The following is a 40,675-nucleotide window of genomic DNA, read 5'->3' as shown; positions in this document are numbered from 1 at the left end:
GTCGGCCATTGGTTTGCCGGTGGCCATCGCCATTGGGGCGCAGGGTTTCAGGGACCTGCTGGCCGGGGCGCACGCGATGGACCAGCACTTCCAGTCTGCGCCGCTGGAGGCCAACTTGCCGGTGCGTCTGGGTTTGCTGGACGTTTGGTACCGCAACTTTTTGAACTACACCAGCCGCAGCATTGCGCCGTACCACAGCGCTTTGCGCCGCGTGCCTGCCTATTTGCAGCAGCTGGAGATGGAGAGCAACGGCAAGCGCGTGGACCGCCACGGCCTTGCGCTGCCTTATGGCACCTCGCCCGTGCTGTGGGGGGAGCCTGGCACCAACGGGCAACACGCGTATTTTCAGATGCTGCACCAGGGCACGGATGTGGTGCCGGTGGAATTCATCGCCGTGAAAATGCCCACGCACAGCCTGAAAGACCACCACGAGCTGTTGCTGGCCAATGTGATCGCGCAGGCGCAGGCGCTGATGCTGGGCCAAACCGATGAGGGCGGGCACAAGCACTTCCCCGGCAACCGGCCCAGCACCTTCTTGCTGATCGATGAACTCACACCCACCAGCCTGGGCGCACTGATCGCCTTGCAAGAGCACCGCGTGTTTGTGAGCGGCTCGGTTTGGGGCATCAACAGCTTTGACCAATGGGGCGTGGAGCTGGGCAAGGTGCTGGCCAAAGACATCCATGCGCGCCTGCTGTCGGGTGACACAGCTGGGCTGGATGCTTCCAGCGCCGCCTTGTTGCAAGGTGTGCGCCAAGACTGACACTTTGTCCCGCCATGCGCGAATCCAGGGGCCTCCAGCTCAAAACCCGCGAGAAGGTCATGCCTGAGCGGATGGGGGCTTGGGTTTGACCTCTGCGCTCAGTGTTTTAACATTTGGAAACGTTTAAATTGCATTTTTAGTTAATTTAAATGTATTCATATTTTATGATTTGGCCATGGACAACACCATGGACCTTTACGCTGAACTCGGTGTCACACCGCAAGCCGAAGCCGAAGTCATTCGGGCGGCCTTTCGCGCTTTGGCCCAGCGTTACCATCCCGACCGGCAAGCAGGCGCTTCCACCTTGTGGGCGGCCAGGATGGCCCGCATTAACCAGGCCTACAGTGTGTTGAGCCAGCCCGAACGTCGTCGTGCTTACGACGCCAGCCGGTGTGCACCCCCGTCCCAGTCTGTGGAACCTTTGATCCACATCACCACAACCCAGGCTTCGGCGCGCAACGTGCGACCTTTTTTGACCACCTACGATGCGCGGGGTCGCTTGCACGCCTTTGTCTGAGCGCAGCACCTGAACGGTCATTCGGGCCTCTGAACCCGAGCCATGTGGCGCTTGGCTTATGATTTGACGATGCGCCGCCTGTTCCTTTGCTTCCTGCTTTGCCTGATGCCCCTGCGCTTGTGGGCCGGCGCATGGATGCCCATCTCCGAAAGCGGTTCGCACCCCCTTGACGCTGTCTCGGTGGCCAGCCCGGCGCAGCACACCGAAACGCCTGTTGCGCATGACTGCCATGAGGCCATGGCAGAGTCATTGACAGAGGACCAAGCGCCGCTTGCGCTGCACGATGCGGCCGTTCAACAGGCCGATTGCCACGACGGCCATTGCCAGTTGTGCGGTGTGTGCCACCAAGGCTTGAGCCTGACGGCGTGGCCCTTGGTGCTGCCTGTTTTGCAGGCCCATCCGCTGCCTGTCAGCGCGTCTTGGGTGCATCTGGCCCGCACGTCTGCGCCACTGACCAAGCCCCCCATTTCCTGAACCACACGCCACAGGTGCGTCTGCCCGCCGCCAATGCGGGTGAATGCCGTGTTCGTCTGTTTCAGGAAATTGACATGATCACTCTTTTGAATCGCGCTTACAGGCTGGGCGCCGTGGGTGCTGTGCTGCTGGCCTGCGCTTGGCCTGCTGCCCGGTCGCAAACCCAGGCTGCACCAGCTTCTGCCCGTGTGCATGGTCTTCAGCCTGGCACCCCGTCAAGCGCTGCACCATCGGCCAAACCAGGCCAGCCAGGCCCCAGTTGGCAGGACGCTAACCGGGCGGTCGGGCAGTTTCCCCGTGGCCATGCGGACTTGCTGCGCTGGGAGCAAAAGAACCTGCCGCCGATGCCGGACCCACCTGCCCACCCGGATGCAGGGCAATTGACGCTGGCCTTGGCCATGCGTCTGGCTCTGCAGGACGAGGCCCTGTGGCTCAAGCCGGGAATGAGTGCGGCAGAAACGGCTGCCGTGCGCCAGCAAGTGGCGGCTGTGCGCCAGGATGCGCAAAGGCTTTGGGTCAATGCGGTGGTGGCGCGTCAGTCTTTGGCGCACAGTGGCGATGTTCTGGCCGTGGCCCAAGCCGGGGCCGAGCTGGGCCAGCGCATGGCGCAAGTGGGCAACTGGAGCCGAGCCCGTCAAATAGAGCAGGAGCTGGCGCTCTGGGATGCCAGCGCACGCGCTGACAAAGCCCAGCTGCAGGCCCATCGCGCACTGCAGGCCTTGTGGCAACGCATCGGTGCGGGCATGACCCCCCAGGCGCTGGCGCAGATGCTCCCCCCGCACCTGCCCGTGGATTTACCTGCGCATTCGCCGGTCGATGGGCAGGCCGAGCCGAGTCAGGAGGCCGTGGCCGCCCTGCAGACACAGGCGCTGCAGGCCCATTTGCGCTGGCCACGGGATGAGCTGCAGGCCCGCCGCCTCGCGGCAGGCCTTGGCCTGGATGCACAAGATCTGCAGGCGGCGCAACAAGCCCTGCAAGCCTTGGCCGGGCAGGAGCTGCCCATGTGGGACCCTCGCACCATGCGCTGGGGCCATGCCTTTGAAAACGCCTGGCAAGCCCGGCTGCAGGCCGACCGGTTGGCGCGGCAGGTGCGTGCCGATGTGCAGATGGCCCTGAACGCATTCCGGGTGGCCAACCAGTCGGCGCAGCACACGCAGGCCCAGGTGCTGCGCCTGCACACCGAACTCTCGCAAGAAACCCTGCTGCGTTACAACGGCATGCTCAAAAGCACCTGGGACTTGCTGGCCAGCGTGCGTGCGCGCATCGACAGCGTGGACGCCGCCTTGCAGGCGCAGCGCCAGCGCTGGCTGGCCCATGCCGACCTGATGGCCGTGCTGGCGGGCTTGCCCTATGCGGACAGCGCCAGCGCGACCGACGCCACCAACCCCTCCAACACCCGCACCGCAGGACACTGACCATGCAACGCCGAGATTTTTTCCAAAAAGCCGTCGCCACTGTGGGTTCAGTGGCGGGGGCCGCAGTGGCCACCAGCGCCGTCAGCCGCAGCGCGCTGGCCGCCTTGCCCGAACCCGTCATCCAGACCCGCCCCGACACCGCACCGCCCTGGACGCCGCCGGGCGTGACCGGAGCCGGACGCCCTTACAAGCCGGTGGTCACCTTGAATGGCTGGACCTTGCCCTTTCGCATGAAGGAGGGCGTCAAAGAGTTTCACTTGGTGGCTGAGCCGGTGGTGCGCGAGATGGCCCCGGGCTTTGTGGTCAACATGTGGGGCTACAACGGCCAAAGCCCAGGCCCCACCATCGAGGTGGTGGAGGGCGACAAGGTGCGCATCTTCGTCACCAACCAACTGCCCGAGCACACCACCATCCACTGGCATGGCCAGCGCTTGCCCAATGGCATGGACGGCGTGGGTGGGCTGAACCAAAAGCAAATTCCGGTGGGCAAGACCTTTGTGTACGAGTTTGTGGCGCGCAGGCCGGGCACCTTCATGTACCACCCGCACGCCGACGAGATGACACAAATGGCCATGGGCATGATGGGCCTGTGGATCACCCACCCCAAGGGCCCCCACCCGCTGATCGCCGAGGTGGACCGCGATTACGCCTTCCTGTTGAGTGCGTACGACGTCACCCCGGGTGCCAAAACCCCCAACGTGAACACCATGCTGGACCAGAACATCTGGAGCTGGAACAGCAGGGTGTTTCCGGGCATCAGCCCGCTGGTGGCGCGCCTGAACGACCGGGTGCGGGTGCGCGTGGGCAACTTGACCATGACCAACCACCCGATCCACATCCATGGCATTGAGTTCGAGGTGACCGGCACCGACGGTGGCCCTGTGCCCAAAACCGCGCGCTGGCCCGAGGTCACCACCGACGTGGCGGTGGGCCAGATGCGGCAGTTGGAGTTCATCGTCGACGAGCCCGGTGACTGGGCCATGCACTGCCACAAGAGCCACCACACCATGGGTGCCATGGGCCACGACGTGCCCACCATGATCGGTGTGGACCACCGGGGGTTGGTGCAGAAAATCCAGAAACTCATCCCCGACTACATGGTCATGGGCGAGCGCGGCATGGCGGACATGGGCGAGATGGAAATGGAGCTGCCTGAGAACACTTTTCCCATGATGACCGGCACCGGCCCTTACGGCCCCATCGAGATGGGCGGCATGTTCACCACGCTCAAGGTGCGGGCCGAGCAAAGGCCAAATGACTACAGCGACCCGGGCGATTACAAGCAGCCACCCGGCACGCAGTCTTATGAATACACCGGCCCGGTGGTGAGCACGCCGCGTGCGCCGCAGGCACAGGACGTTGCCAGTCAGCCATCTGCGCCTGCTTCTGGCACGGCACGCAAACCCCATGGCCACGGGCAACACTGAGTCCGGCACTTTGCCCCCTCTTTCACACACCAAGACACACCATGAACAACGCACTGAAAACCTTTCTCTTGAGCATCGGCCTGCTGGCCTTGCCCTTGGCGCAGGCCCATTCGCCCTCTGCACACAAAAACCACCATGCCCAATCCTCTGCACCTGCGGAGCAAAAGGAATGGGGCATTGCAGGTGATCCGAAAAAAGCCATACGTACCATCGAGATCCGCATGACCGACAACATGCGCTTTGCCCCCAACCAGATCCAGGTCAAGCTGGGCGAGACCGTGCGCCTGGTGGCGGTGAACGCGGGCAAGGTCTTGCACGAGATCGTGATCGGCACGCCGCAAGAGCTGAAGGCCCATGCCGAGATGATGAAAAAGCACCCCGGCATGGAACACGACGAGCCCTACATGGCGCATGTGGAGCCGGGCCAAAAAGGTGCCATCGTCTGGACCTTCAACCGCGCAGGCAGCTTTGAATTTGCCTGCCTGATCCCCGGCCATTTTGAAGCGGGCATGATCGGCCGCATCACCGTCAAGTAAGGGAGCCACGCCATGAAAAATGCCCAACCCACCACCCTGCCTCGACGCCAGTGGCTGGCTGCGGCGGCCGTTTTGGCCCTCACCGGTTTTGAGCGCACCGCCATGGCGCAAGCCACCACCGTGCAAGTCTGGAAAGACCCCAACTGCGGCTGCTGTCAGCTATGGGTGGAACACCTGCAGGCCAACGGGTTCAAGGTCGACGTGCGTGATGTGGGGAACACCGCCGCCCGCAAGCGCCTGGGCATGCCCGAGTCACTCGGCTCCTGCCACACCGCCAGCGTGGGTGGCTATGTCATCGAGGGCCATGTGCCCGCTGCCGACATCCACCGACTGCTCAAGACACGGCCCCTTGCGCTGGGTCTGTCGGTGCCCGGCATGCCCATTGGCAGCCCCGGCATGGATGGCCCTGAGTACAAAGGCCGCAAAGACGCCTATGACGTGTTGCTGGTGCAAAAAGATGGCAGCAGCAAAAGCTTTCAGCACTACCCCGGGCTGCGCCGCATGGCCCAGCGTGAGGGCCTGCAGCGCGTGAGTGATGACGCCGCAGCGCTGCCTTGGGCCACGGCCGAAGTGCGGCGCATCGACAAGGCCGCCGGCAAAGTGGCGCTCAAACACGGCGAGATCAAGAACCTGGACATGCCGCCCATGAGCATGGTTTTTCAGGTGAAAAATCCTGTTCAACTCAATGCCTTGCAAGTGGGCCAGAAGGTGCGCTTTCAGGCAGTTCAGGAAAACGGGGCCTACTGGGTGGTGCAGATCGAGGCCGCGGTCCTTTGAGCTTGGGCCTGAAAGATCTGTTTCTGGCCGCAGCGACCAGGTCATGCGGGGACCTTCAAGGCGCTTATTGCAGTGGGGGACGCTTGGTGGAAATTTGCGCTGATTTTCAGCTTGTTCAAGCTTTAGTGGCCTTGATAACGGTATCTCTGTGGATGTTTTCAATAATGATTGCAGAAAGCATCAACCAGGGAGGTGAGCGTGTTCGACAGTGGTGCCGCCATAGGCGTTATTTTGGGATCGGCTTGGTTGCTAGCTGTGCCAGAACCCACCTCTGTCAACAAAGAAACCGTGAGCGTTTCATACATGACCGATGTACACAACAATGAATTGGACTTTGCCTTGACCAAGGCCAAAAGTGTCATGGACGTTTCTTACCAATCCAAGCCCTCCAGCTTTTATGGCTTGAGGTACGGTGCATCGGCCATGCTGAACGCCCAAGGCACTTACATGTTCGGCATAGGCCTTGGCAAAACCATTGATGTCAAAGGCTTCGACATGACGCTGTTCATTTACCCATCCTATTCGGCCATCCGGGGTGATGACCGTGTCCATTCGTTGAGTGGCCGTTTTAACTTACGGACAACCTTGGATGTGTTGTACCGCCACAGCGCAAAAACTAAGTTTGGCATTGGCCTGATGCACATCAGCAATGGTGGCTACAAAGACCCTAACCACGGTCTGGAAGCTGTTCGCCTGACAGTGGGACGGGATTTTTGCCCCCCCTCTGCTCAGCCTATTTGACGGCAGGCTGAACCGGTTTGCATAAAAAAGCCCCGCAAGGCTTTCACCTTGCGGGGCTTTGTTGTTGGCCGGGTTGAGGGCCTAAGCCCTCAGTCCAGACAGCGGGGCACTTACATGCCCATGCCGCCCATACCACCCATGCCGCCCATGTCAGGCATGCCGCCGCCGCCAGCGCCGGACTCGTCCTTCGGGGCTTCGGAAATCATGCACTCTGTTGTGAGCATCAAAGAGGCCACAGACGCTGCGTTTTGCAAGGCAGTGCGTGTCACTTTGGTGGGGTCCAAGATGCCCATTTCGATCATGTCGCCGTAGGTGTCGTTGGCAGCGTTGAAGCCAAAGTTGCCCTTGCCAGCCATGACTGCGTTAACGACCACCGATGGCTCGCCGCCGGCGTTGTACACGATCTCGCGCAAAGGCGCTTCGATGGCTTTCAACACCAGCTTGATGCCGGCGTCTTGGTCAGCGTTGTCGCCTTTGATGGCGCCAGCAGCCTGACGTGCACGCAGCAAAGCCACGCCGCCGCCAGCCACGATGCCTTCTTCCACAGCAGCGCGTGTGGCGTGCAGGGCGTCTTCGACGCGGGCTTTCTTTTCTTTCATTTCGACTTCGGTGGCAGCGCCGACCTTGATCACGGCCACACCGCCAGCCAACTTGGCCACGCGCTCTTGCAGCTTTTCGCGGTCGTAGTCAGAAGTGGCTTCTTCGATTTGCACACGCACTTGCTTGACGCGGGCTTCGATGTCACCAGCAGCGCCAGCGCCGTCGATGATGATGGTGTTTTCCTTGCCCACTTCGATGCGCTTGGCTTGGCCCAGATCGGCCAAAGTCACTTTTTCGAGGGTCAGGCCGACTTCTTCAGCGATCACTTTGCCGCCGGTCAGGATGGCGATGTCTTCCAACATGGCTTTGCGACGGTCACCAAAGCCAGGGGCCTTGACGGCGACAACCTTCAAGATGCCACGGATGGTGTTGACCACCAAAGTGGCCAAGGCTTCGCCTTCGACTTCTTCGGCAATGATCAACAAAGGACGGCCAGCTTTGGCAACGGCTTCCAGTGTGGGCAGCAGATCGCGGATGTTGCTGATCTTCTTGTCGAACAACAACACGAAGGGGTTGTCCAGCAAAGCGGCTTGCTTTTCGGGGTTGTTGATGAAGTAAGGCGACAGGTAGCCGCGGTCAAACTGCATGTCTTCAACGACGTCGAGTGAATTGTTCTTTGCCCTCGCTGGAAATTGATTCATGCCCTCTAATCACACTAATCCGCATAGTCGCGTCGGTTCGTGCTTGCTTATTGGCATGTGCCATAAGGCTATAAATGGCCGAAGTGATAACGTTCTTTTTATCTAGACGATTGAATATGAGGGAAAGCATATTGGTCATCGTTGGCGTTGGCTCCATGTATTTAGTCGCCCATGCGAAACCACAGCAACCCGCATGAATGCTGGTGATCTGGGGTGAATCCGGATGGTCAGAACTCTCGAATAGATATTCAATGGAGTCTGTTTTCTGGGAGTTTTTCAAAGCAGCGCCATGACTGATGACTTTTTCCGCAACCGCCTGGATCAGATGATCGATTTGCGCCACCCGCTGGCGGTGCTTGCCAATCGCATGCCTTGGCAAGAAATCGAAGCTTCCCTTGCGCAGCGATGGGCGCGTCAGGTCAAGGCAGGCAAGAAGATCGATGGTTTAGACCTGTTTGGCTCGGTCTCTGTCGTTGCCGGTGGCGGCGCCTCCAATGCCGGGCGTCCTCGTCTGCCCACCCGTTTGATGGTGGCCTTGCTGTACCTCAAGCATGCGTTCAATGAGAGTGACGAGGACGTGATCCAGCGCTGGGGCGAGACACCCACTTGGCAGTACTTTTCTGGCAATGAGTATTTCGAGCACCAGTGGCCGTGCGACCCCACACAACTGGGGCGCTTCCGTAAAGCCTTGGGCGAAGAAGGCGTGGAAGAGCTACTCGCCCGCACCATGGAGGTGGCCGTCACCCCCAAGCTGATCGCCAAGAAAGAGTTGACCCGCGTGATCGTGGACTCCACGGTTCAAGAAAAAGCCGTGGCTCACCCCACCGACAGCAAGCTGCTGGAGACCGCCAGGTCCAAGGTGGTCGAGTTGGCCAAAGACAATGGCATCGAGCTCAAACAAACCTACGCCAAGGAAGGCCAACTGCTGGGCTACAAGGCTGGGCGCTATGCCCATGCCCGTCAGTTCAAACGCATGCGCAAAATGATCAAACGCCAGCGCACCATCGTCGGGCGGTTGCAGCGCGAGGTGGCTCGTAAGATGACCACGCTCAGCCAAGCCATACAGGAAACCTTGAGCCAGACCTTGGACAAGGCAAAACGACTGGTCACGCAGACCGGCAGCCGCAAGGCAGTGGACAACCGAGCCAAGCTCTACAGCTGGCACGCGCCCGAGGTGGAGTGCATCTCCAAAGGTAAAAGCCGCAACCCCTACGAGTTTGGTGTGAAGGTCGGTCTGGCCATGACGCTCAAGGGCAATTTGATCGTGGGCGCAAGGAGCTTTCCAGGCAACCCGTATGACGGGCACACGATGCACGAGCAAATTGAGCAGAGTGCCATCCTGATGCAAGGACTGGGCGTCAAGCCCGAGGTGGTGTACGCCGACTTGGGCTACCGGGGCGTGGACAAGGACAACCCGGGCATCGAGATCAAACACCGGGGCAAGGACAAGAGACTGACCGCTGAAGAGCGCAAGTTGCTCAAACGACGCCAAGCGATCGAGCCGATCATCGGGCATCTGAAGGCGGATCACCGGATGAACCGCTGCCACCTCAAGGGGTCAGAGGGTGATGCGTTGAATGCCGTGCTGTGCGCTGCGGGTTACAACATCCGCTGGCTGCTGCGGATGATCGTCAAGAAGGGCCTGGGCCTTTTGTTGTGCCTGTTGCAAGCAGCGGGCTTGACCGTTTTGCTGAAGAAATTGCCCGAAATCTTTGGCCTCAACCGACTGCAAAACTCAGATCAGCGCTGGATGCTGGCTTGAAATGAATTTTGCAGGGACGACTATTTAGTTGTAGCGAACCCAAATTTGGGTTCGCCCCAATATCGGTGAGCCAATGTAGCCCCGCATTTCCATCTTCTTGCCACCTTCAATGGGGGTTAAGCGGGCACTGTAGTTCTTGCCGTTTTCCGGGTCGAGGATTTTGCCACCATCCCACACATCTTTGCCATCCACTTTTTGGCCACCGCGGATGATTTCCATGCCGATTTTAGGTTTGCCTTTGCGGTCATCGGTGCACAGGTTGCACAGCGGATCGGCATCGGGCATTGGCATCAATGATTTTTCTACCACGCCGGACAGTCCACCTGATGCATTCAACGTGATGCGCACTTCACCTTTGGGTTTTTTGGTTTCATCATCGATCGTGTGCCAAGTGCCAACGGGGGTCATTTGCGCGGCGGCCTGACCGCACAAAAAGGCCACTGCACTCATCAAGGCGAATTTACTCATAGTTGTTTCCTTTAGGTTATTAATTCAAGCGGGTTAATGCGAAACCAAGCCAAGCCGGCATAGGCGTGCATCAGCACCTCGCTGCCTGAGTGGGCACTGCGAAACAAGTAGGCCTTCTCGGTAAGCAAGCGAGTAAGGTAAAACCACACTGTTTGCAATTTGGTTTTGTTGAAAGGGGCTGAGTGCTGGCCTGCTGGTTTGGCTTTGGCGATTTTCGTTAGGGGCATGATGAATTCGGCCATTGCATAAACGCCCATTTCAGCTTTCACAATGTCTTCCACCCTGTTCCCTTGTTTTTTTAACGATGCACCTCAGTAGTGTCCGGTTTATTTGATAGCCAACCCGCTGCAAGCGAGTAACGGCAAGGGTTTCAGAGGTTTCATGGGTGTCCACGATTTGAATTTGATTTTGCGCACGAGGCATGCTTCAGGGGTTCAATCACCCGGAGATGCCCATGAACGCAGGCAAAACCTTGTTCGCTCAGGTCATGGACTTTGTGCCTTGGAAGACGTTTGGTCGCATCGTCGATCGCCATCGCGGCGATGCCGGGGTGCGCACGCTCAGTTGTACCGAGCTGTTTCGCATCATGGCGTTTGCCCAACTGACTTGGCGCGAGTCTTTGCGCGACATCGAAGCATGCTTGATGGCCAATCAGTCCAAACTTTTTCACATGGGCATGCGCCACATCCCTGCACGCTCGACGCTGGCCGATGCCCTGAATTCTCGAGACTGGCGTATTTACCATGCTCTGGCGATGCGATTGATCGACCGAGCACGCAGGCTTTACGCCCAAGAACCCATGGGCGTGGATTTGGATGCCACCGTCTACGCCTTGGACTCCACCACCATCGACCTGTGTCTGGGTTTGTTCGACTGGGCACCGTTTCGCTCCACCAAGGCCGCTGTGAAGATGCACACCTTGCTGGACTTGCGCGGCTCCATCCCTGCCTTCATCCACATCAGCGACGGCAAGATGCACGATGTGCATGTGCTGGACATGCTGCCCATCGAGGCGGGCGCTTTCTACATCATGGACAGGGGCTATCTGGACTTCTCTCGCCTGTACACCATGCACCAGTGCGCAGCTTTCTTCGTGACCCGCGCCAAGAGCAATATGAACGCCCGGCGTGTGTACTCGGCGCCTGTGGACCGAACCACGGGCCTTGTGTGCGATCAGACCATTGCGCTCAATGGACACTACGCCAGCAAGGACTACCCCGAGCACTTGCGGCGCATCAAGTTCAAGGACCCCCAGACGGGAAAGGTGCTGGTCTTTCTGACCAACAACATGACACTGCCAGCGTTGACCATCACAGCCTTGTACAAGAACCGTTGGCAGGTGGAGTTGTTCTTCAAATGGATCAAGCAGCATCTGCGCATCAAGAAGTTTTTGGGCACCAGCGAGAACGCAGTCAAGACGCAAATTTGGTGCGCCGTGGCCACTTACGTGCTGATTGCCGTTGTCAAGAAGGAGTTGCAATTGAAGGCCTCGCTCTACACTTGCCTACAGATTTTGTCGGTGTCTGTTTTCGAGAAAACATCGATTTCATGCGCCTTTCAGAGCGATGCCTACACAAACGCACCACCCGACTGCGCTAAGCAATTGAATTTATTCACTTTTTAACCGGACACTACTGGATGCACCTATATTTTCCAGCACCTTGGGGCCGAGCAAGTTCAGCGACTTAATGCAGTTGGTATCTTCGTAAATCATGATGATGCGAGCGTCGCGCGCAGTCGGTTAGTCTGGTCGTCCACCGGTTCGCGACGCACCCTGAACCATGCGGCATACATGGCGGGCAAAGCCAGCAAAGTCAAGGCTGTCGCCACAATAAGACCGCCCATAATGGCGACCGCCATCGGGCCCCAGAAAACCGAGCGCGACAAGGGGATCATGGCCAATACGGCTGCCGCCGCCGTCAGCACGATAGGCCGCAAGCGCCGTACCGCAGACTCGACGATGGCATCCCAAGCAGGCACCCCGTTGGCCCGGTCTTGCTCGATCTGGTCGATCAAAATCACAGAATTGCGCTGAATCATGCCCATCAAGGCAATCACGCCCAGCAAAGCCACAAAGCCAAAGGGGCGCCCAAAACTCAGCAAGGCGGCGGCGACGCCCGCAATGCCCAGCGGGCCGGTGAGGAACACCAAGAGCGAGCGGCTGAAACTTTGCAGCTGCAGCATCAAGAGCGTGAAGGTGATGAATAACATGATGGGAATACCGGCGGCTATAGAGCTAGAGCCCTTGCTACTTTCTTCAACCGCGCCTGCCACCTGAATTCGATAAGCACCCTGCTCTTTGGCGGCCCAGCTGGACTCCAGTTTGCGTAGGTCAGGCGCCAGCTGCCCGGTTACCGTAGCGCCTTGTAGGCCCTCGGCAATATCGCCCTGGACGGTAATCGCGTAATTACGCCCTTCGCGCCAAAGTACGCCCGGCTCCCAGACAAAGGTCGGTTTGGCGATTTGCGTTAATGGAATGGACTTGCCACTGGCCGTGGGCACATAGGCGTTGCCAATATCGGAAATTGCATTGCGTTCGGACAGGGGCTGACGCAATACGATGTCGATCAATTTATCGCCCTCGCGGAACTGGCCCACCGTGCTACCAGACAGCAAGGTGCGGGCCGCCTGGGCAATCGACTGGCTGCTCACTCCTAAAGCGCGGGCCTTGGCCTGGTCCACATCCAGGCGAATCACCTTGACCGGCTCGTTCCAGTTGTCGTTGACGCCGCGCATATTGGGGTTGGCCCGCATCTGTGCTTTGACTTCGTTGGCACGCAGCCGTAACTGGTCAGCGTCCGGCCCGATCACGCGGAACTGCACTGGGTAGGCCACCGGCGGGCCGTTAGGCAAAATCTTCACGCGCGCCCGCACCTCAGGAAACTCCTGGGCCATCAGGGTCGGTAGCTGGATACGCAGGCTTTCACGCCGCTTCAAATCCACGGGCAGCACAATAAATTGCGACACATTGGACTGCTGAAAAATTGCAACCAAAGGCAAGTAAAAGCGCGGTACGCCCGAGCCGATCCAGGTCGCGACATTGACCACGCCACTCTCTTGCATCAGGCGCGCCTCGATGCGCCGACTTACCTCCTCATTGGCGGCAATCGAGGTACCCTCTGCAAACCACACATCCATCATCACTTCAGGCCGGCTCGAGTCCGGGAAAAACTGCTGCTGCACCCGGCCCATGCCTGCGATACCCAATGCAAAGGTCAGCAGCATCACTCCAATCGTGGTCCAGCGATGCGTAACGCACCAGTTCACCATACGCCTAAATGCGTTGTAAAACGGCGTATCGAACACCTCATGGCGTTGCGCTTGGTCAGCCTTGCCTTTGGCATTGAGCAATACCGTGCCTAGGTAGGGGACGAAGTACACAGAAACCAGCCAGCTCACCAGCAATGCCAGCACCGTGACCCCGAAAATGGCAAAGGTGTATTCGCCAACCGTGGAGTGGGCAATACCGATGGGCAAAAAGCCTACAGCGGTAATTAAGGTGCCAGTCAACATCGGCATGGCGGTAATTTCGTAGGCGAAGGTGGCCGCGCGCACCTTGTCATAGCCCTCCTCGATTTTGCGCACCATCATTTCCACTGCAATGATGGCGTCATCGACCAAGAGCCCCAGCGCGATGATGAGCGAACCCAAAGAAATTTTGTGCAGGCCAATGCCCCAGTAATACATACCGAGGAAAGTGACCGAGAGCACCAGCGGAATCGTGATCGCCACCACCAGTCCGGGGCTTACATCGATGTAATAGCGGCGGTACCAAGCCTGCGTGCCCGGGCGCTTGTGCAAACCCAGCGCAACAAAGCTGACCAGTAGTACGATAACGATCGCCTCCACCAGCACGCCAATAAACTCGTTGACCGATTTAGCCACCGCCGTCGGCTGGTCCTGCACTTCCACCAAGCTGATGCCCACCGGCAAAGCCGCTCCAATCCGTGCGGTAGTGGCCTTTAAGGCTTTACCTAGGGCAATAATGTCACCGCCTTTGGTCATGGACACGCCTAGGGCAATGACTTGCTGGCCTTGAAAGCGCACTTTAACTCCGGCAGGGTCGATATAGCTGCGCTTGATCTCTGCGATATCGCCCAAGCGCAACTGGTTGCCAGAACTGCCGCGAATCGGCATGGCACGCAATTGCTCCTCGACTTGGAATGCACCGCTCACGCGTACCTGCAACACGTCCAGCGGGGTTTGCATCGTGCCAGCGCCTTCCATGGCGTTTTGCTGCGCCAACTGGGCCAGTACCTGGTTCATGTCTAGGCCCTGTTGCGACAAGCGGCGCTGCGACATTTCGATGTAGAGCTTTTCGTCCTGCACACCGAACAAATCTACTTTATTGACATCGGGCACACGCAGCAACTGCTGGCGCACCGAATCTGCCTGTTCTTTCAATTCGGCAGGCGAAAAGCCGTGAGCCTGCAGTGCATAAATCACGCCATACACGTCGCCGAATTCATCGTTAAAAAACGGACCATTGACGCCTCCAGGCAAGGTGGTGCGCATATCGCCCACTTTTTTGCGTACCGCATACCAAAGATCGGGCACCTCGCCGGAGCGCGTAGAGTCTTTTAGTTGAAAAGTGATGGTGGTCTCGCCGGGCTTGGAAAAGCTGCGAATCTTGTCGGCGCCGGGCACCTCTTGCAAAGTGCGCTCAATTTTGTCGGTCACTTGCTCGGCCATTTGGCTCGCAGTGGCACCGGGCCAAAAAGCTCGGATCACCATTACGCGGAAGGTGAACGGTGGGTCTTCATCCTGCCCCAGTTGGAAGTAGGCGGCGGCGCCCAACAGCATTAAGACCAGCATCAAATAGCGAGTCAGCGCCGCGTGGTCCAGTGCCCAACGGGACAGATTGAAACCGGGCTTAGGCGTGTCCTGTTGCATCGTGCCGCTCACTGTGCTGGAACCGAGGACGTTGAGGCGGCCGCAGTGGCTTGCTTGGACTGGTAAATCGTCACTTTTTGGCCCGGATTGAGTACGTGTGCACCGACGCTGACCACCTGCATACCCGGCTCCAAGCCCTGGGAGACGACCACTTCATTGCCGTCGGCGGTGGTAATGGCTATGGGCTGCAGACGCACCGTCATGGTGGCTTTTTCAAGCACCCACACGGCTGCTTTTTCGCCGTCATGCTGTAGCGCACTGGTCGGCAGTTTGATTACCGACGGGCCTGAGCGGTCAAGCGCCATGGGAGCGATGGTCACGGTAGAGCCCAAAGGCCAAGTTTCGGGACCATTTAATCTCACCTTTACGGTAAATGTACGCGTGACCGGATCGGCGCTAGCGGCCACTTCGCGCACGGTAGCGCTTGCGCTTTTCTGCTTCGCCCAAGCCTGCACCAGCACTTGCGAGCCGACTTTGAGCTTGCCAACTTTGTCCTCCGGCACGGCAAACACCACATCGCGCGGGCCATCCTGGGCGATGCGCAAGATCGGCGTGCCAGCGGCCAACACCTGGCCCGGCTCGGCATCGACTGACGTCACCACACCGGCAACATCCGCCACCAAATTGGCATAAGCGGTCTGGTTACCCAATGCGGCCAATTGCGCTTGCGCCTGGTCCACCTGCGCCTGGGCTGTTTTGAGGGCGGTGTCGCGCCGCTCTAATTCGGCCGCGCTGATGAAATTTTGCTCGCGCAAGTCCTTGTAGCGCTTGGCGTCAGCCAAGGCCAAATCCCGGTTGGTGGTGGCAGCAGCCAGTTGCGCGCGGGCGCCATCGGCGGCAAGTTTGAAGTCCTGCGGGTCCAGCAACCCCAGCAGATCTCCCGCTCTAACATGCTGTCCCATCTCTACATGGCGGCGCAGCAATTTGCCGCCCACGCGAAAGCCCAAGCGTGACTCCACGCGCGCGCGCACTTCACCCGCATATTCAGCGCCCGACTGCATGGCGTCCAATCCAACCGTCAAAACCTTCACCGCCCGCACTGGCTCCTCGGCGGGTAGGGGTTTGGAGCAAGCTTGCAATAAGATGCAAGCCAATAAAACAAGCCGGGCGGGCCAGGAATGGGGGTGATTCATGGTGATGAGTGGTTTTTTATGGAGGGGGAATCGTGTTCAAAACGCTTCGCCTCATTAAAAAGTAATTTCAATAATTTATTGTCACTATGGTTGAAACGAATGTATGTCCCAGATTGGCGTACTCACCCTCGACCCGCAGACCCTTCTTGAGTTTTCCGCCAATATCTTGGGCGACAACGAGTGACAACCTGTTGTGGCGACTATCGACGTCGACAATCGAAACGGCTGAGAAGCTGAAGTAGCGGCGGACGTAGGGATAGGCAGCCTTAAAGAAGCTCTCTTTCATGGAAAAGGCGATAACGGCGTGATCTTCACAGGCAATACCTGCATGCACCAGAACGTCGCGCTCTGCGCCAGTTGCGAAGTGCCTCAAGCCGAGTGATGCATCCCGGCAAGCGGTACGACGTTCAAGGTCAATACCTACGCCTTCAACGCCCCTAGGATTATCTTTTCTTAGGGCAATCGCCATGGCCGTTTCATCGCAATGGGTAATCGAACCGATCAGGCCCGCTGGCCAGATCGGGCTGCGATCCTCTCCGGTCGGCACAACTTTCGAAGCTGCTAGGTGTTCGAGAGCCCGCGCTGCGCATATGCGCCCCGCCAGAAATTCCGCACGCCGCTTTCTGACCGCTCCCGAAAGCGAAGCGTCAAATTCTATGCCGTGGAGGGTATAGAGCTTTTGATCAAACTGTGACACTGAAAAACTGCACAGATGGGCTGCTAGGCCGAGCGAGGGCCAGGAATGGACATCGAAGCGCGCAAAGTCACCAATGTCACCAGGGCCATCTTGCGCCGGGCGATCTTCCAACAACGCGGTATTCATTCAAGGCTCAGCGATCGCGCCAGTGCGCCATCGAAGCTGGCGCTGCGCAAGGGGCCTTCGATGTGCTGCCGCATCCGAACCAGTGTCTGTTTGACCTGCTGCCTCACGCTGAGATTGGCAAGAGTCACGGGCCTGGCGCTTGCATCGTAGTGCAGCCGGAATTCAACGGCCAGTGTGCCTTGGGACATCTGCTCGACCCGAAATCTTCCGCGGACATCCGTCATGCGAACGGCATCAGGTCGCAGCGGAAAGGCCGGGATGTCTTCAAAGGTTAGGATGATGACCCCGGGAGCCTCCTTCGATGCGAAAAAGCGCATGAGCCCATCGCGATCATCGAAGCCGGTCGGTGCCGAGTAGCGCATGTAAATCGTCCGGTCGATGGGCGCGCGCACGCTGATTTCCTTGACCGCCGCGAGATTGTCGATCCAACCAGGCAAGCCGTCGACGTCGGAAAACAGTTTTGCCGGAGCCGCCAAGGTGCCATTCATCAACACCCTGCCCGTCACCGTCGCATAGCGATCGCCGTTTTGCGTGGCGCTGAAGACTCGGATCTCTTTGCCATAGACCTGCTGATCGGAGCCCAGCAGGTCTTCCGCCTGCGCATTAACACACGCCGAGAACAGCGCGACAAGGAAAACGAGGACACGCATGCGACTGTCTCCTTTAATTCGCCATACCGGAAACCGGTGGCTTGCGGCGCATGGCGTGTGCCATGTCTGCTGACATGTGCTTGACCAGCGCCAGGGCCATCGATGATGTGCCCGACGAATCACGCCCTTGCGCAAGCTTGGACAACTGACGCGCATGCCAGGCTACCTCGCCCTGGACATGCAAGACCCGGTACGCCTTGAAGCGCATTAGGCGGCGATGCAGCGCGCCACCGGCTTGCAGCGGTCCGTGTAAATCAGCCGGGATGTCCTCGCCCCTTAGCAGCTTGTGGGCCAGATCTGGGCTGGCGCAAAACGGACGCGCGAGGCCGACTAGGTCGATGCCGCCCTGAGCGAGTACGAACTCTATGGTCGCCCGAGAGCGGAAACCGCCGGTCACCAATAGAGGCATCGCTTTGCCAGCGCCTTTGAGCGCCTGCGCAATTTCCAGCGCATAGTCCGTGAAATACCCTGCCTTTACTGTGCCCTCGGCGACATGCGGATCCTCCGCAGTGTTGGGATCGCCCCGATCGCCCAGGAGGCGCAGATGTTCAAAACTGCCGCCGGATATCTCCAGCAAGTCAATGCCGGCATCAGCGAGCCACAGCGCGCATTGGGCACTGTCTTCCAGATCAAAACCACCGCGTCGAAAATCGGCGGCGTTGAGCTTGACCGCGATCGGAAAATCCGCCCCCACTTCATGGCGAATGCGCGCCACTACGCAGAGCAGAAGCCTGGCACGATTGGCCAGGCTGCCGCCCCACTTGTCTTCGCGCCGGTTGACCTGGGGTGACAGAAACTGGCTGATCAGATAGCCATGGGCGGCGTTGATCTGTACGCCGGTGAAACCGGCCTGCTGCGCCAGCGATGCAGACTTGCCGAAGCGCTTGATGACATCCTCAATGTCCTCTTCGGTCATCGCACGGGGCTTGGCGAAATTGCCGAGCAGATTAAGCTGGACAGCTGACGGCGCTAGCGGCTCCTTGGAGACCAGTTTCGGACATTGCCGTCCGGGATGGGAAATTTGCATCCACAGATGCGTCTGCCCCAGGGTTCCGGCAGCTGACCACGCCTGAAGCGCGAGCATCCCGCTCTCGTCCTCCAGCACAACGTTTCCCGGGCGCTCCAGATATCGCCGATCCACCATGACATTGCCGGTGATCAGGAGGCTCGCGCCGCCGCGTGCCCATTTTTCATAGAGCTGGCTATGGCCGGGCGTCGCGTGATCGTGGCGATCAGCTATGCCTTCCGACATGGCGGCCTTGACGATACGGTTCTTGAGCCGAGCGCCGCAAGGCAATTCCAATGTATTGGTCAAATTCATTCTGTCCTCAATTTTCTGACAACTGTGTTTCAATTTCGGCGGGCAAGCCCTCGTTCGAGTGTGCAGGCCAGAGCACTTTTTTCGACTGCACGGTTTCCGTTCGCAGCACGGCAGGCGCGAGACTGACACGGCCCTCGCTACCATCGACTGTGATCGCTTTGCCTGATGCGATGAGTGAAGTCGCCCCGCGCACGCCGAGCACGGCAGGAATACCGTACTCGCGAGCCATGATCGCGCCGTGAGAGAGCATGCCGCCGGATTCGGTCACAAGCGCCGCGATCCGGCCGAAAGCCGGAGTCCAGGCCGGATTGGTCGAATGGGTCACGAGGATGTGGCCGTTGCCCACGGTATTGAGCTCCGAGGGCTCATGCGCGATGCTGGCGATGGAAGTCACGATGCCCTTGCTCACGCCGTATCCCGACCAGCCAGACAGAGCGTTAAAACCATTCGCCGGCTCAGTGTCTTCATTAATATCGTGCGGAATGTCCATCGCTTCAAAGCGCGTAAAGAGTGCTCGTTGCCGTGCGACATAGCCCTTCATATCCGCCGCGCTGTCGACGGAGTTCGGGATCTTCTGCAGCTCTAGGAAAAAGATGTCGTCCTCGTCGGTGAGTACTCCGACTTCCACCAGCCGTTTGCCCATATGGATGACAGTACGGCGAATGACATAGACCAGCTTTCCGAAATGGAACTGGTCGTTCTCGCGAGCGGGAATGTAGTCGCACATCTTGCGATAAATAAAATTGAAAGCCGGACGCAGAACGAAGCCGAGCGGCCCCTTGAAGCGAGCAAGCGTTGCGGCATAGGCTTGTTCGCGCTCCTTCGCTTTTTTCAGGACGCGCTCTTTCGGATCCTCGTCCTCCCCTTTCATCACAGCGGCGATGTGCTGCCAGACCAGTTCGGGTTCATCACGCCATTGCTTGTCATGAAATTCCTGATGCACGAGCTTGTTGCCGAAACGCTCGATGAACCGGTCAAAACGCGCAGTGACCTCCGGGCCTTCCGGATCGACGCTGAGCGCCCGCTTGAAGGCCGCGTGCGAACCGCTGCTCAAAGCGTCGGCGAGATACGGCTTTTCCAGGATGAGGTGGGAGATACGATGGAGCGCGGCATCACTATCGAAGGTGATGTTGTCGGCAAACCCAGCGCTCAATTGGCAGAACGCATTGAAGGCTTCCTTTTCAGTCGCATGGACGCGGCCAAGAAGCATGCGCAGGATCTTCTGGCAAAAGTCTGCGCAGCGCACATTGATCATGTGGACGACCCAGTAGCGCTCGAAAGTCTTGAGCAGCGGCTCAAGCGACCGGCGCAGCTCGGGCAACGTTTGCACCGCCAGCTCCGTCTCGGAAGGGATCACCAACGGATCAAGCTCTTCGCGCTGGAAGACTTGCCAATCCTTGAAGCCCCGGGAAATCATCCGCAGCACCCCGACCGCAATTAGCGGTAGGCGCGGGTTGAAACCAATGTTCTCGCGCTTTCCGAGCACGGCTTCCATCTGTGTATTGTCGACCTTCACGCCTTTGAGCGCATGGGCAACAAGGGATTTGTTGAGATAAGGGCGCCCGTAAAACACTCGGATCAGCGGACCTAAGGACGATCTGTCGTCCGGGATTCCGATGCGGCTAAAGGTGGCGGCGACGCCCTTCTCCAATGCAGGGTAGAGCGTCGAGATCGTGAATGGCGTATTCGTCTTGTAGAACCGCTCGGACATGTTTTCCCGCGTCCATGAGCCCGTGATGACTGGCGATGTGAAGAGCGTGCTATCGATGTCGGCCAGCGTGGTGATGTCCCGGCTTTGAACGATGTAGAGGTTCTCGCCGTCAAAGGCCCATTCGATATCCTGCGGCTTGCCAGCCCAGGCCTCGATCTGCCGGGCTTCACGGGTCAGCTTCTCGATGTCCGCCGCGCTCAGGCTGGGCGCATCGCGCAAACTTTCCGACACGGGCCGGTCGACGAGCGCTTCGCCTTCATATTGAAGTTCGCTCACCTTGTGCGCGATCTCCTGCATGATGACTGCCCCGCTCACTTTATCGACGACGACGGAATCCGGCGTGATGTCTCCCGAAACAAGCGCCTCGCCGAGTCCGTAGTTGGCTTCAATACGCAGCCGTTCGCGGTTCTGGCTCATCGGGTCCACGGTAAAGAGGACGCCTGCAACACGCGGGCGGATCATGGTCTGCACGACGACCGCCATCTTGAGATCGTGGCGTTTGAGGCCATGATCTTTCAAATGCTGGCGCAGCGTTTCGTTGCAAAGCGACGCCCAGCACGCCTTGAGCGCACGTCGCACCGCATCGTCTCCGATAATGCCGAGCTTCGTGTCGAACTGGCCCGCAAAGGAGAATTGCGCGGAATCCTCCACGATCGCCGAGGAGCGAACAGCCAGCGGCTCTGCCGGGTCGAGCGCGGCTACGGCACTGGTCAGCTCTTGCGACAAGGCTTCGGGCCAGGCGATAGCTTCCCATGCCGTGCGGACGGCGTCATGCTTCACCTGCCCTGCGAACCAGCCGTCGATCGCAGCGCTGAGCGACGGATTTGCGGCGACCATGTCGTCGAACGCCGAGACAGTCACGCAAAAGCCGGGCGGCACGCGAAAGCCGTTGCGCCACAAACGGCAAAGATTGAGTCCCTTGCCGCCGATCTCGCGCGCGGACTGGTTCAGGTAAGTATCGAATGGAAGAATGTGCGACATCATTGTGGCGTCCAGCTGCCGAAGAGAGTGAAGAGCGCCATTGCAACCATGGTGGTCAGCAGTAGCGTTTCGAGAATACGATCGGGAATACGACTGACCGCGTGCGTCGACAGATAGACGCCAAGCCCGCAGCCGATGGAAAGAAACGCCGCGTAGCCGAGCTCGATCTGCTCGTTGACGGCATAAAAAGCGGTGCCCACCACGGAAATGCAAAGCGCGGCCAAATAGGCCGAGCCGATGCTGAACCGCATGGGTTGCTGTAAGAGCATGCGCGACAACGCGGCAATGGGTGTGGATCCACCCAAACCGAAAGCGCCGCAAAAGAATCCGACGACCGCGCCCATGGTCCCGCCAGCCATCTCATGAAAGGCAGGCTCGATCAGTGGCGCTGGGGCGGCGATCCCGGCCGGCGGGGACTGTCTGGTGCGCCTTGCCAGTCGTACCAGCCCGATGGCCGGGATGATCAGCACGACCACACCCAGAAGCGGGGCAAGGACCCGATCCGGCACGCGCTGCGAAAAAAGCGCGCCCAAAAGACAGCCTGCCGCCCCGGCGATCCCGGTCACCAGTGCGTAATCCATGACGACGTTCTTGCGCCGCCAGTGGCCGACAAACGCAAAAAGGCTGATAAGGCAGGACACAAACATCGCCGTGCCGATGGCTGTCGCCAGGGGTAGATGCGCGACATTTAGCAGAATCAGCACGAACAGCGGCCCGCCGACATTGCCGACGATACCCAGCGCGTAACCCGCTGCAACGAGCGCGAGGAACGCTGGCAAATTCGACAGCAGATCAGGCAGCATTTGCATATCAAACTCTCTTTTCGCGCGCCATCATCACCGTCCGCTCCGCTCGAACCTCGGGATGAGAGCAATCGAGGGCGCGCGCGCCGATATGGGCCAGACAGGCGCTGCAAAATTTGCATTGAGTAACAGGTTCCTTCTTGCGAATGTGCCTGACCAAATACGGATCCGCTATCATCGCGCGGGCAATCGAAACTGCATCGCATTGCCCGTTGTCGATCGCCTTTGCCATGGCGTCCGCTTCGCTGAATCCGCCTACGCAGATCACCGGAATTTTCAGCGCGCGCTTAAATTGCTCCGCATAGGCAAGATTGAATCCTTGGCTGTGCGGCCACACGCGATTGCACACGGCTACCAGAATGCTCTTCGAGAGGCGCATGCTGCGCTGTTTTCCGCGCGGATATTCCTGCCCAACCCCCTCATTGAGCAGCGTGTCGAAAAATTGGTTGAAATTGCCGCGAATGGTCGGAAAGCCGGATTCGTAGTGGCCAACGCTGATCTCTACCGCATCCACTCCGTGATCCTGCAGTACCTGAGCAATCTTCACCAGCTCTGGTGTCTTGAGTCCCTTGCGCAGCGGTAGCGCATCATCGCCATTGAGCTTGATCAGGATCGGATAGCTTGCACCGACCCGCTCCCGCACCGCCCGCAAGATATCGAGCAGGATACGCAGCCGATTGTTAAAGCTGCCACCATACGCATCGGTGCGACGATTGGTATATGGAGTAAGAAACTGGCTCAGCAGATACCCCTGCGAGGCATGGACCTGTACGGCGTCAAAGCCTGCGCGCTTGCAGCGTTCCGCGGCGCGGGCAAAGCCGTCGACGAAGCTGCGGATTTCATCGATGCGCATTTCCCTCGGCTGGATCCCGGAAGACTTGCAGGAGACTGCCGATGCCGAAACAGGATCGTCATTGGTCCCAGGCTGAAACACCTGCCGCCCGGCGTGGGACAGCTGCGCACAGATCTTCGATCCGTGCCGATGGGCGATATCGGCTATTCGCTTCATCCCGGGGATCTTGTCGTCATGGTCTGCCCCGGGCATCCGTTTGTAGACCCGACCCGAGCGCTGGGTGTAGAAATTGCCGGTGATGATCAACGGCGTTCCCGCCTCTGCATAAGGTTCGTAAAACGCCACCAGCTCGTCCGTGACAAAGCCGTCCTCAGTGCTCATGGTCTCGGTGGTCGCGGTCTTGATGATGCGACCGTTGATGCTCATCCCGCCGATCTTGAGCGGATCAAAAAGCACGTTTCTTTTCGTTGATTCAGACATCACACTGTCACTTAAATGAGTTTGGTGCCGGTTTTGATCAGCCGGAAGAAGTAGTAGAGGAACAAGGCACAAAAGGCCATGTCCCCGACCACGACGATGAGCGCATTCGCATTGGCGAGCCCCGTCATATAGAACTTCAGCATCTGGATCGCGAATCCCACTTTGCCGATGCCGCCGACAATAACAATGCCGGTATGCCGCAACGGATTGAACGCCACGATCAGGTAGCCAATGAAATAGGTCAGGGTCGTTCCGGTCGCACCCTTGAACACCGACAGCAGAAGAGGATCGTCCGCGCTGCGGTCAAACAAGAGCATGAAGGTGTGGCCCGTATTGAAATAGCCGAGCACACCGCCACACAAATTCCAGATCGCCGCTGCGATAAAAATGATGCGGAAAAACCGGATCTCATTGTTAGTCATTGCTTTCACCTTTCACGCTGGAACCAATGCGCCGGACGAAAAATCCGCGATCGCTTGCGCCGTCTGCTTGTGGCTCATGATGGACCAGTGATCGCCCTCGATTTCCTGAAGGCTGAGTTCGCCTGCCGTCAGGTGTGTCGACCAGCCTTCCTCATAGTCGTCAAACTCGGTGTCGGACGCCTTCAGTAGGAGGGCGTTTTCGACAGCGATGGGCCCCGGCTGAAAGACCGCCGCGTTAAAGAGATTTGTCACCGCCACCATGTTGCGCGCGTCACGTTCCTCCACCGAGCTCGCGGCCGGATAGCCGAGGATGGTATGGAGCTTGTCCTTGAGCCCTTCGGGTGTCGTGTCGCGGAAGCCGAAACGCGCGCCGAACTTTTGCAAAGCAGAGTGGAGATACGAATCTCCGTAAAGCTGGGCTGGACTGTCAATATCGTTTTTCTCGAGGAACTGTGCGAAATCGGCATGGACTCGCGGCGCCTGGGCATCGATCGCCACAAAGCCGGCGATCCGCTCGCCGCGCTCGACAAGCGCATTCACCACCTGCGCCGCGACATTGACACCAAAGGACCAGCCGCCAATCAGATAGGGGCCACTCGGTTGTACTGCCATGATCTCTGCCACGTAGTGCTCGACCATGCTCTCGATCGAAGTCATGACTGGCGAGTCGGCCGAGGTCGTATGGAGGCCGTACAAGCGCATACCTTGATGACCGGCTTCGGCCAAGGCCGAATGGATGGCTGAAGCCAGCGGATAGAACGTCGCCAGATTGCCGCCCACTCCGTGAATCAGGAAGATCCGCTTGCCATCCTCGTCCGGCTCCGCGCTTCGGGTAGAACCGTTGAATTCCACGAGGCCGGTCGCAGCCGCTGGTTTCCCAGTGGAAGAGGAGACGTGCTCTGCCAGCTCTCGAATAGTCGGGAATTGGTAGAAGTCATCAATGGAAATCTTCACGCATGAGAGCTGGTAAAACCGCTGCAACATGCTGATCGCCAGCAGCGAATGTCCGCCTGCGTCGAGAAAGTCATCATCAATGCCGATGTTCTGCACGCCGAGAAAATTTGACCACAATTCGGCCAACTGTTTCTGCAGCGCTGTTTCCGGCGCCGCGAAGGCGTCGCTACGGGCTGAGGACGTTACCGCAAGCTCCGCCAGAGCGCGCATGTCGACCTTGCCGTTCGGGGACATGGGGATCTGATCGACCATGATGACCACATCCGGCGTCATGAAGGCAGGAAGCCTTTGGCGAATGTAGGTCTTGACGCCTTCCGCGCTCAGAGTTCCTGCGGCCTGAACATAAGCGACGATGCGCTTGTCGTCGGCCTGCTTTTCAAGACCGACAGCCACGCCCGCAACGTCGGGATGTACGCTGATTGTGCTTTGGATCGCGCTCAATTCGATCCGGTATCCGCGCACCTTCACCTGGTTGTCGGCGCGACCGAAGAACTCAAGTTCCCCTTGCTCTGTCCAGCAAACCTGATCGCCCGTCTTGTAGAGGGTTTGCACGCCCGTAATGTGAGCGGACTTCAGGAATGCAGCGCTAGTCGTCTCGGCCAGATTGAGATACCCGCGCCCGACGCCAACGCCGGACAGATAGAGATTGCCGATGGTGCCGATGGATACCGGCATTAACTGATCATCAAGGACATGGGCCTGTGTATTGCGTAGCGGCTTGCCGATGGGGAGGCGGGCACGCTTGGCATGTTCGGCGTTCAGCAACGCGACCGTGGCTGTCACCGCGGTCTCGGTAGGCCCGTAGGTATTGATGACGGGAACTGCTGGATTGGTTTCGACCCACCGGCGGAACTTGCCGATATCGGCTTCTTCGCCGCCGATGCCCACCAGACGCACACCGAGATCCTGGAACGAGACATTGACGATGCGATGCCAGAAGGCGGTTGGGAATTTCAGTACCGTGACGCCGCATTCCGTAACACGTTCTCGCAGAACGTCTACATCGAGCCGCTCGCGATCGCCAATGAGGCTGACGGACGCGCCGCAGCTGAGCGCCGGAAACACCTCTTCGAGGAATGAGTCAAAGTTCATGCTGGCAAATTGCATGACGTTGTCGCTCGATGTCAGCGCGAAATGTTCGACCATGCAGAGCGCGTGATTCACGATATTGCGGTGCTCGATCATGACGCCCTTGGGCTGGCCGGTCGTGCCTGACGTGTAGATCACATAGGCCAGATCATCGGGCTGCGCCGCCTTGGCTGTCTGCCTATCCAGAGCTCGTGATCCGAAGCCAGTCAGCGCCGCGTTCACCTTAGCGTCATCTAGATTGATCAGCGACGCGTCGAGCAAGCCTGCCTGAGCAATTGATCGATCATCGGCGATCAGCACGCGCACACCGCTGTCCTTGACGATGTGAGTGAGCGTCTCCTGCGGGTAGCTCGGCGAAAGCGGGACATAAGCCGCCCCCAGCTTCATGACGCCCAGCATGCTGGCGTACATGTCGAAGGTGCGATCCATGCAGATACCGATGAAATCGCCGCGCACGGAGCCAACGCTCTGCAGATAGAGAGCGACCTGCGTAGCACGTTCATCCAATGCGCGATAGCTCAGCCGCCTCGACCCGTCAATGAGAGCATTGGCTTCGGGGGTTTTGGCTGCCTGCACTTCAACGAGCTGGTGCAGACACAGTGCCGCGCCGCTATTGTCGGGCGTTGCCTGCCAGCTTTCGATGCGCGCGATATCCTCTTTATATGCTCCTCCGCTTGGCGTCGGAAGCGCCCCCTGGCGCACGAGAAAGAGGACGATGCGTTGGAAATACTTGTCGACAAAACGTGCTTCGAGCTGCACCTTCACGGAATCGTCCAGATGTGACTTGAAATTACTGCTGTCGTAGAACGACTCCGCCTTGACCCCACCATCGAACATGCGAATGATCAGACCCAGGTAGGAACGGCAATGCTCGTCCCAGGCATCCCGCGGATGGCTCTTTAGCGCTTCGACGAATTTGTCGATGCTGACCTCGCGCAGCTTATAGCCCATGGTGTCAAGCATCGCGACGATCTTGAGCAAGTTGATCGATTCGTTGGACTGGCTGGTGATGTTGTAGGAGGTGCTGTTTGCCTTGGCCTGAACCGAGGCGATCGCATCGGCCATCAGGTCGACCGGCATGATGTCGTGCAGATAATTACCCTTCGGATAAACACCCAGCGTGAGCAGGATGCGCAGCATGATGTTGAGTCCGTCATTGATCTTTGAGTGGCCCGTCGCGAGCTGCCCGCCAACCCAGACCAGCCGGTAGATGTTGCATTCGAAGCCGTCCTTGCGGGAAAGCTCGCACAGCGCCTCACTGGCATATTTACTGATGTCGTAGCCGTTGTATCTGTTGATGTCGCGCGGGCTGATGACATCGGATTCCAGGAAGACGGCCTTGTCATCCTTCTCGGGAGAGAAGGTGCTGGTGCTGGCATAGTGGAAGGATTTCTTCCGGCCCGACCTGGCCAGGATCAAAAGTCGGCGCGTTCCCTCGACATTGACTTCCTTGATCCCCTCATAAGGCAGCCAATTGTTGACGTGCGAGCCGACGTGATAGATGCTCTGAATGCTGTCTTCGAGCGCCGCGTATTGAGCGGGCTCGAGGCCGAGCCTGTCCTTTCCGAAATCGCCGCGCAGGAGTTTCACACGGCTGCGGTCGATTTTCTGCTCCAGCTTGAAGTAGCTCACTGTGCTGATAAATCTGCGCTCGGCGTCCGTGTTGTCCTTGCCACGAACCAGGCAGGTGAAGTGGTGATCCGTCGCCGCTAGCAGCGATGCCAGGAGATGCACGCCCATGAGCCCGTTGGCGCCCGTAATGAGTGAATTTTTGGTTCCTTCGCGCTCTTCTGCATTCGCCGCCGGTAGCCAGATATCTTCTTCCACGGCAGGAAACTGGTATTCCTCGCTGCGATCCAGATAGCTGGCAATGCTCGGATATCTAAACAGAACCGCGACATCCTCGTCGAGTCGGTTTGCCAGTTCCAGCATCTGGACGGATTGGCCGCCCAGCGCGAAGAAGTTCTGGTTGATGTCGATCTCTATCGGATCGAGGTCCAGCAATTCGCCAAAGATCGCAGCCAACGCGAGCTCTTTCGGCGTGCTGGCGAATCTCGGTTCTTTGGTTGAACTGGCGGAGCAGGAAAGTCTGTCCTGCTGAGTTGCGACCGTAAGTTCCTGATCCACGATGCAGGGCAGTTCGCCTTGCAGGTAGCGTTCGCGGGTGACGGGGCGCTGGATTTTTCCGCTGGTCGTCTTCGGCAAATCGCGCGGACGGATGAAGACCACCCGGCTCACCTTGAGCTGAAACTCTTCGTAGATGCGCGCTGAAATCGCATTACACAGTTCGGGCCATGTCTCTTGTTCCGAAAGCTTCTTGAGCCCCGCGACAACGACAACACTATCAGGATCTTCGTCATCGAGAAGAAATACCGTGGAAGAATTGGGCGCCAGCTCATCGATATGACCCAGGGTCCATTCGATGTCCTCGATATGGATATTGCGGCCGCGTGCAATGAGCATGGCCTTGAGCCTTCCAGTGACGTGGAGCTGGCCATCCATCATGAAGCCGGCATCGCCGGTCCGCAGATAGGCGCCGGTTTCGCCCCGCAGCGAGAAGTTGAAAGTTTCTGCATTCGCCTGGTCAGCGTTGTAATAGCCTGCGCAGATGCTGGGGCCGGCGGCCCAGACCTCGCCGATGCTGCCGTCTTCGAGTACTTCGCAGGTGTCCGGATCGACTATCTTCAGATCATGTTCTGGCACCACGAATCCGCTGGTGGCGTAGCCCTGGCTGCTTTCCGGATTGCGCGCGTCGCTGTAGCGGGTGCCCGACAAGATCAGCGTACTTTCGGCTATGCCGTAGACCGCCATATGCGCACCCGGCCCCAGACCGTGGTCCTTGAACGCGGCATAAAAGTTCTTGACCGTCTGATTGCGAACGGGTTCGGACCCGTTGAACGCGACCACCCAGCTGGAGAGATCAAGACCTTCCCGGTCTTTCGCCTTGATCTTCTCGACGCAGTAGTCATAGGCGAAATTCGGCGCGCCCGAATGTGTCGCCTTGTATTTGGAAATCGCCCGCAGCCACCGAGCCGGGCGCTGGATGAAATGGAGCGGAGACATGAAGATGAGCGGTGCGCCGATGTAAAGCGGCTGCAGTGTCGAACCGACGAGCCCCATGTCATGGAAGATCGGTAACCAGGAGACACCGATGCACTTGTCGTCAAAGGAGAAGGTGTGCTCGATGGCGCGCATGTTGGCCATCAGGTTTGCATGAGTGATCATCACTCCCTTGGGGTTCCCCGTGGAGCCGGACGTGTATTGCAGGAAGGCGATGTCATCCGGACTGATTGTTTCATTTATGAACCAATCGCCCTCGCCGACACGGATATCCGACGTGACCAGTCTCGGAAGCTTGTCCACAGCCTTTACATTTGCATCAGTTCCCTCAGCGCTATAGGCATCAAGGATGTCGTTTCCGTGGGTGTCTGTCAGGACCATCGCAAAGTCACTATCGGCTACGATTCGTTCGATCCGCTTGACCATCTTTGAAGCCACCGGCGGATTGACCAGCGCCGGGATCACTCCTGCTGAAAGGCAACCCAGAAACACTTGGATAAATTCGATGCCCTGCTTGTACATCAGCAAGACACGTCGTCCTTTCAGCGCACGCTTTTGCAGCTGGGCGGCGATCGTGCTTACGCTTGTTTGAAGCTCGGCGTAGGTGATCAGATGCTCGTCATCCTCGCCGTTGCGAAGAAAGATGTAGGCCGTATGCTTTGGCTTGAGTGCTGCATGCTGCCGCAGCCTTCCGATGATCGTGTCTCCAGCGTTGGAGATGGTGACAAAGTTGTCTAAATATTCGATATCAAACGATTCCGGCTTGTGAAGCACTTTTAAATTTATATCTATCATTTTTTTGATTTATCCTGAATCCGCGATCTGAAGTTTTATCTATGTCCTTCGAACTTTTGGGCTGAAGCCGCAAACCGTCAGTGGCAAGTAATTAGGTAGCTAAATTGAGGTGCAGCGCAACAATGCAACTTTTTCGGTGGAATGTTGATACGCCCGCACGACGCACATCGAACCCATTGAGATGTAGTAGCCGCTCCATTGCAACTGGCGACACCGTTATCAATGAATTCGCACCATTTGTAATGGCCGCCTGAATCACCTGCCGAAGCAGCGTTGACGCGGAAGTTGCAGAAGCTTGATGAATCGAAACTCTTTCGGACTTGGCTGGGTCCACCATCGCGAATCTCGATAACTCCCAAATCTTCGGATCACACGGCATTTCATTCCCCGCCCAAAGCTGCGGAAACACTTTCTCCATCAAATACGGACCGGTAGTCGGCAGCAACCTCGCCACGCCATTGACGTTGCCATCTTCGTCTTGCGAACACACATACACCGCATCAGGCCCATCAAACTCATCGAGTTCAATGCCGTTGATGGTGTTCAGCTCCCAACCCAAGCGGTTGATGAATACCTCGCGGCGGTAGTGCCCCATTTGCTCAAAGAGCTGGGGTGGCAGTTGTTGCCTGGTGCCTGTGCTGAATTGCAGCATTTCCTTCATCCCTTGATCTGTGTGTGACCTTGGATTGAATTTTGAGGGGCTGCTTTATGTTTTGTAACTGCTAAAAATAGTAGGTTTTAGTTAATTTTTAACTCACTATGGTGCGGCGTGTTGCAGCGCAGAGATCGCTTTTCTGCTGTGCCTGTTCAGTGCTTGGCAGCATTCACGGCGTTGGCAACGGCGTGTTTCCAATCTTGTGCGTCCACCCAGGTGGCCAGTACGCGAAGGTTGTCTTCCCAGTGCAGTGGGTGGCCTTGTTCGTTCACCAGTTGGATGTTTGTGCGCGGCAGTTCGTCGCGTTGCCACTGGGCCCTGTGTGCGTGTGCTTGTATGCACCAATCCCAACCCAGAGAGATGGGCAAGTGGGTGTCGCCTACCCATTCGGTGTAGCCGCTCAGGGTAGTGGTTGTGCCGCAGCGTTGATGTGGCGGGGTATTGCCGGGTTCGGGGTCAACAGCTGAATGCAGGTGTTTTAGGCGCAGGGATAGCAGCTCTTGCACGCTGGCTTGTACCTGCCCCATGTTTGTGATGTTCATGGCGGCCAGTATGCCCACTGTGGCCTTACGTGGTCGATTAACTCAACCAGCCCATTAGGGCAGCGCGGGCTACGGCGGCGGTTTTGTTTGGTGCATTCAGTTTCTGGATGCTGTTTTTGAGGTGGAAGTCGATCACGCTTTTACTGAGGTTGAGGGTGTCTGCAATGTCTTGCGCCGATTTGCCGTCAGCAGACCATTGCAACACCTCTCGTTCACGCTTAGTCAAAGCGGTACAAGCTGGATTTTCCTGCGCAAATATGGCGCGCGATAAGCTCACATGGGCTACTTGCACCAGCCAACGCATTGATGTTTCTTTGGCTTGCAGCTCGCTGGCTGTGAGAGGCTCGGTGCAGCGGCACAGGGTCAGCAGGCTGCCCGCGCCGCTGCGCTCTAGGCATGACTGCGCCCAGCCGGTTTTGATGCCGTGGTCTTGCGCGTCGGCCCACAGGGCACGGTTGCTGGCAAAGGCGTGGTCGTTCCAGTGAATGGGGGCTTGGCTTTGCCTGCCGTGGGCCACGGTGGGGTCGGTGAGCAGGTAGCCGGCCTGGGCGTAGCGTTGTTGCCAGGCCGTGGGGTAGTTATTGAGCAAGGTGACATTTGGGTTCGTGACTGGATAGGGGTTCTGAAAGCCGAAAGCCACATGCTCAAAGCCCAATTGCTGGGCGGTTTGTTTGATGCGATCAAAAATGGCCTCTGCGGTAGTGGCCGGGATCAGCAGCAAATTTAGCAGGTCTTCTTGCCAAGTGTTCATGACACGCGTCTATGAGTAAGTTGCTGGATGCTTATGAACAGAAAGGGAAAGAGTGTTGTGGGGTGTGGGGTGTGGGGTGCATAGTATTTTTTGGATTAATAAGTTACTTTAGCATGCATATATTTCACGAAAAACGAAAAACGAAAAACGAAAAACGAAAAACGAAAAACGAAAAACGAAAAACGAAAAACGAAAAACGAAAAACGAAAAACGAAAAAAAGCCCCGCAAGGCTTTCACCTTGCGGGGCTTTGTTGTTGGCTGGGTGAGGGCCTGAGCCCTCAGTCCAAACAGCGGGGCCATTACATGCCCATGCCGCCCATACCACCCATGCCGCCCATGTCAGGCATGCCGCCGCCGCCAGCGCCGGACTCGTCCTTCGGGGCTTCGGAGATCATGCACTCTGTTGTGAGCATCAAAGAAGCCACAGACGCTGCGTTTTGCAAAGCAGTGCGTGTCACTTTGGTGGGGTCCAGAATACCCATTTCGATCATGTCGCCGTAGGTGTCGTTGGCTGCGTTGAAGCCAAAGTTGCCCTTGCCAGCCATCACCGCGTTGACCACCACCGAGGGCTCGCCGCCGGCGTTGTACACGATTTCGCGCAGAGGCGCTTCGATGGCTTTCAACACCAGCTTGATGCCGGCGTCTTGGTCAGCGTTGTCGCCTTTGATGACACCAGCAGCCTGACGTGCACGCAGCAAAGCCACGCCGCCACCAGCCACGATACCTTCTTCCACAGCAGCGCGGGTGGCGTGCAGGGCGTCTTCCACGCGGGCTTTCTTTTCTTTCATCTCGACTTCGGTGGCAGCGCCGACCTTGATCACGGCCACACCGCCAGCCAACTTGGCCACGCGCTCTTGCAGCTTCTCGCGGTCGTAGTCAGAAGTGGCTTCTTCGATTTGCACACGCACTTGCTTGACGCGGGCTTCGATGTCGCCAGCAGCGCCAGCGCCGTCGATGATGATGGTGTTTTCCTTGCCCACTTCGATGCGCTTGGCTTGGCCCAGATCGGCCAAAGTCACTTTTTCGAGGGTCAGGCCGACTTCTTCAGCGATCACTTTGCCGCCGGTCAGGATGGCGATGTCTTCCAACATGGCCTTGCGACGGTCACCGAAGCCAGGGGCTTTCACGGCGACAACTTTCAGGATGCCACGGATGGTGTTGACCACCAATGTCGCCAGGGCTTCCACCGCTCAACTTGATTCCCTGTCTGTTGCTCCAACAAAGACAAGCGTTGCCGGTAAACCAGCTAACTGGTAAACTTGCTCGGATGAAAACCACACTTGACTTGCCCGACGAACTGGTTCGCGAAATGAAACTGCGCGCCCTGATGCAGGGGCGAACACTGCGCGATCTGGCCGCTGACTTTCTGCGCCAAGGATTGAGGATGGGTGCGCTTCGGCCGGCGACACCGCCGCCGGGATCGCGGGTTGAAATCGGTGCCGACGGGCTGCCGATCATCCGAGGCAGCGACGATGCCCCATCCAGGGCCATGACCGCTGAAGCCTTGATAGCGCTCGAACAGGACTTGCTCACCCAGGAGGACATGCAGCGTGGCGGGCTCTCTCTTTGACACAAGCGCGTGGCTGGCCGCTACTTTTGAACAGCACCCCTCGCACAGCGTGGCCAGACAGGCGTTGCGCCAAGCGACCGCGTCGCAAGCTGCGGTTTTTTGTCGCGCCACGCAACAAAGCTTTTTACGCCTGCTCTCCACGGCGGCCTTGGCAAAAGCCTATGGGGCTCTTCCGCTGACCAACAGCGATGCGCTGCTCACTCTGGACAACCTGCAAGCCTTACCACAAGTGGCGTGGCAAGACGAGCCACCGGGCGTGTTCGGGCTTTGGCGCAGTCTTGCTGGGTTGAACAGTGCGTCTCCAAAAGTCTGGATGGACGCCTACCTCGCCGCCTTTGCTATTGCCGCCGGATTGCGTCTGACCACACTGGACAAAGACTTCAACAACTATTTGCCGCATGGGCTGGATCTGGACCTTTTGAGCTCATGATCCCAGTAAGCGGTGTGTCGTGAAAAACGGATAAGAAATTCAACCGTATGCAATGAAATTTACGGTTCGATGTATATTTTTAATATTTTTTATTACTTTTAACCGGTACTCTAGCATGCAAATATTTCACAAAGAATAAAAAAGCCCCGCAAGGCTTTCACCATGCGGGGCTTTGAGGGTCATGGACCCCGGGTCAAGCCCGGGGTGACAGACAGGGCGGGGGTTACCCGCCATGTCCTCTAGACCGGCTTGGCACTTACATGCCCATGCCGCCCATACCACCCATGCCGCCCATGTCAGGCATGCCGCCGCCAGCGCCGGACTCGTCCTTCGGGGCTTCGGAAACCATGCACTCGGTTGTGAGCATCAAAGAAGCCACAGAAGCGGCGTTCTGCAAAGCAGTGCGGGTCACTTTTGTAGGATCCAGAATACCCATTTCGATCATGTCGCCGTAGGTGTCGTTGGCAGCGTTGAAGCCGTAGTTGCCCGAACCGGCCAACACAGCGTTCACCACCACCGAGGGCTCGCCGCCGGCGTTGTACACGATCTCGCGCAGAGGCGCTTCGATGGCTTTCAACACCAGCTTGATGCCGGCGTCTTGGTCAGCGTTGTCGCCTTTGATGACGCCAGCAGCCTGACGTGCACGCAGCAAAGCCACGCCGCCGCCAGCCACGATGCCTTCTTCCACAGCAGCGCGTGTAGCGTGCAGGGCGTCTTCCACGCGGGCTTTCTTTTCTTTCATTTCGACTTCGGTGGCAGCGCCAACCTTGATCACGGCCACACCGCCAGCCAACTTGGCCACGCGCTCTTGCAGCTTCTCGCGGTCGTAGTCAGAAGTGGCTTCTTCGATTTGCACGCGCACTTGTTTGACGCGGGCTTCGATGTCGATCGCAGCGCCAGCGCCGTCGATGATGATGGTGTTTTCCTTGCCCACTTCGATGCGCTTGGCTTGGCCCAGATCGGCCAAAGTCACTTTTTCGAGGGTCAGGCCGACTTCTTCAGCGATCACTTTGCCGCCGGTCAGGATGGCGATGTCTTCCAACATGGCTTTGCGACGGTCACCAAAGCCAGGGGCCTTGACGGCGACAACCTTCAAGATGCCACGGATGGTGTTGACCACCAAAGTGGCCAAGGCTTCGCCTTCGACTTCTTCGGCAATGATCAACAAAGGACGGCCAGCTTTGGCAACGGCTTCCAGTGTGGGCAGCAGATCGCGGATGTTGCTGATCTTCTTGTCGAACAACAACACAAAGGGGTTGTCCAGCAAAGCAGCTTGCTTTTCGGGGTTGTTGATGAAGTAAGGCGACAGGTAGCCGCGGTCAAACTGCATGCCTTCAACGATGTCGAGTTCGTTGTCCAAAGACTTGCCGTCTTCGACAGTGATCACGCCTTCTTTGCCCACTTTGTCCATGGCTTTGGCGATGATGTCGCCGATGCTGTGGTCGCTGTTGGCAGAGATCGAGCCGACTTGGGCGATTTCTTTGGTGGTGGTGGTGGCTTTGGTGGCCTTCTTCAGCTCTTCGATCAAAGCAGTGACTGCCTTGTCGATGCCGCGCTTCAGGTCCATCGGGTTCATGCCAGCGGCCACGTACTTCATGCCTTCGCGCACGATGGCTTGAGCCAACACGGTAGCGGTAGTCGTACCGTCACCAGCGTTGTCAGAAGTCTTGGAAGCGACTTCCTTGACCATCTGAGCGCCCATGTTTTGCAGCTTGTCTTTGAGTTCGATTTCCTTGGCCACGGACACACCGTCCTTGGTCACGGTGGGGGCGCCGAAAGAGCGCTCCAGAACCACGTTGCGACCCTTGGGGCCCAGAGTCACTTTGACCGCGTTGGCCAAAATGTTCACGCCTTCAACCATGCGTGCGCGGGCTTCGCCGCCGAAAATTACGTCTTTTGCTGCCATTTTTAAGCTCCTAAATTCAAATTAATCAGTTGAGGACAGAGCGACAGGGCGCTTCGCGCGTCTGTCGGTCTGTCCCGCAAATCACTCGACCACCGCGAACAGGTCTTCTTCTTTCATGACCAGCAACTCGTCGCCGCCGACCTTGACGGTCTGGCCGCTGTACTTGCCGAACAACACGCGGTCGCCGACTTTGACGCTCAAGGCCTTGGTCTCGCCTTTGTCATTGGTTTTGCCAGGGCCGACGGCCAGGACTTCACCTTGATCGGGCTTTTCTGCAGCCGAGTCGGGGATCACGATGCCCGAGGCTGTTTTGGTTTCGCTTTCGATACGCTTGACGATCACGCGATCGCCCAAAGGACGCAGTTTCATGGAATCTCCTGGATTTGAAACAAGGGTTGAAAAACAAAAGCACCAAAGGGGTGCTGCTGAAATCTGAGGCGCAGGGTGCTGTTAGCACTCAACTCCATCGAGTGCTAATGATAAGGGCATTTGGAACCGTTTCAAGACCCAAGCCTTGAAACATGTCCCTGAAACAGATCAATGGTGGGCAGCCGGGTCCTCGTGTGCATGCCGGGTGCACAGCAAATAACCGTAGACCAGGTCGGTGCTGATGTCGCCCTCGAACAGGCTCAGTTGCGCACTGTGGGTCAGTGGGCTGTCTGCGGGCAGGTGGGTGCTGTTGTAGACCACCAGGTGGGTGTTGTGCAGGCGGGCCGAGTCCAGGTGCAGGGGGGCGGTGTGCAGCCAGGGGATGCGGGCATCGATGAAGAGGGCGGTGACTTCTGCATCCAGGTCCATCAGGTCCAGTGGGTGGGTCATCACGGTGATCTGGGGCCACTGCACCAGCGTGTCCAGGGGGGGTGCCGGGTGCGCGCTGTCGTGCAGGATGCAGATGCGCCCCTCTTCGGTGGCGGGCAGCGGGCTGGCTGGGCTCAGGCCTTGTTGGGCGCAATAGTCCTGCAGCGATGTGGACAGGATGCGGCGGTGCCCGCCGTGGGTGACAAAGGCCTTGAACACCCCGTGCTGCACCATGCGCTGGACGGTGCCCACCGACAGGCCCAGCATTTTGGCGGCCTGGCTGGTGCTCACATAGGTTTGGTTGTTTTGCGGTGTTTTCATGGTGCAGGGGCCTCGGGGGTCATTTCAATCGGATGGGAGGGTTGTGACATTTCGATGCTAGGGGGCCATGGCGTCATTGGGGCTCTGGGTGAACCGGTAAAAGGGTGGCCATAAACCGGTAGTGCCGTTCAGCGGCAGCGGCAGGTGCAGCTTGCATCCTCATGGCGGGCTGGTTCAAGGCAAAATCACCCCCTTATGTTGCGCTGGTTCCGTTTTTTTTCGCTTTGGCCTTTGTGGGCTTTGCATGCCTTGGGTGCCTTGGGGGGCTGGGCTGCGTGGCTGTTGTCGGGGTCTTACCGTCGCCGTTTTCTGGACAACGCCCGGCAAGCTGGCCTAGGCTGGCGTGCGGTGCTGGGTGCGGTGGGGCAGGCCGGGCGCATGTCGGCCGAGTTGCCGCGTTTGTGGCTGGGTCGCACGCCGCCTCTGGCTTGGGCCGATGACCGGGCTGCAGCCGAGGCCTATGCCCAAGGCCAAGGCGTGTTGTTCCTGACCCCGCACATGGGCTGCTTTGAGATCACCGCCCAGGCGTTGGCGCTGCGCTTTGGGGCGCAGCACGGCCAGTTGACCGTTTTGTACCGCCCGGCGCGCTTGGCGGCCTTGAATGAGGTGATGGCCTTGGCCCGCAACCGCCCGGGTTTGCAGGCGGTGCCCACCACGCTGGCGGGGGTGCGTCAGATGATCAAGGCCTTGCGGGCGGGCGAGGCCGTGGGTTTGTTGCCCGACCAGGTGCCGCCCGAGGGCATGGGCCAATGGGCCCCTTACTTTGGCAAACCGGCCTACACGATGACACTGGCGGCCCGGCTGGCCTTGCAAACCGGGGCCAAAGTCGTGCTGATTTGGGGCGAGCGCTTGCCCTGGGGGCGCGGCTACCGCTTGCACACCCAGCCGCTGGGCCACGATTTGTCACCCGATCTGGAGACGGCGGTGGTGCAGATCAACCAGGCCATGGAGGCCATGGTGCTGGCTTGCCCGCAGCAGTATTTGTGGGGTTATGCCCGCTACAAAGCCCCACGCAAGGACGCCTGATGCACCCGGTGGTTTTGCTCATGCGCTTGCTGGCGCCCTGGCCTTTGGGGGCCTTGCGCGCTCTGGGCTGGGTCTTGGGCCATGTGCTGTGGGCCTTGGCCCGGTCGCGGCGGCGCATTGTGCAGGTCAATCTGGCCTTGTGCTTTCCGCAAAAAACGCCCCGCCAGCGCGCTCACTTGGCCCGCAGGCACTTTGTGGGTGTGGCGCAGTCGCTGCTCGACCGGTCCTGGCTTTGGCACGGCTCGCCCGCGCAGCTGCGCAGGCGCTTGCAGCTGCAAGGCGATGTGACGCCCTTGCTCGGCCCCGAGCCCGTGGTGATGTTGGCACCGCACTTTGTGGGGCTGGACGCGGGCGGCAGCGCCCTGACCCAGTTGCATGGCGTGCACATGGCCAGCATTTATGTGCGCCAGCGCAATGCGGCCCTCGACGAGTGGGTGCGCCAAGGGCGCAATCGATCGGGTCAGGTCAGCCTGTATTTCCGCCAACAGGGGGTCAAGCAAATCGTGTCGGGCTTACGCCAGGGAGACAAGCTGTATTTGTTGCCGGACATGGATTTCGGGCGCAACGAGTCGGTGTTCGTGCCCTTTTATGGTGTGCAAGCGGCCACGCTGCCATCGCTGTCGCGCTTTGCGCGCTTGGGGCGGGCCCGGGTGATGACGGCGGCCACACGCATGACCGCGCAGGGCTATTGTCTGGAGCTGGGGCCGCTGTGGGCGGATTTTCCGAGCGAAGACGCCTTGGCCGACACCGCCCGCATGAACCGAGAACTGCAGACCCTGATCGACACCATGCCCGAGCAGTACTACTGGGTGCACAAGCGCTTCAAGACCCGGCCCGAGGGCGAGCCGGGTTTTTATGGGGGCGGTTGAGCGGTCTGTGGCTGCAAAAAGCCTGCGATTTCGGTGATGACGCGCTCGGCACGCTCGTGCACCACCCAGTGCGTGGCCTGTTCAATCGGCACCAGCGTCAGATCGGGGATGTGCGCGTCCAGCCCTTCGGTCAGGCAGGGCAGCAAGGCCACATCGTCCTGGGCCCAGAGCACCAGCGTGGGCACATCGATGCTCAGCGTCTCGGGCGGGATCTGCACAGTGCTGGCTCCCGGGTCGTCGGCGGTGGCCGGGCGCAGGGGTGATGCGCGGTAGTAGTTCAGGCCTCCTTGCAAACCGTGCTGCCAGACCTCGCGGTATTGCGCTTTCACGGCAGGTGTGAGCCAGTGCGCCGAGGCTTTGGCGGATTGCGCGGTGAGCGATTGCAGCGAGTGGTCCTGGCCGGTCAAAAAACCGAACAGGCGCTCGAAGTCATGGGCCGCCAGTTGCGCGGCCGCATCGGGCTGCACCAGAAAATTCATGTACGCGCTGGCTGCTTGCTGCGCCGGGTCGTGTTGCAAGGCCCGCAGGAAGGGGCCGGGGTGGGGCGAGTTGACGATGACCAGCTGGCGCAGCCGCTCAGGGTGCTGGTTGGCCAGGCTCCAGGCCACGGCGCCGCCCCAGTCGTGGGCGATGAGTGCGGCCAGTGGTCGGCCGTCTTGGAGCGGGCCGCATTCGCTGTCGATCAAGGCCACGATGTCCTGCACCAGGTGTTTGGCGCGGTAGGCCTTCACGTCTTCGGGGGCGCTGGAGCGTTCGTAGCCGCGCAAATTGGGGGCCACGCAGCGGTAGCCACCGTTTTCGGGCCGGGAAAAATGCAGCAGCAATGGGTCCCAGACCCAGGCCCCTTCAGGAAAGCCGTGCAAAAACAGCAGCACGGGTCGATCCGGCTCGCCGCAGGCGCGGCAGCTCAGGGTGATGCCGTGGGGCAGGGCTTGCTGCCAGGTCTGGATGTCGGGATGCACGGCGGATCACTCCTTGTGGGGCGGTGGGCCGTGGCTGTGTTCAGCGCAGGCTCACTCGTCCAGGGCTTCGGGTTCTTCTTCGGGGGGCTCGGCGGCAGGGGCGGCAGACGCTGCAGACGCTGCACCGCCAGCAGGGTGGGTCCAGTCCCAAAGCAGTTGGGCCACTTCGTCCACCCCCTGCTTTTTCAGGGCCGAAAAGAGTTTCACCTCGCCGCCACCGGCTTGCAGTCGCGCAATCGACAAGGCCTTGGCCTGTTCGGCGCGGGTGAGCTTGTCGGCCTTGGTCAGGATGATCAGGAACTTCAGGCCTTCTTCGACGCGGGGACGGATCACTTCGAGCAGGATGTCATCGAGCTCGGTCAGGCCGTGGCGCGGGTCGCACATCATGACAATGCCCTTGAGGTTTTCGCGGCTGACCAAATAGTTGGCCATGACCTGCTGCCAACGCAGCTTGTCCATCTTGGCCACGGCGGCGTAGCCGTAGCCGGGCAGATCGGCCAGCACCGCGTCGGTGATGCCTTGCTTGCCCAGTGCAAACAGGTTGATGTGCTGGGTGCGGCCGGGCTTTTTGGAGGCAAAGGCCAGCTGTTTTTTTTGCGTCAGGGTGTTGATGCAGGTGGATTTGCCCGCGTTGGAGCGGCCCACAAAAGCGATTTCAGGGGTGTCCATCGCGGGCAAGTGGTGCAGTTGTGCGGCGGTGGTCAAAAAACGGGCGGTGTGCATCCAGCCCATGGGCGTGACGGCGGCAGGGGTGGTTGGCGCTGCGCTGGCCACGGCCGGGCTGGCGCTCGTCGCTTTGGGGGGGCGGGCAGGAA

At 58.9% G+C, this 40,675-nt stretch carries 34 protein-coding genes and 3 pseudogenes; 15 read left to right on the top strand and 22 right to left on the bottom strand.

Annotation, left to right across the window (positions count from 1 at the left end; all coding sequences use genetic code 11):
* The 8 genes and pseudogenes from QZ190_RS07140 to QZ190_RS07100 all read left to right on the top strand — a co-directional run.
* Window positions 1–763 (top strand): annotated as a pseudogene (locus QZ190_RS07140) (glucose-6-phosphate isomerase); the annotation flags it as partial.
* 175 nt (window positions 764–938) lie between these two features.
* Window positions 939–1,280: a J domain-containing protein gene (locus tag QZ190_RS07135; RefSeq protein ID WP_291915083.1), complete on the top strand. Its 342-nt coding sequence runs from the start codon at window positions 939–941 to the stop codon at window positions 1,278–1,280.
* Between the two features lie 135 nt (window positions 1,281–1,415).
* Window positions 1,416–1,754, top strand: a complete 339-nt coding sequence (locus tag QZ190_RS07130; RefSeq protein ID WP_291915082.1) for a hypothetical protein — start codon at window positions 1,416–1,418, stop codon at window positions 1,752–1,754.
* A gap of 74 nt (window positions 1,755–1,828) precedes the next feature.
* The gene (locus QZ190_RS07125; RefSeq protein WP_291915081.1) at window positions 1,829–3,169 is read left to right on the top strand and encodes a hypothetical protein; all 1,341 of its coding nucleotides are present in this window, start codon (window positions 1,829–1,831) and stop codon (window positions 3,167–3,169) included.
* Between the two features lie 2 nt (window positions 3,170–3,171).
* A complete protein-coding gene (locus QZ190_RS07120) occupies window positions 3,172–4,596 on the top strand; it encodes a copper oxidase (RefSeq protein WP_291915080.1) in 1,425 nt (474 codons plus the stop codon).
* A 41-nt stretch (window positions 4,597–4,637) separates the two neighbouring features.
* Window positions 4,638–5,132: a cupredoxin family protein gene (locus QZ190_RS07115; RefSeq protein ID WP_291915079.1), complete on the top strand. Its 495-nt coding sequence runs from the start codon at window positions 4,638–4,640 to the stop codon at window positions 5,130–5,132.
* Window positions 5,133–5,144: 12 nt separating this feature from the next.
* Entirely contained in the window at window positions 5,145–5,909 is a 765-nt protein-coding gene (locus tag QZ190_RS18120; protein ID WP_367114231.1) for a DUF411 domain-containing protein, read from the top strand.
* Between the two features lie 198 nt (window positions 5,910–6,107).
* Window positions 6,108–6,650, top strand: coding sequence for an acyloxyacyl hydrolase (locus QZ190_RS07100; RefSeq protein WP_291915078.1), 543 nt, complete (start codon window positions 6,108–6,110; stop codon window positions 6,648–6,650).
* Between the two features lie 110 nt (window positions 6,651–6,760).
* On the opposite strand, the pseudogene groEL (QZ190_RS07095) reads toward QZ190_RS07100, so the two are convergent.
* Window positions 6,761–7,873: pseudogene (gene groEL, locus QZ190_RS07095) on the bottom strand (chaperonin GroEL); the annotation flags it as partial.
* Between the two features lie 307 nt (window positions 7,874–8,180).
* Between groEL (QZ190_RS07095) and QZ190_RS07090 the strand changes: the two are divergent.
* Window positions 8,181–9,653: an IS5 family transposase gene (locus tag QZ190_RS07090; protein WP_291915077.1), complete on the top strand. Its 1,473-nt coding sequence runs from the start codon at window positions 8,181–8,183 to the stop codon at window positions 9,651–9,653.
* A 24-nt stretch (window positions 9,654–9,677) separates the two neighbouring features.
* On the opposite strand, the gene QZ190_RS07085 is transcribed toward QZ190_RS07090, so the two are convergent.
* Window positions 9,678–10,103, bottom strand: a complete 426-nt coding sequence (locus tag QZ190_RS07085; protein WP_291915076.1) for a DUF2147 domain-containing protein — start codon at window positions 10,101–10,103, stop codon at window positions 9,678–9,680.
* A gap of 29 nt (window positions 10,104–10,132) precedes the next feature.
* A complete protein-coding gene (locus tag QZ190_RS07080; RefSeq protein ID WP_291915075.1) occupies window positions 10,133–10,390 on the bottom strand; it encodes a hypothetical protein in 258 nt (85 codons plus the stop codon).
* A gap of 185 nt (window positions 10,391–10,575) precedes the next feature.
* Between QZ190_RS07080 and QZ190_RS07075 the strand changes: the two genes are divergently transcribed.
* Window positions 10,576–11,745, top strand: coding sequence for an IS4 family transposase (locus QZ190_RS07075; RefSeq protein WP_291915074.1), 1,170 nt, complete (start codon window positions 10,576–10,578; stop codon window positions 11,743–11,745).
* Window positions 11,746–11,831: 86 nt separating this feature from the next.
* On the opposite strand, the gene QZ190_RS07070 is transcribed toward QZ190_RS07075, so the two are convergent.
* The 13 genes from QZ190_RS07070 to QZ190_RS07010 form a co-directional block, all read right to left on the bottom strand.
* Complete coding sequence (locus QZ190_RS07070) at window positions 11,832–15,014, bottom strand: efflux RND transporter permease subunit (RefSeq protein WP_291915073.1); 3,183 nt, start codon at window positions 15,012–15,014, stop codon at window positions 11,832–11,834.
* An 8-nt stretch (window positions 15,015–15,022) separates the two neighbouring features.
* Window positions 15,023–16,147 carry an efflux RND transporter periplasmic adaptor subunit gene (locus tag QZ190_RS07065; protein WP_291915072.1) on the bottom strand — a complete coding sequence of 375 codons (1,125 nt, stop codon included), beginning with the start codon at window positions 16,145–16,147 and terminating at the stop codon, window positions 15,023–15,025.
* Window positions 16,148–16,214: 67 nt separating this feature from the next.
* On the bottom strand, window positions 16,215–16,970 hold the full coding sequence (locus QZ190_RS07060; RefSeq protein WP_291915071.1) for a 4'-phosphopantetheinyl transferase: 756 nt from the start codon (window positions 16,968–16,970) through the stop codon (window positions 16,215–16,217).
* Entirely contained in the window at window positions 16,967–17,620 is a 654-nt protein-coding gene (locus tag QZ190_RS07055; protein WP_291915070.1) for a hypothetical protein, read from the bottom strand. Before QZ190_RS07055 ends, QZ190_RS07060 begins: the two co-directional genes overlap by 4 nt.
* Window positions 17,621–17,633: 13 nt before the next feature.
* Window positions 17,634–18,941, bottom strand: a complete 1,308-nt coding sequence (locus tag QZ190_RS07050) for an NADH:flavin oxidoreductase/NADH oxidase family protein (RefSeq protein WP_291915069.1) — start codon at window positions 18,939–18,941, stop codon at window positions 17,634–17,636.
* A gap of 7 nt (window positions 18,942–18,948) precedes the next feature.
* Window positions 18,949–21,633 carry a PEP/pyruvate-binding domain-containing protein gene (locus tag QZ190_RS07045; RefSeq protein ID WP_291915068.1) on the bottom strand — a complete coding sequence of 895 codons (2,685 nt, stop codon included), beginning with the start codon at window positions 21,631–21,633 and terminating at the stop codon, window positions 18,949–18,951.
* Window positions 21,633–22,442 carry a sulfite exporter TauE/SafE family protein gene (locus QZ190_RS07040; protein WP_291915067.1) on the bottom strand — a complete coding sequence of 270 codons (810 nt, stop codon included), beginning with the start codon at window positions 22,440–22,442 and terminating at the stop codon, window positions 21,633–21,635. The genes QZ190_RS07045 and QZ190_RS07040 overlap by 1 nt, the downstream gene beginning before the upstream one ends.
* A 1-nt stretch (window position 22,443) precedes the next feature.
* Window positions 22,444–23,709, bottom strand: coding sequence for an NADH:flavin oxidoreductase (locus QZ190_RS07035; protein WP_291915066.1), 1,266 nt, complete (start codon window positions 23,707–23,709; stop codon window positions 22,444–22,446).
* 11 nt (window positions 23,710–23,720) lie between these two features.
* On the bottom strand, window positions 23,721–24,131 hold the full coding sequence (locus tag QZ190_RS07030; RefSeq protein ID WP_291915065.1) for a hypothetical protein: 411 nt from the start codon (window positions 24,129–24,131) through the stop codon (window positions 23,721–23,723).
* A 12-nt stretch (window positions 24,132–24,143) separates the two neighbouring features.
* Window positions 24,144–30,008, bottom strand: coding sequence for an amino acid adenylation domain-containing protein (locus QZ190_RS07025; protein WP_291915064.1), 5,865 nt, complete (start codon window positions 30,006–30,008; stop codon window positions 24,144–24,146).
* 112 nt (window positions 30,009–30,120) lie between these two features.
* Window positions 30,121–30,690, bottom strand: coding sequence for an acyl-homoserine-lactone synthase (locus tag QZ190_RS07020; RefSeq protein WP_291915063.1), 570 nt, complete (start codon window positions 30,688–30,690; stop codon window positions 30,121–30,123).
* A gap of 146 nt (window positions 30,691–30,836) precedes the next feature.
* Window positions 30,837–31,226 (bottom strand): DUF4902 domain-containing protein, encoded by a 390-nt coding sequence (locus tag QZ190_RS07015; RefSeq protein ID WP_291915062.1) that lies wholly within the window; start codon window positions 31,224–31,226, stop codon window positions 30,837–30,839.
* A gap of 37 nt (window positions 31,227–31,263) precedes the next feature.
* Window positions 31,264–31,977, bottom strand: a complete 714-nt coding sequence (locus QZ190_RS07010) for an autoinducer binding domain-containing protein (RefSeq protein ID WP_291915061.1) — start codon at window positions 31,975–31,977, stop codon at window positions 31,264–31,266.
* Window positions 31,978–31,988: 11 nt separating this feature from the next.
* Here QZ190_RS07010 and QZ190_RS07005 point away from each other — a divergent pair, with 11 nt between their 5' ends.
* Window positions 31,989–32,252, top strand: a complete 264-nt coding sequence (locus tag QZ190_RS07005; protein WP_291915060.1) for a hypothetical protein — start codon at window positions 31,989–31,991, stop codon at window positions 32,250–32,252.
* 25 nt (window positions 32,253–32,277) lie between these two features.
* Here the strand turns inward: QZ190_RS07005 and groEL (QZ190_RS07000) are convergent.
* Window positions 32,278–33,249, bottom strand: a pseudogene (gene groEL, locus QZ190_RS07000) (chaperonin GroEL); the annotation flags it as partial.
* Here groEL (QZ190_RS07000) and QZ190_RS06995 point away from each other — a divergent pair.
* The gene (locus tag QZ190_RS06995; RefSeq protein ID WP_291915059.1) at window positions 33,246–33,548 is read left to right on the top strand and encodes a hypothetical protein; all 303 of its coding nucleotides are present in this window, start codon (window positions 33,246–33,248) and stop codon (window positions 33,546–33,548) included. The pseudogene groEL (QZ190_RS07000) and the gene QZ190_RS06995 sit on opposite strands and share 4 nt — an antisense overlap.
* Window positions 33,529–33,978 (top strand): TA system VapC family ribonuclease toxin, encoded by a 450-nt coding sequence (locus QZ190_RS06990; RefSeq protein WP_053171322.1) that lies wholly within the window; start codon window positions 33,529–33,531, stop codon window positions 33,976–33,978. Before QZ190_RS06995 ends, QZ190_RS06990 begins: the two co-directional genes overlap by 20 nt.
* A 256-nt stretch (window positions 33,979–34,234) precedes the next feature.
* Here QZ190_RS06990 and groL read toward each other — a convergent pair whose 3' ends face one another.
* The 3 genes from groL to QZ190_RS06975 all read right to left on the bottom strand — a co-directional run bounded on the left by groL (window position 34,235) and on the right by QZ190_RS06975 (window position 37,003).
* On the bottom strand, window positions 34,235–35,884 hold the full coding sequence (gene groL, locus QZ190_RS06985; RefSeq protein ID WP_291915058.1) for a chaperonin GroEL: 1,650 nt from the start codon (window positions 35,882–35,884) through the stop codon (window positions 34,235–34,237).
* 81 nt (window positions 35,885–35,965) lie between these two features.
* A complete protein-coding gene (groES, locus tag QZ190_RS06980) occupies window positions 35,966–36,253 on the bottom strand; it encodes a co-chaperone GroES (RefSeq protein ID WP_019426307.1) in 288 nt (95 codons plus the stop codon).
* 168 nt (window positions 36,254–36,421) lie between these two features.
* Entirely contained in the window at window positions 36,422–37,003 is a 582-nt protein-coding gene (locus tag QZ190_RS06975; protein WP_291915057.1) for a helix-turn-helix domain-containing protein, read from the bottom strand.
* Between the two features lie 195 nt (window positions 37,004–37,198).
* Here QZ190_RS06975 and QZ190_RS06970 point away from each other — a divergent pair, with 195 nt between their 5' ends.
* Both QZ190_RS06970 and QZ190_RS06965 read left to right on the top strand, forming a co-directional pair.
* Window positions 37,199–38,029, top strand: coding sequence for a lysophospholipid acyltransferase family protein (locus QZ190_RS06970; RefSeq protein ID WP_291915056.1), 831 nt, complete (start codon window positions 37,199–37,201; stop codon window positions 38,027–38,029).
* Window positions 38,029–38,898 (top strand): lipid A biosynthesis acyltransferase, encoded by an 870-nt coding sequence (locus tag QZ190_RS06965; protein WP_291915055.1) that lies wholly within the window; start codon window positions 38,029–38,031, stop codon window positions 38,896–38,898. The genes QZ190_RS06970 and QZ190_RS06965 overlap by 1 nt, the downstream gene beginning before the upstream one ends.
* On the opposite strand, the gene QZ190_RS06960 is transcribed toward QZ190_RS06965, so the two are convergent.
* Together QZ190_RS06960 and yihA are read right to left on the bottom strand one after the other, a co-directional pair.
* A complete protein-coding gene (locus QZ190_RS06960) occupies window positions 38,883–39,860 on the bottom strand; it encodes an alpha/beta hydrolase (protein ID WP_291915054.1) in 978 nt (325 codons plus the stop codon). The two genes, QZ190_RS06965 and QZ190_RS06960, sit on opposite strands and share 16 nt — an antisense overlap.
* A 51-nt stretch (window positions 39,861–39,911) precedes the next feature.
* Window positions 39,912–40,592: a ribosome biogenesis GTP-binding protein YihA/YsxC gene (yihA, locus tag QZ190_RS06955; protein WP_291915084.1), complete on the bottom strand. Its 681-nt coding sequence runs from the start codon at window positions 40,590–40,592 to the stop codon at window positions 39,912–39,914.
* Window positions 40,593–40,675: the final 83 nt, after the last annotated feature.

It is taken from the genome of Limnohabitans sp. (assembly GCF_017848645.1).
Lineage (GTDB): Bacteria > Pseudomonadota > Gammaproteobacteria > Burkholderiales > Burkholderiaceae_C > Limnohabitans_A.
Note: the sequence above shows the minus strand (reverse complement) of the source record. Positions and strands in the feature narration are given on the sequence as shown.

Coding starts and splice junctions, on each gene's coding strand:
- QZ190_RS07115 (WP_291915079.1), top strand. CDS start 4,638: ATGAACAACGCACTGAAAACCTTTCTCTTGAGCATCGGCCTGCTGGCC.
- QZ190_RS07065 (WP_291915072.1), bottom strand. CDS start 16,147: ATGAATCACCCCCATTCCTGGCCCGCCCGGCTTGTTTTATTGGCTTGC.
- QZ190_RS07035 (WP_291915066.1), bottom strand. CDS start 23,709: ATGTCTGAATCAACGAAAAGAAACGTGCTTTTTGATCCGCTCAAGATC.
- QZ190_RS06975 (WP_291915057.1), bottom strand. CDS start 37,003: ATGAAAACACCGCAAAACAACCAAACCTATGTGAGCACCAGCCAGGCC.
- QZ190_RS07055 (WP_291915070.1), bottom strand. CDS start 17,620: ATGCGTGTCCTCGTTTTCCTTGTCGCGCTGTTCTCGGCGTGTGTTAAT.
- QZ190_RS07075 (WP_291915074.1), top strand. CDS start 10,576: ATGAACGCAGGCAAAACCTTGTTCGCTCAGGTCATGGACTTTGTGCCT.
- QZ190_RS07090 (WP_291915077.1), top strand. CDS start 8,181: ATGACTGATGACTTTTTCCGCAACCGCCTGGATCAGATGATCGATTTG.
- QZ190_RS07020 (WP_291915063.1), bottom strand. CDS start 30,690: ATGAAGGAAATGCTGCAATTCAGCACAGGCACCAGGCAACAACTGCCA.
- QZ190_RS07040 (WP_291915067.1), bottom strand. CDS start 22,442: ATGCAAATGCTGCCTGATCTGCTGTCGAATTTGCCAGCGTTCCTCGCG.
- QZ190_RS07050 (WP_291915069.1), bottom strand. CDS start 18,941: ATGAATTTGACCAATACATTGGAATTGCCTTGCGGCGCTCGGCTCAAG.
- QZ190_RS07005 (WP_291915060.1), top strand. CDS start 31,989: ATGAGTAAGTTGCTGGATGCTTATGAACAGAAAGGGAAAGAGTGTTGT.
- groES (WP_019426307.1), bottom strand. CDS start 36,253: ATGAAACTGCGTCCTTTGGGCGATCGCGTGATCGTCAAGCGTATCGAA.
- QZ190_RS07125 (WP_291915081.1), top strand. CDS start 1,829: ATGATCACTCTTTTGAATCGCGCTTACAGGCTGGGCGCCGTGGGTGCT.
- QZ190_RS07045 (WP_291915068.1), bottom strand. CDS start 21,633: ATGTCGCACATTCTTCCATTCGATACTTACCTGAACCAGTCCGCGCGC.
- QZ190_RS06965 (WP_291915055.1), top strand. CDS start 38,029: ATGCACCCGGTGGTTTTGCTCATGCGCTTGCTGGCGCCCTGGCCTTTG.
- QZ190_RS07085 (WP_291915076.1), bottom strand. CDS start 10,103: ATGAGTGCAGTGGCCTTTTTGTGCGGTCAGGCCGCCGCGCAAATGACC.
- QZ190_RS07010 (WP_291915061.1), bottom strand. CDS start 31,977: ATGAACACTTGGCAAGAAGACCTGCTAAATTTGCTGCTGATCCCGGCC.
- QZ190_RS07120 (WP_291915080.1), top strand. CDS start 3,172: ATGCAACGCCGAGATTTTTTCCAAAAAGCCGTCGCCACTGTGGGTTCA.
- QZ190_RS06970 (WP_291915056.1), top strand. CDS start 37,199: ATGTTGCGCTGGTTCCGTTTTTTTTCGCTTTGGCCTTTGTGGGCTTTG.
- QZ190_RS07060 (WP_291915071.1), bottom strand. CDS start 16,970: ATGAATACCGCGTTGTTGGAAGATCGCCCGGCGCAAGATGGCCCTGGT.
- QZ190_RS07135 (WP_291915083.1), top strand. CDS start 939: ATGGACAACACCATGGACCTTTACGCTGAACTCGGTGTCACACCGCAA.
- QZ190_RS07015 (WP_291915062.1), bottom strand. CDS start 31,226: ATGAACATCACAAACATGGGGCAGGTACAAGCCAGCGTGCAAGAGCTG.
- QZ190_RS07070 (WP_291915073.1), bottom strand. CDS start 15,014: ATGCAACAGGACACGCCTAAGCCCGGTTTCAATCTGTCCCGTTGGGCA.
- QZ190_RS07030 (WP_291915065.1), bottom strand. CDS start 24,131: ATGACTAACAATGAGATCCGGTTTTTCCGCATCATTTTTATCGCAGCG.
- QZ190_RS18120 (WP_367114231.1), top strand. CDS start 5,145: ATGAAAAATGCCCAACCCACCACCCTGCCTCGACGCCAGTGGCTGGCT.
- QZ190_RS06995 (WP_291915059.1), top strand. CDS start 33,246: ATGAAAACCACACTTGACTTGCCCGACGAACTGGTTCGCGAAATGAAA.
- groL (WP_291915058.1), bottom strand. CDS start 35,884: ATGGCAGCAAAAGACGTAATTTTCGGCGGCGAAGCCCGCGCACGCATG.
- yihA (WP_291915084.1), bottom strand. CDS start 40,592: ATGGGCTGGATGCACACCGCCCGTTTTTTGACCACCGCCGCACAACTG.
- QZ190_RS07130 (WP_291915082.1), top strand. CDS start 1,416: ATGCCCATCTCCGAAAGCGGTTCGCACCCCCTTGACGCTGTCTCGGTG.